Annotated in this window: 55 protein-coding genes and 1 tRNA gene (1 of these 56 cut by a window edge); 40 read left to right on the top strand and 16 right to left on the bottom strand. The window is 66.0% G+C overall.

Annotated elements, in window-relative coordinates:
- On the top strand, positions 1-274 hold the 3' portion of the coding sequence (locus DU478_RS07345; protein WP_114510307.1) for a DUF1476 domain-containing protein. 38 nt of this gene lie to the left of the window's left edge; 274 of the gene's 312 nt are visible here — the last part of the coding sequence; the start codon falls outside the window, past its left edge; its stop codon occupies positions 272-274.
- A gap of 172 nt (positions 275-446) precedes the next feature.
- Positions 447-1,460, top strand: a complete 1,014-nt coding sequence (bmt, locus tag DU478_RS07340) for a betaine--homocysteine S-methyltransferase (protein ID WP_114510306.1) — start codon at positions 447-449, stop codon at positions 1,458-1,460.
- A gap of 210 nt (positions 1,461-1,670) precedes the next feature.
- On the opposite strand, the gene DU478_RS07335 is transcribed toward bmt, so the two are convergent.
- Complete coding sequence (locus tag DU478_RS07335; RefSeq protein WP_114510305.1) at positions 1,671-2,756, bottom strand: PA0069 family radical SAM protein; 1,086 nt, start codon at positions 2,754-2,756, stop codon at positions 1,671-1,673.
- Positions 2,757-2,953: 197 nt separating this feature from the next.
- Between DU478_RS07335 and DU478_RS07330 the strand changes: the two genes are divergently transcribed.
- From DU478_RS07330 to DU478_RS07325, 3 genes are all read left to right on the top strand, one after another.
- Positions 2,954-3,658, top strand: a complete 705-nt coding sequence (locus DU478_RS07330) for a corrinoid protein (protein WP_114510304.1) — start codon at positions 2,954-2,956, stop codon at positions 3,656-3,658.
- A gap of 107 nt (positions 3,659-3,765) precedes the next feature.
- Positions 3,766-3,939, top strand: coding sequence for a hypothetical protein (locus DU478_RS23105; RefSeq protein WP_199488298.1), 174 nt, complete (start codon positions 3,766-3,768; stop codon positions 3,937-3,939).
- Positions 3,920-4,600, top strand: a complete 681-nt coding sequence (locus DU478_RS07325; RefSeq protein ID WP_114510303.1) for a DUF1638 domain-containing protein — start codon at positions 3,920-3,922, stop codon at positions 4,598-4,600. Before DU478_RS23105 ends, DU478_RS07325 begins: the two co-directional genes overlap by 20 nt.
- Positions 4,601-4,636: 36 nt before the next feature.
- Here DU478_RS07325 and DU478_RS07320 read toward each other — a convergent pair whose 3' ends face one another.
- Complete coding sequence (locus DU478_RS07320; protein ID WP_114510302.1) at positions 4,637-6,505, bottom strand: divergent polysaccharide deacteylase family protein; 1,869 nt, start codon at positions 6,503-6,505, stop codon at positions 4,637-4,639.
- Positions 6,506-6,651: 146 nt separating this feature from the next.
- Here DU478_RS07320 and DU478_RS07315 point away from each other — a divergent pair, with 146 nt between their 5' ends.
- The 7 genes from DU478_RS07315 to lexA all read left to right on the top strand — a co-directional run bounded on the left by DU478_RS07315 (position 6,652) and on the right by lexA (position 12,152).
- Complete coding sequence (locus DU478_RS07315; RefSeq protein WP_114510301.1) at positions 6,652-7,233, top strand: aminodeoxychorismate/anthranilate synthase component II; 582 nt, start codon at positions 6,652-6,654, stop codon at positions 7,231-7,233.
- Entirely contained in the window at positions 7,230-8,249 is a 1,020-nt protein-coding gene (trpD, locus tag DU478_RS07310) for an anthranilate phosphoribosyltransferase (protein ID WP_114510300.1), read from the top strand. The genes DU478_RS07315 and trpD overlap by 4 nt, the downstream gene beginning before the upstream one ends.
- Positions 8,246-8,902, top strand: a complete 657-nt coding sequence (locus DU478_RS07305; protein WP_114510299.1) for a uracil-DNA glycosylase — start codon at positions 8,246-8,248, stop codon at positions 8,900-8,902. The genes trpD and DU478_RS07305 overlap by 4 nt, the downstream gene beginning before the upstream one ends.
- Position 8,903: 1 nt before the next feature.
- Entirely contained in the window at positions 8,904-9,707 is an 804-nt protein-coding gene (gene trpC, locus DU478_RS07300; RefSeq protein ID WP_114510298.1) for an indole-3-glycerol phosphate synthase TrpC, read from the top strand.
- Positions 9,704-10,180 (top strand): cyclic pyranopterin monophosphate synthase MoaC, encoded by a 477-nt coding sequence (gene moaC / locus DU478_RS07295; RefSeq protein ID WP_114510297.1) that lies wholly within the window; start codon positions 9,704-9,706, stop codon positions 10,178-10,180. Before trpC ends, moaC begins: the two co-directional genes overlap by 4 nt.
- On the top strand, positions 10,177-11,349 hold the full coding sequence (locus DU478_RS07290) for a molybdopterin molybdotransferase MoeA (RefSeq protein WP_114510296.1): 1,173 nt from the start codon (positions 10,177-10,179) through the stop codon (positions 11,347-11,349). The genes moaC and DU478_RS07290 overlap by 4 nt, the downstream gene beginning before the upstream one ends.
- Positions 11,350-11,456: 107 nt before the next feature.
- Positions 11,457-12,152 (top strand): transcriptional repressor LexA, encoded by a 696-nt coding sequence (gene lexA, locus DU478_RS07285; protein ID WP_114510295.1) that lies wholly within the window; start codon positions 11,457-11,459, stop codon positions 12,150-12,152.
- A gap of 3 nt (positions 12,153-12,155) precedes the next feature.
- Here lexA and DU478_RS07280 read toward each other — a convergent pair whose 3' ends face one another.
- The gene (locus DU478_RS07280; RefSeq protein WP_114510294.1) at positions 12,156-14,225 is read right to left on the bottom strand and encodes a ComEC/Rec2 family competence protein; all 2,070 of its coding nucleotides are present in this window, start codon (positions 14,223-14,225) and stop codon (positions 12,156-12,158) included.
- A gap of 76 nt (positions 14,226-14,301) precedes the next feature.
- Here DU478_RS07280 and gltX point away from each other — a divergent pair, with 76 nt between their 5' ends.
- The 3 genes from gltX to DU478_RS07265 all read left to right on the top strand — a co-directional run bounded on the left by gltX (position 14,302) and on the right by DU478_RS07265 (position 18,966).
- On the top strand, positions 14,302-15,714 hold the full coding sequence (gene gltX, locus DU478_RS07275) for a glutamate--tRNA ligase (protein WP_114510293.1): 1,413 nt from the start codon (positions 14,302-14,304) through the stop codon (positions 15,712-15,714).
- 84 nt (positions 15,715-15,798) lie between these two features.
- Positions 15,799-17,094 (top strand): citrate synthase, encoded by a 1,296-nt coding sequence (gltA, locus tag DU478_RS07270; protein WP_114510292.1) that lies wholly within the window; start codon positions 15,799-15,801, stop codon positions 17,092-17,094.
- A gap of 300 nt (positions 17,095-17,394) precedes the next feature.
- Positions 17,395-18,966, top strand: a complete 1,572-nt coding sequence (locus DU478_RS07265) for a hypothetical protein (RefSeq protein WP_114510291.1) — start codon at positions 17,395-17,397, stop codon at positions 18,964-18,966.
- Between the two features lie 71 nt (positions 18,967-19,037).
- Here DU478_RS07265 and DU478_RS07260 read toward each other — a convergent pair whose 3' ends face one another.
- The 6 genes from DU478_RS07260 to DU478_RS07235 form a co-directional block, all read right to left on the bottom strand.
- The gene (locus tag DU478_RS07260; protein WP_114510501.1) at positions 19,038-19,814 is read right to left on the bottom strand and encodes an enoyl-CoA hydratase-related protein; all 777 of its coding nucleotides are present in this window, start codon (positions 19,812-19,814) and stop codon (positions 19,038-19,040) included.
- Between the two features lie 85 nt (positions 19,815-19,899).
- The gene (locus DU478_RS07255) at positions 19,900-20,385 is read right to left on the bottom strand and encodes a cytochrome c-type biogenesis protein (RefSeq protein ID WP_114510290.1); all 486 of its coding nucleotides are present in this window, start codon (positions 20,383-20,385) and stop codon (positions 19,900-19,902) included.
- A complete protein-coding gene (locus DU478_RS07250; protein ID WP_114510289.1) occupies positions 20,382-22,346 on the bottom strand; it encodes a heme lyase CcmF/NrfE family subunit in 1,965 nt (654 codons plus the stop codon). Before DU478_RS07250 ends, DU478_RS07255 begins: the two co-directional genes overlap by 4 nt.
- 84 nt (positions 22,347-22,430) lie before the next feature.
- Complete coding sequence (locus DU478_RS07245; RefSeq protein ID WP_114510288.1) at positions 22,431-22,949, bottom strand: gamma carbonic anhydrase family protein; 519 nt, start codon at positions 22,947-22,949, stop codon at positions 22,431-22,433.
- On the bottom strand, positions 22,936-23,589 hold the full coding sequence (gene gmk, locus DU478_RS07240) for a guanylate kinase (RefSeq protein WP_114510287.1): 654 nt from the start codon (positions 23,587-23,589) through the stop codon (positions 22,936-22,938). The genes DU478_RS07245 and gmk overlap by 14 nt, the downstream gene beginning before the upstream one ends.
- 3 nt (positions 23,590-23,592) lie before the next feature.
- The gene (locus DU478_RS07235) at positions 23,593-24,483 is read right to left on the bottom strand and encodes a YicC/YloC family endoribonuclease (protein ID WP_114510286.1); all 891 of its coding nucleotides are present in this window, start codon (positions 24,481-24,483) and stop codon (positions 23,593-23,595) included.
- 208 nt (positions 24,484-24,691) lie between these two features.
- Between DU478_RS07235 and DU478_RS07230 the strand changes: the two genes are divergently transcribed.
- Entirely contained in the window at positions 24,692-25,396 is a 705-nt protein-coding gene (locus DU478_RS07230; RefSeq protein WP_114510285.1) for a PAS domain-containing protein, read from the top strand.
- Positions 25,397-25,435: 39 nt separating this feature from the next.
- Here DU478_RS07230 and DU478_RS07225 read toward each other — a convergent pair whose 3' ends face one another.
- Positions 25,436-26,344: a UTP--glucose-1-phosphate uridylyltransferase gene (locus DU478_RS07225; protein ID WP_114510284.1), complete on the bottom strand. Its 909-nt coding sequence runs from the start codon at positions 26,342-26,344 to the stop codon at positions 25,436-25,438.
- Between the two features lie 571 nt (positions 26,345-26,915).
- Between DU478_RS07225 and DU478_RS07220 the strand changes: the two genes are divergently transcribed.
- The 3 genes from DU478_RS07220 to ggpS are packed head-to-tail and all read left to right on the top strand — an operon-like array spanning position 26,916 to position 30,233.
- Positions 26,916-27,962 (top strand): NAD(P)H-dependent glycerol-3-phosphate dehydrogenase, encoded by a 1,047-nt coding sequence (locus DU478_RS07220; RefSeq protein ID WP_233501163.1) that lies wholly within the window; start codon positions 26,916-26,918, stop codon positions 27,960-27,962.
- A complete protein-coding gene (locus DU478_RS07215) occupies positions 27,959-28,732 on the top strand; it encodes an HAD-IIB family hydrolase (RefSeq protein ID WP_114510282.1) in 774 nt (257 codons plus the stop codon). The genes DU478_RS07220 and DU478_RS07215 overlap by 4 nt, the downstream gene beginning before the upstream one ends.
- Position 28,733: 1 nt before the next feature.
- On the top strand, positions 28,734-30,233 hold the full coding sequence (gene ggpS, locus DU478_RS07210; RefSeq protein ID WP_114510281.1) for a glucosylglycerol-phosphate synthase: 1,500 nt from the start codon (positions 28,734-28,736) through the stop codon (positions 30,231-30,233).
- Positions 30,234-30,453: 220 nt separating this feature from the next.
- On the opposite strand, the gene DU478_RS07205 is transcribed toward ggpS, so the two are convergent.
- Positions 30,454-31,821, bottom strand: a complete 1,368-nt coding sequence (locus tag DU478_RS07205; RefSeq protein WP_114510280.1) for a class II 3-deoxy-7-phosphoheptulonate synthase — start codon at positions 31,819-31,821, stop codon at positions 30,454-30,456.
- Positions 31,822-31,994: 173 nt separating this feature from the next.
- Here DU478_RS07205 and DU478_RS07200 point away from each other — a divergent pair, with 173 nt between their 5' ends.
- The 12 genes from DU478_RS07200 to DU478_RS07145 all read left to right on the top strand — a co-directional run bounded on the left by DU478_RS07200 (position 31,995) and on the right by DU478_RS07145 (position 44,420).
- On the top strand, positions 31,995-32,996 hold the full coding sequence (locus tag DU478_RS07200) for a GlxA family transcriptional regulator (RefSeq protein ID WP_114510279.1): 1,002 nt from the start codon (positions 31,995-31,997) through the stop codon (positions 32,994-32,996).
- Positions 32,997-33,109: 113 nt separating this feature from the next.
- Positions 33,110-34,306, top strand: coding sequence for an ABC transporter substrate-binding protein (locus tag DU478_RS07195; protein ID WP_114510278.1), 1,197 nt, complete (start codon positions 33,110-33,112; stop codon positions 34,304-34,306).
- Between the two features lie 92 nt (positions 34,307-34,398).
- Positions 34,399-35,178, top strand: coding sequence for an ABC transporter ATP-binding protein (locus tag DU478_RS07190; RefSeq protein WP_114510277.1), 780 nt, complete (start codon positions 34,399-34,401; stop codon positions 35,176-35,178).
- Between the two features lie 132 nt (positions 35,179-35,310).
- Complete coding sequence (locus DU478_RS07185; RefSeq protein ID WP_114510276.1) at positions 35,311-36,024, top strand: ABC transporter ATP-binding protein; 714 nt, start codon at positions 35,311-35,313, stop codon at positions 36,022-36,024.
- Positions 36,021-36,404: a hypothetical protein gene (locus DU478_RS07180; protein ID WP_114510275.1), complete on the top strand. Its 384-nt coding sequence runs from the start codon at positions 36,021-36,023 to the stop codon at positions 36,402-36,404. Before DU478_RS07185 ends, DU478_RS07180 begins: the two co-directional genes overlap by 4 nt.
- Complete coding sequence (locus DU478_RS07175) at positions 36,401-36,874, top strand: hypothetical protein (protein WP_114510274.1); 474 nt, start codon at positions 36,401-36,403, stop codon at positions 36,872-36,874. The genes DU478_RS07180 and DU478_RS07175 overlap by 4 nt, the downstream gene beginning before the upstream one ends.
- Positions 36,871-37,242, top strand: coding sequence for a hypothetical protein (locus tag DU478_RS07170; protein ID WP_114510273.1), 372 nt, complete (start codon positions 36,871-36,873; stop codon positions 37,240-37,242). Before DU478_RS07175 ends, DU478_RS07170 begins: the two co-directional genes overlap by 4 nt.
- 1 nt (position 37,243) lies before the next feature.
- Positions 37,244-38,254 (top strand): branched-chain amino acid ABC transporter permease, encoded by a 1,011-nt coding sequence (locus DU478_RS07165; protein WP_114510272.1) that lies wholly within the window; start codon positions 37,244-37,246, stop codon positions 38,252-38,254.
- The gene (locus DU478_RS07160) at positions 38,251-39,552 is read left to right on the top strand and encodes a branched-chain amino acid ABC transporter permease (RefSeq protein ID WP_114510271.1); all 1,302 of its coding nucleotides are present in this window, start codon (positions 38,251-38,253) and stop codon (positions 39,550-39,552) included. The genes DU478_RS07165 and DU478_RS07160 overlap by 4 nt, the downstream gene beginning before the upstream one ends.
- Before the next feature lie 724 nt (positions 39,553-40,276).
- Positions 40,277-40,972, top strand: a complete 696-nt coding sequence (locus DU478_RS07155) for a response regulator (RefSeq protein ID WP_233501149.1) — start codon at positions 40,277-40,279, stop codon at positions 40,970-40,972.
- Between the two features lie 46 nt (positions 40,973-41,018).
- On the top strand, positions 41,019-42,197 hold the full coding sequence (locus DU478_RS07150) for an FIST N-terminal domain-containing protein (protein ID WP_114510270.1): 1,179 nt from the start codon (positions 41,019-41,021) through the stop codon (positions 42,195-42,197).
- Positions 42,198-42,200: 3 nt separating this feature from the next.
- On the top strand, positions 42,201-44,420 hold the full coding sequence (locus DU478_RS07145) for a hybrid sensor histidine kinase/response regulator (RefSeq protein ID WP_114510269.1): 2,220 nt from the start codon (positions 42,201-42,203) through the stop codon (positions 44,418-44,420).
- Here DU478_RS07145 and DU478_RS07140 read toward each other — a convergent pair.
- From DU478_RS07140 to DU478_RS07130, 3 genes are all read right to left on the bottom strand, one after another.
- Positions 44,409-44,852 (bottom strand): acyl-CoA thioesterase, encoded by a 444-nt coding sequence (locus DU478_RS07140; RefSeq protein WP_114510268.1) that lies wholly within the window; start codon positions 44,850-44,852, stop codon positions 44,409-44,411. The genes DU478_RS07145 and DU478_RS07140 overlap by 12 nt on opposite strands.
- Before the next feature lie 168 nt (positions 44,853-45,020).
- The gene (locus DU478_RS07135) at positions 45,021-45,311 is read right to left on the bottom strand and encodes a hypothetical protein (protein WP_114510267.1); all 291 of its coding nucleotides are present in this window, start codon (positions 45,309-45,311) and stop codon (positions 45,021-45,023) included.
- A 162-nt stretch (positions 45,312-45,473) separates the two neighbouring features.
- Positions 45,474-46,769 (bottom strand): ATP-binding protein, encoded by a 1,296-nt coding sequence (locus DU478_RS07130; protein WP_114510266.1) that lies wholly within the window; start codon positions 46,767-46,769, stop codon positions 45,474-45,476.
- 47 nt (positions 46,770-46,816) lie between these two features.
- Between DU478_RS07130 and DU478_RS07125 the strand changes: the two genes are divergently transcribed.
- The 5 genes from DU478_RS07125 (at position 46,817) to DU478_RS07100 (ending at position 51,063) form a co-directional block, all read left to right on the top strand.
- Positions 46,817-47,731, top strand: coding sequence for an MBL fold metallo-hydrolase (locus DU478_RS07125; protein WP_114510265.1), 915 nt, complete (start codon positions 46,817-46,819; stop codon positions 47,729-47,731).
- Positions 47,732-47,810: 79 nt separating this feature from the next.
- Positions 47,811-47,885, top strand: a tRNA-Asn gene (locus DU478_RS07120).
- Positions 47,886-48,097: 212 nt separating this feature from the next.
- Positions 48,098-49,270 (top strand): HNH endonuclease, encoded by a 1,173-nt coding sequence (locus DU478_RS07115; RefSeq protein ID WP_114510264.1) that lies wholly within the window; start codon positions 48,098-48,100, stop codon positions 49,268-49,270.
- Between the two features lie 2 nt (positions 49,271-49,272).
- Positions 49,273-50,478, top strand: a complete 1,206-nt coding sequence (locus DU478_RS07110) for a DNA cytosine methyltransferase (RefSeq protein ID WP_114510263.1) — start codon at positions 49,273-49,275, stop codon at positions 50,476-50,478.
- A gap of 312 nt (positions 50,479-50,790) precedes the next feature.
- Complete coding sequence (locus DU478_RS07100) at positions 50,791-51,063, top strand: helix-turn-helix transcriptional regulator (protein WP_325048091.1); 273 nt, start codon at positions 50,791-50,793, stop codon at positions 51,061-51,063.
- 253 nt (positions 51,064-51,316) lie between these two features.
- Here the strand turns inward: DU478_RS07100 and DU478_RS07095 are convergent, their stop codons facing one another.
- Positions 51,317-51,937 (bottom strand): TetR/AcrR family transcriptional regulator, encoded by a 621-nt coding sequence (locus DU478_RS07095; RefSeq protein ID WP_114510261.1) that lies wholly within the window; start codon positions 51,935-51,937, stop codon positions 51,317-51,319.
- A gap of 86 nt (positions 51,938-52,023) precedes the next feature.
- Here DU478_RS07095 and DU478_RS07090 point away from each other — a divergent pair, with 86 nt between their 5' ends.
- Positions 52,024-53,100, top strand: coding sequence for an aldo/keto reductase (locus tag DU478_RS07090; protein ID WP_114510499.1), 1,077 nt, complete (start codon positions 52,024-52,026; stop codon positions 53,098-53,100).
- A gap of 50 nt (positions 53,101-53,150) precedes the next feature.
- On the opposite strand, the gene DU478_RS07085 is transcribed toward DU478_RS07090, so the two are convergent.
- The gene (locus tag DU478_RS07085) at positions 53,151-53,558 is read right to left on the bottom strand and encodes a RidA family protein (RefSeq protein WP_114510260.1); all 408 of its coding nucleotides are present in this window, start codon (positions 53,556-53,558) and stop codon (positions 53,151-53,153) included.
- Positions 53,559-53,669: 111 nt separating this feature from the next.
- Here DU478_RS07085 and DU478_RS07080 point away from each other — a divergent pair, with 111 nt between their 5' ends.
- The 3 genes from DU478_RS07080 to DU478_RS07075 all read left to right on the top strand — a co-directional run.
- A complete protein-coding gene (locus tag DU478_RS07080) occupies positions 53,670-54,581 on the top strand; it encodes a LysR family transcriptional regulator (protein ID WP_114510259.1) in 912 nt (303 codons plus the stop codon).
- A gap of 301 nt (positions 54,582-54,882) precedes the next feature.
- On the top strand, positions 54,883-55,179 hold the full coding sequence (locus DU478_RS22660; RefSeq protein WP_147276326.1) for a vWA domain-containing protein: 297 nt from the start codon (positions 54,883-54,885) through the stop codon (positions 55,177-55,179).
- A gap of 72 nt (positions 55,180-55,251) precedes the next feature.
- A partial coding sequence (locus DU478_RS07075) for a transposase (protein ID WP_147276325.1) occupies positions 55,252-55,477 on the top strand: 226 nt, incomplete at its 3' end.

Below are 55,477 nucleotides of genomic sequence, written 5' to 3'. Positions count from 1 at the left end.
CAAGTACGCGCATGACGCGCAGATGCAGTTCCGCGCCGAGGCGCGGCGCAACAAGCTGCTGGGCCTTTGGGCCGCCGGCCTTCTGGGCAAGACCGGCAGCGAGGCCGAGGACTATGCCAAAGAGGTCGTGAAGGCCGATTTCGAAGAGGCCGGCTACGAGGACGTGATCCGCAAGGTCGCGGGCGATCTGGGCAGCAAGGCCACCGACGCCGAGATCCGCGCCAAGCTGATCGAATGCGAAGCCGAGGCCAAGGCGCAGCTGCTGGACGAATAACCCCGCGCGCCCTGACAGGGCGGAACGGAGGCGAGACCGCCCCGACATAACGCGCACCGCACCCGGTGCGCGTTTCGCATATCGGTTTCGCTCATCACGATGATGAATATTATGAATTTGCCTCAAGACACGGCCCGTGAAACAGAGGCGCAATGACAGACAGGATGTTTCGATGACCGACGCGCTTTCCAAGCTGCTGGCGACCCGCGACTGGCTGATGGCCGATGGCGCCACTGGCACTAACCTCTTCAACATGGGGCTGAGTTCCGGCGACGCGCCGGAGTTCTGGAACGAGACCGAGACCGACAAGATCCGCACGCTCTACCGCGGCGCCGTCGAGTCCGGCAGCGACATCTTCCTGACCAACTCCTTCGGCGCCAACGCCTCGCGGCTGAAACTGCACGACGCCCAGCACCGCGCGCACGAACTGTCGCGCCTTAGCGCCGAGATCGCCCGCGAGATCGCCGATGCCTCGGGCCGCGACATCGTCGTCGCCGGATCGGTCGGCCCCACCGGCGACATCATGGAACCGGTGGGCTCGCTCAGCCATGCCGAGGCGGTCGAGATGTTCCACGAGACCGCCGAGGGGCTCAAGGCAGGCGGCGCCGACGTGCTCTGGGTCGAGACGATTTCGGCCCCCGAGGAATTCCGCGCCGCCGCCGAGGCATTCAAGCTGGCGGGCATGCCGTGGTGCGGCACCATGAGCTTCGACACCGCCGGGCGCACGATGATGGGCGTCACCTCGGCTGACATGGTGGGCATCGTCGACGGGATCGAGAACGCGCCGCTGGCCTTCGGCGCCAACTGCGGCACCGGGGCGGCGGACATCCTGCGCACGGTGCTCGGTTTTTCGGCGCAAGGCACCGACATGCCGATCATCGCCAAGGGCAACGCCGGCATTCCGAAATACAAGGACGGCCACATCCACTACGACGGCACGCCCGAGCTGATGGCCGATTACGCGGTGATGGCCCGCAACTGCGGCGCGCGGATCATCGGCGGCTGCTGCGGCACCATGCCGGAACACCTGCGGGCCATGCGCGAGGCGCTCGAAACCCGCGACAAGGGTCCGGCGCCGACGCTCGACCAGATCGTCGCGGCGCTGGGGCCGTTTTCATCGGAAACCGATGGCACCGGTGACGATACCGCGCCGAAGCGCGAACGCCGCGGACGTCGGCGGGGGTGACGGCCCGCCGCGGCTTGCCGGCGGATGGCAGCCCGCGGCCTGCGACGATCCGGCGCGCCGCCCTTCCCTCTGCCGGCACAGCGGCATCACGGCGGTGCCGACCCGGGAGCGCCCCGCGCCTGTTCGTACGTTCAACGCCTGAGGCGCCCTGACGCCGCTTGTCCGAAACCGAGACCGAAACAGAAACCGAGAATGACCGCCATCGACCGCTCAGAACAACGACAGCTGATCCCCCGCCCTGGGCGGCGGGCGGAACAGGTCTGCGCGCAGCGGTGCGGTGGTCCGGTCGAGACCCAGCCGCCGCGCGGCCACGGCAAAGCGGTGCGCGATGACCTGTGCGTAAGGCCCCTCTCCGCGCATCCGGTGATGCCAGCGGCTGTCGTAATCCTTGCCCCCGTGCATGGCGCGCAGGTGGCCCATGATCCGCTCCGCCCTGTCGGGGTAATGCTCCGCCAGCCAGTCGCGCCACAGCGCCGACACCTCGTGCGGGAGCCGCAGCATGATCCAGCTCGCCGCATCCGCCCCCGCGTCGGCCCCGGCGGCCAGGATGGCCTCGAGCTCGGGATCGGTGAGCGCGGGCACCAGCGGCGAGGCCATGAGCCGCACCGGGATGCCCGCGCCGCTGAGCGCGCGGATGGTCTGCAACCGCCGCGCCGGGGACGGCGCGCGCGGCTCCATCCGGCGGCTGAGTTTCGGGTCGAGCGTGGTGACAGAGACCCCCACGCGCGCCAACCCCTGTGCCGCCATGTGAGCCAGGATGTCGATGTCCCGTTCGACCAACGTGCCCTTGGTCACGATCGCCACCGGGTGGTTAAAATCGCGCAGCACCTCGAGACAGGCGCGCATGATGCCGCGGTCGCGCTCGATCGGCTGGTATGGATCGGTGTTGGTGCCGATGGCCAACGTCCGCGGGGTGTAGCCGCGCGCCCGCAATTCCCGCGCCAGCACCTCGGGCATCTGCGGCCGGGCAATGAGCCGCGTTTCGAAATCCAGTCCCGGCGACAGGCCGAGCCAGGCATGGCTGGGCCGGGCGAAGCAGTAGACGCAGCCGTGTTCGCAGCCCCGGTAGGGATTCAGCGTGCGGTCGAAGGGCAGATCGGGCGAGGAGACATAGCTGATGGCCGAGCGCGGACGTTCGTCCGACACATGGGTGCGCAGCGGCGGCAGTTCGGGGTCGATCTCCCAGCCGTCGGTTTCCAGCACGCGGTTCAGACGTTCGAAGCGCCCGGCATCGCAGCTGGCCGTTCCGCGTCCACGGCGCCGATCCGGCGCGATCCTGTTCTCCGGAACTGTCATTCCGACAGGCTAGAACGAAATAAGAACATTTGCAATCCAGGCTGTCGCCGCCGGGGCACAGACGCGCCGGCGCCGTGCCGCGCGTCGTGTTACACGCGCGGCAAGTCGCAAACCAGCAACTCCGCGATGAAATTCGTGGAATATGTCACCGAACACCACCTGCGCGCGTCATCCGCGCCCGCCTGAAGGAACCCGCCATGTCCGACGAAGAAGACGACATCATCCTGTCCGAACTGGACGACGACGAACTGGTCCAGCAGATGTTCGACGACCTCTACGACGGTCTCAAGGAAGAGATCGAGGAAGGCGTGAACATCCTGCTTGAACGCGGCTGGCAACCCTACGACATCCTGACCAAGGCGCTCGTCGGCGGCATGACCATCGTCGGCAAGGACTTCCGCGACGGCATCCTCTTCGTGCCCGAGGTGCTGCTGGCCGCCAACGCGATGAAGGGCGGCATGGCCATCCTGAAACCGCTGCTGGCGGAAACCGGCGCACCGACCATCGGCAAGATGGTCATCGGCACGGTCAAGGGCGACATCCACGACATCGGCAAGAACCTCGTCGGCATGATGATGGAAGGCGCCGGGTTCGAGGTGGTCGACCTGGGGATCAACAACCCGGTGGAGAATTACCTCGAAACCGCCGCCGCCGAAAAGGCCGACATCGTCGGCATGTCGGCGCTGCTGACCACCACCATGCCCTACATGAAGGTCGTGATCGACACGATGGTCGAACAGGGCATTCGCGACGACTATATCGTTCTGGTGGGCGGCGCGCCGCTGAACGAGGAATTCGGCAAGGCCATCGGCGCCGACGCCTATTGCCGCGACGCCGCCGTGGCGGTCGAGACGGCCAAGGATTTCGTCCTGCGCAAGCACAATCGCCGCGCCGCCGGCTGATTTGCATCCGATCGCGCCCGCAACCGCCACCAGACCCCTTGCCGCAGGCCGGGGGTCTTTTTCTTTTGGCTCCATCGCCCCATATTGTGGGGTGAAGGGAGATTCGAATGCCAGTCACATCGTTCGCACTGATGATCTTTTCCGTCCTCGCAGCGGCAGGCCTGACGATCTGGGCCCTGAACGCCTGGGGCGCGCTGACGGTGTTGCCCGTGCTCATGGCCCTGGGCCTGCTGGCCCGCTGGGCGCTGGCGCATGTGCCCTATGACGACAGCCACCCCTGATCCGCAAGCTGTCACCGACGAGGATCTGACCCGCGACGGTCTGCCCGCCGCAGGCCGGGGCCGCATCCTCCTGATCGCCTGCGGGGCGCTGGCCCGCGAAATCCTCGACCTCAAGGCGGCGAACGGCTGGCACCACATCGACCTCGCCTGTCTGCCCGCGATCCTGCACAACCATCCCGACCGCATTACGGACGCGGTCCGCGCCGCCGTGGCAGAGCACCGCGCGGACTATTCGGAAATCTTCGTGGTCTACGCAGATTGCGGCACCGGCGGCGGGCTCGAGGCCGCCTGCCGCGAGATGGGAGTCGAGATGGTCGCGGGTCCGCATTGCTATGCCTTTTTCGAAGGCGTGCAGGACTTTGCCGCGCGTGACGAGATCACCGCCTTCTACCTCACGGATTTCCTGGTGCGGCAGTTCGATGCCTTCGTCTGGAAGCCGCTCGGGCTCGACCGGCATCCGCAGCTGCGCGACATGTATTTCGGCCATTACGAAAAGCTGGTCTACCAGGCCCAGACCGACGATCCGGCCCTGGTCGAAAAGGCCCGCGCCCATGCGGCGCGGCTGGGGCTGGCGTTCGAATGGCGGTTCACCGGCTACGGCGATCTGGCCACCACGCTTGCCGACTGGGCCGGTCGCGCAAACGCCCGTCAGGGCGGATAAGCGGCTCCTTGGCCCTCGCGGACCGCCTCGACCGCACTAAAGCCCCGCCGCCTCGCTCAGCACCACCGACACCGGCACCAGTGCCACCTGGCTGGCGCGGTCCTGCAAGCCCCAGAGCAGCAGCGCCGACAGCGTGTCCGCCGTCAGCCGCCCCATCATCACCACGGCCCCGTCCTGGCGGGCTCGGAACGCCGCGCCGTCGAGGAACCGCCGGATCGCGCGCGGGTCCTGCCCGTCGCCGTCGAAATCCTTGAAGACCGTCGCCGCAGGCACACCTTCGCGCGCCGCCAGCGCGGTCGCCGTGTTGAGCCCCTTGGCCTGGAGCACCAGCCCGTGGCCGCTGTCGCGCAGCACCTGCGCGGCCTGGTCCGACACATTGCGCGCGCCTTGCAGCCCCGCATCGGGCGTTTCCAGCACCGCCACCGCCTCGGGCACCGCGCGCAGCGCCGCGGCGAGCGTCACCTCCACGTCCGACGGCTGCGCCCCGTCCGGCACACCGGCCAGCGCCATGACCTCGAAGCCGCGCTCGCGGTAACCTTTCATGCGCTCTGCCGCTTCGGGCGCGCTGGGGTCGATCGCGAAGGTCACCGGAAACGGGAAGGCGTCCAGCGTGTCCGGCCCCAGCGGCCCGCTGCCGGGATCGATCAGCACGATGGCCATGCGCGGCAGATCCGCTTCGACATCGACCGAAGCCGCATGAGCGACCAGCGGTGCCGGGTCCGTGGCCTCTGCCGTGCCGCTGTCCTCGGGCGCGCCCACCACCGGCAGACGGCTGTCCGGCACGGCGGAGCCGCGGTCGATCAACGACACCGCCGGAGTGCCGATGGCCGGCCGGGGAATTGCCGCCGTCTCGGTGTCGGACGCGTCATCGCTTCCTGTCCCGGGCGTCGGGTCGGGCGTGATCCGTGCCAGCGGCGCGCGCCCGGGTTCGGCCTCTGCCTCAGCCGCATCCGGCGCAGCCGTCTCGGGCGCGGTCGCCATGACCTCGGGCGCCGGCTCCGCGCCGTCCGGAGCGGTCTCGGCCGGATCGGGCGCCGCCTCGGCCTCTGCGACATCCGGCACAGTGGTCCCGGCGTCGGGCGCGGTCGCCACATCCTCGGCGCGCTGCTCCGCATTTTCCGGAGCGGCCTCGTCTGCGTCCGGCGTGGGCATTGCGGTCTCGGGTGCTGCCGCCATCGACTGCGGCGCAGCGTCGGTGTCACCGGTCCCCGCATCCGCCTCTGCCGACACCGCGCCCGATCCCTCCTCTGCATCCGCAATCAGGCCGCTCTCCTCCGACGGCACCTGCGGCATCGGCGGCTGCGCCGGTTCAGTGGCGATGGAGGGTTCGGTTTCCGTACCGGGCGCCTCGGGAAGCGCGGCCTGAACGCTGGGCAGAACCGGCGAGTCTGTCGCCACGTCGACGCCGCCCGGCGGATCGGCAAGGTCCGGCGCCGGCGGCGCATCTCCGGCCAACGCCGTCTCCGGCACGGCTGCGGGTTCGGTTGTCTCGGCGGTCAGCGGGGCGTCCGCCGCATCCTCGGGAGCCGCGGGTGCGGTGCCCGCGTCCGAAGGAGCGGCCACATCGGCCTCGTCTCCGGGCCGACGGGCCGGTTCCGGCGGCGCGGCTGCCTCGGGCGGGGTTTCGGTGGTGTCCTCGAAGCGCAGAGGCGGCGTGTCGGGCAGCGCGGCCTCGGGTGTCCTCGCCTCGGCTTGCGGCGTCTCCTCGGGCGGGGTCGCCGCGTCGACCGGATCGGGCGCGACCTCCTCGCCAGGATCGGCGGGCAGCACCGCCACCTCGATGTCCTCGGGCGCGGGCGGCGCGTCCACGATCGGCGCCACCCCGACCGCCAGCGACACGGCCCCTGCCCCGGCCGCCGAGACCACCAGCCCCCAGACCGCTCCCGCCACAAACCCTTTCGCCATGGGTTCCGTCCTCTCGTTCACTTCGCCTGTTGCGTGCGCCTGCCGCGCCGGGTGTGTCCCGCACGCTCTTGACGCTGCTCCGCGCCCTGGTCCATCTATACGGCAACCGGGGCGTGCCCCACCAGCCCTGCCAACAAAGAAACACCATGCTGCTGCTGATAGATAACTACGACAGCTTCACCTACAATCTCGTGCATTACGTGGGCGAGCTTGGCACTGAGGTGAAGGTGGTCCGCAACGACGCCCTGAACGTGCAGGAGGCGATGGCGCTGCGTCCCGCGGGCATCCTGCTGTCGCCGGGGCCGTCGGACCCCGACCATGCCGGTATCTGCCTGGCGCTGACCCAGGCGGCCGCCGAGACCGGGATGCCGCTTTTGGGCGTCTGCCTCGGGCACCAGACGATCGGGCAGGCCTTCGGCGGACGGGTGGTGCAGCACCGCGACATCGTGCACGGCAAGATGGGCCAGATGATGCATACCGGCACCGGCGTCTTTGCCGGCCTGTCCTCGCCCTTTGCCGCGACCCGCTATCATTCGCTGGTGGTGGACCGCGCCACCCTGCCCGACTGCCTGACCGTCACGGCCGAACTTGAGGACGGCACGATCATGGGCCTGCAGCATCGCGACCTGCCGATCCATGGCGTGCAGTTCCACCCAGAATCCATCGCGTCGGAGCATGGCCACGCTCTTCTGCGCAACTTCCTCGACATCCTGCCGGTGCCCGCATGAGCGCCGCGCTGAAACCGCTGATCGGCGCCGCCGCCGACCGCGCCCTGACCCGCGCCGAGGCCGAAACCGCCTTCGGCATCCTCTTCGACGGCGAAGCGACGCCCGCACAGGTGGGCGGCCTGCTGATGGCGCTGCGCACCCGCGGCGAGACGGTGGACGAATATTCCGCCGCCGCCGCCGTCATGCGCGCCAAGTGCAACAAGGTCGCGGCCCCTCCGGGCGCCATGGACATCGTCGGCACCGGCGGCGACGGCAAGGGCACGCTCAACATCTCGACCGCCACGGCCTTCGTGGTCGCAGGCGCCGGCGTGCCCGTCGCCAAGCACGGCAACCGCAACCTGTCGTCGAAGTCCGGTGCGGCGGACGCCTTGGGCCAGCTTGGCATCAACGTGATGATCGACGCGCAACACGTTGAACGCGCTTTGAAAGAGGTTGGCATCTGCTTCATGATGGCGCCCATGCACCACCCCGCCATGGCCCATGTCGGGCCGGTGCGGATGGAGCTGGGCACGCGCACGATCTTCAACATCCTCGGCCCGCTCACCAACCCCGCGGGGGTCAAGCGCCAGCTCACCGGCGCGTTTTCGCGCGACCTGATCCGGCCGATGGCGGAAACGCTGGCACAGCTCGGCTCCGAACGGGCATGGCTGGTGCACGGATCGGATGGCACGGACGAGTTGACCATCACCGGCATCAGCTGGATCGCCGCGCTCGAGGCCGACGGCAGCATTTCCGAGACGGAACTGCACCCCGAGGATGCGGGCCTGCCGGTGCACCCCTTCGAGGCGATCCTCGGCGGCACGCCGGAACAGAATGGCGCCGCGTTCCGCGCGCTGCTGGACGGCGAAGCTTCGGCCTTCCGCGATGCGGTCCTGCTCAATTCCAGCGCCGCCATGGTGGTCGCGGATCACGCGAAAAATCTGCGTGAAGGCGTTGAAATGGCACGGGAAAGCATCGATTCGGGCGCAGCCCGCGCCAAGATCGAAGCACTCGCCCGGGCGACGCAGGCCGCGTGACAGCGCCGCCCGCCGCCTGGGCGCACCTGCCGTTTTTCGGTGCGCCATTCGCCGCGATCAAGACCGCATTGGCGCAGGAGACCGCCCCGGTCTTTCCACCCGCAGACGCGCGGTTCCGCGCGCTGGACCTGTGTGCGCCCGACCGGACCCGCGTCGTGATCCTGGGCCAGGACCCCTACCACACGCCCGGCAAGGCGGACGGTCTCGCCTTTTCCATCCCCCAGGGTTTCGGCGGGCGACTGGACAGTCTTGGCAATATTTTCAAAGAGGTGCAGGACGACCTTGGCACGCCGCGTCAGCGAACGGACCTCACCGACTGGGCCGAACAAGGCGTTCTGCTGCTCAACACCGCGCTGACCGTGCCGCAGGGCAAGCCCAAGGCCCACGCGCGGCTGGGTTGGGACCGGCTGGTGGCCGAGGTTCTGGAGCACCTCTCGGACCGGCCGCGCGCCTTTGTCCTCTGGGGCGGTCCGGCGCAGCGCTTTGCCCGGCATATCCACGGCCCCGGCCATCTGGTTTTGCAAGGCCCGCATCCCTCGCCGCTGTCGGCCTATCGCGGCTTTTTCGGATCACGGCCCTTTTCCCGGATCAACGCTTGGCTTAGGGAAAGAGGCGAGCCGCCCATCCGCTGGGCCGGAACGGAGGATGCCTGACATGACCGACACGATCCTGGACCGGATCAAGGCCTACAAGCTCGACGAGATCGCCGATGACAAGGCGTCGCTGCCGCTTGCAGATGTGGAAGCCGCCGCCCACAACGCTCCGCCCGTGCGCGGCTTTGCCGAAGCATTGGGACGCGCGCAGGCCAAGGGCTACGGGCTGATTGCCGAGGTCAAGAAAGCCTCGCCCTCCAAGGGATTGATCCGAAAAGATTTTCATCCTGCGTCGCTGGCAGAGGCCTACGAGGCTGGCGGCGCGACCTGCCTGTCGGTGCTGACGGACAGGCCCAGTTTCCAAGGCGCCAAACCCTTCCTGACCCAAGCGCGCAAGGCAACATCGCTGCCGGCGCTGCGCAAGGATTTCATGTACGACCCATACCAGGTCGTCGAGGCGCGGGCCCTGCATGCCGACTGCATCCTGATCATCATGGCCAGCGTGTCCGACGCACAGGCTGCCGAGCTCGAGGACACGGCGTTCGACTGGGGCATGGACGCGCTGATCGAGGTGCATGACCGCGCCGAACTGGACCGCGCGCTGGTTTTGAAGTCACCTCTGATCGGGATAAATAACCGCAATCTCAAGACGTTCGAGACCACACTTGAGACGACGCGTGAGCTTTCAAAGGCCGTGCCGCCGGGCAGGTTGATGATCTCGGAATCGGGTCTCAACACCCCGGAGGACCTCGCCGACATGGCCTCCTGTGGCGCGCGCAGCTTTCTCATCGGCGAAAGCCTGATGCGGCAGGAGAACGTGGCGGAGGCCACCCGCGCGCTGCTCAAGGATCCGGTGGCGGCATGAGCGGGCTCACGCATTTCGACGCCAAGGGCGACGCGCACATGGTCGACGTGTCGGACAAGGCCACGACCGCGCGTGTCGCCGTGGCCGAAGGCCACATCAGCATGGCGCGGGAAACTTATGATATCATTACAGAAGGTCGCGCCAAGAAAGGCGATGTGATCGGCATCGCCCGGATTGCCGGGATCATGGGCGCGAAGAAGACGCCGGACCTCATCCCGCTCTGCCATCCGCTGCCTGTGACCAAGGTCGCGGTGGAACTGACACCCGACCCGGACCTGCCCGGCCTGCGGATCGAAGCGACCGTCAAGACCACCGGCCAGACCGGCGTCGAGATGGAGGCGCTGACCGCCGTCAGCACGGCAGCGCTCACCGTCTACGACATGGCCAAGGCGGTGGACAAGGCGATGCAGATCGGCGGCATCCGGGTGATCCTGAAAGACGGCGGAAAATCGGGACGTTACGAGGCGTCATGATCACGGTTTCAGAGGCGCTGGACCAGCTTTTCGCGCTTGCGCCAGACATGCCCGTCGACCACGTGCCGCTGCTTCAGGCGGCGGGCTGCGTGCTGGGCGCCGATGTCACCGCGCGGCGCGACCAGCCGCCCTTTGCCGCCTCGGCCATGGATGGCTATGCCATTCCCGATGCCGATCCACAGCCCGGCGCCACGTTCCGCGTGATCGGCGAAGCGGCGGCGGGCCACGGTTTCGATCGCCCGATCGGCCCCGGCGAGGCGGTGCGCATCTTCACCGGTGCCCCGGTTCCTGACGGCGGCATGCGGGTCATCATCCAGGAGGATGTGACCCGCGACCGCGACCGCATAACGCTCAAGGCGGACCTCGACGAAAACCGCTATATCCGCCCCGCAGGCGGCGATTTCAAACGCGGCGACGTGGTCACAGCGGGCCGTGTGCTGGGCCCCAACGACATCGCCCTGCTGGCCGCGATGAACATCGCGATTGTGCCGGTGCGCCGCAAACCCGTGGTGGCGATCATCGCCACCGGCGACGAGTTGGTGATGCCCGGCGACGACCCCGGCCCCGACCAGATCATCGCGTCGAACAGCTTTGGCCTGCACGCGCTCTTGCGGGCTGCTGGCGCGGCGCCGCGCATGCTGCCCATCGCCCGCGACGACACCGACGCACTGCGCACGGTGCTGGATCTGGCAAAGGGTGCGGACCTCGTGCTGACCATCGGCGGCGCCTCGGTCGGCGATCACGATCTGGTCGCTCGGGTGGCCGGCGATCTTGGCATGGAGCGAGCGTTCTACAAGGTCGCGATGCGGCCCGGAAAACCGCTCATGGCCGGACGGCTGCACGGCTCCATGATGATCGGCCTTCCCGGAAATCCTGTGAGCGCAATGGTTTGCGGCCATGTCTTCGTGCTGCCCGTGATCCGCGCCATGCTGGGGCTCGGCCGCGCGCCGGTACCGTTGCACCGCGCCTCGCTGGCGGCACCTCTCCCCGCCAATGGCCCACGCGAGCATTACATGCGTGCGCATCTGGGTGCCGATGGCCTCACCGCATTCGACCGGCAGGACAGCGCCTTGCTGAGCGTGCTGGGCGCAGCGAATGCGCTTCTGGTGCGGCCGGTCGATGACCCCGCTCGGACGGCGGGCGAAACGGTGGCCTACCTCCCGCTCTGACGCGTTTTCTTGTGCGCATTTCACCGAATCTTAAGACTTATCCACAAAATGTTGACACAAATGGAGAACATGGGTAGAACAAAACGTGATAAGGCGTGGAGTGCATTATGCTAACCAAGAAACAACTCGACCTTCTGGACTTCATCAACCGGCGCGTGGCGCGGGACGGCGTACCGCCCAGCTTTGACGAGATGAAGGACGCGCTCGACCTGCGGTCGAAGTCCGGGATTCACCGGCTGATCACGGCGCTGGAGGAGCGCGGCTTCATCCGCCGTCTGGCGCACCGCGCGCGCGCCATCGAGATCGTGAAGCTGCCCGACAGCATCGGCGGAAAGCCCGCCGGTTTCAGCCCGCAGGTGATCGACGGCGACCGTCCCGACAGCCGCCCCGCCGGTGCGCAGCCGGTGGCCGATCTGCACGTCAGCAGCGTTCAACTTGTGGGCAGTATCGCTGCCGGTGAACCGATCCAGGCGCTGAACGACAACCCCGACGACATCGCGGTGCCGGGCCAGATGATCAGCGGCAAGGGCCGCCACTATGCGCTTGAAGTCAAAGGCGATTCGATGATCGACGCGGGCATCAACGACGGCGACGTCGTGGTGATCCGCGAAACGTCGAGCGCCGACAACGGCGATATCGTCGTGGCCCAGATCGAAGGGTACGAGGCGACTCTCAAGCGCTTCCAGCGCAAGGGCGACATGATCGTGCTCGAGGCGGCGAACCCGGCCTACGAGCCGCGCATCCTGCCGCTTGGCGCGGTATCCGTTCAGGGCCGGCTGGTCGGGCTGATCCGCACCTACTGATCGTTACCCGGGACCGCGGTGGGCAAGCCGGACGGTGGTGTCTGCCGCGGCGCCGTGCCAGATCCGTTGTCCCGACACCTGCCGCGCGGTGAGCATGTGCGGCAGGGTCGTGTCGGACGGCCAGAGCGCCACGGCGCCGCTTTTCTCCAGATCTTCCGGCCCGAAGGTCAGGCAATCGAGCCGCGGCAGCGGCACGGGACTCACCACCACGTCACCCTTGGCACAGCCCGAAAACTGCTCTGCGGCGCGTTTTCCGGGCACGTGCCAGAGCGCGCCGGTCCCCAGCGCATGCCCGACGACAGCCGCGTCCAGCCCGCCGGGCCAGCGCGCCGCGGCCCCCGGTTGATCGGCGCCGTCGCCGTCGTTTTCCAGCCAGACCTCCGCCGCGAAGCCGTTGCCGCGCACCCGTGACAGGGCGCGGCCCTCGACGCCCATGACGCCGACCAGACGCCCGTCCGAGGCGATCAGCACCGGCGGGCGGTCGGTCTGCACCCAGAGCAGCCCCGCAAGCGTCGCCGGCGCCACCCCGGCCCACCGCAGGCGGCCCTGCCAAAGCAGGACGAAGAGCATACCTAGGGCCAACAGCGGCAGCACCACAGGGTCCGGCGCCACCACGGTGCCCACCGCGCCGTCCCAGCCGCTGACGCGGTGCGCGACGCCCAGGATCCAGTCCAGCCCCGGCTTCATCAACGCCAGCCCGATCCAGTCGAGCCCGAGCGGCATGAGCAGCGCCGCCAGCACCGCGGCCGGCATCACCAGCACCCCCATCAGCGGCACCGAGACGAGGTTCGCGAGCAGCCCGTAATGCGAAACGATGTTGAAATGCGCCATGGCGACGGGCGCCGTGGCCAGCCCCGCGACCAGCGAGGACAACACCACCGCCCCGGCCGCCCGCAGCACCTTTGGCCCGCGGCGGTCCGGCGGGATGTGTCGCAAAGCCGCGAAGACGGCCACGAGCGCGGTGGTGGCGGCAAAGGACATCTGGAAGCCGGGGCCGAGCAAGGCTTCGGGCCGCAGCAGAAGCACGATCAGCGCCGCGATCGCCACCGCCCGCAGGCTGATCGCGCGGCGGTCGCAGAGTACCGCGAGCAGCGCCACGGCGACCATGACGAAGGCGCGCTCGGTGGCCACGTTGCCGCCCGAGAGCGCGAGGTAGCCCGCCGCCACCGCCAAGGCGCCCGTGGCGGCAAACTTCTTGACCGGATAGCGCAGGGCGAAACCGATGAGGCCAAGGCGCAAGACCCCGAAGACGAAGCCGGCCAGAAGCCCCATGTGCAGGCCGGAGATCGCCAGCAGATGCGCCAGGTTGCTGTGGCGCAGGGCGGTCAGCGTGCCCTGCCCCATGCCGCTGCGGTCTCCGGTCATGATCGCGGCGGCAAAGGCGCCGGTCTCTCCGGGCAGGCCGTTCTGCACCCTCTCCGACAACGCCATGCGCGCGGCAAAGATGCGCAGTCCCGGACCCGGTTCCTCAAGATTCAGCACCGGCGTGCGGGTGTAGCCGACGGCGCCGAGACGCTGGAACCAGGCGTGGCGGCGGAAGTCGAAGCCGCCCGGCTCCACCGGGCCGTTGGCCGCCGAGAGGTGCCCGGTCAGGATCACCCGCATCCCCGGTGCCGGATCGATGTAACCCTGTTGCCCATGCAGCGCCACGCGTACACGCTCCGGACGCCGGTCGGGCGCCATACGTTCCAGCACCACCTGGTCGAGCGTCAGCCGCACCGCGTCCGAGGCGGAGCGGTCGATATCCACGATGCGCCCCTCGATCGGGCCATAGTAGCGGTATTCGATCAGTGGCGCGGCCACCATCTGCGCGCGAGCGCCTGCGAGGGCGGCGCCGCAGGCGACAAGCCCGGCGGCCAGCAGCAGCGTTCCCGAAAGCGCGCCGCACCAGCGGTGCAGGCAGATCAGGACGAGTCCGCCAAGGCCGGACGAGATCAGCGCCCAGACCGGCGGTTCGAACCGCAGCGCGAAATAGCCGCCGATGCCGATCGCCAGGAACACCGGCACCCAGGGAAAGAGATGCCCGCGCTGCCCCAGGAGCCCCGCTTCGACCCGCGCCAGCACCCGCCGCATGCTTGTCCTCCCTGCGGCCAATGGTTAAGGAAGCCTCAACGCTATCTGCCTGCGGTTATCATAAGGTTAACGCCCCATGGCCTCCGAGATCGTCACCCGTTTCGCGCCCTCGCCGACCGGCTACCTGCACATCGGCGGGGCGCGGACGGCGCTGTTCAACTGGCTGTTCGCGCGGGGCCGTGGCGGCAAGTTCCTGCTGCGGATCGAGGATACCGACCGTGCCCGCTCGACCCCCGAGGCGACCGCCGCGATCCTCAAGGGGCTGGACTGGCTGGGTCTGGACCATGACGGCGAAGTGGTGAGCCAGGCCGCAGGTGCTGACCGTCACGCCGAGGTGGCGCATCAGCTGCTTGAGAAGGGGGCCGCCTACAAGTGCTTCTCCACCCAGGAGGAAATCGAGGCCTTCCGCGAGGCCGCCCGCTCCGAAGGCCGGTCGACCCTGTTCCAGAGCCCCTGGCGCGACGCCGATCCGGTGACCCACCCGGACGCGCCCTATGTCATCCGGCTCAAGACCCCGCTGGACGGGACGACGGTGATCCGGGATGCGGTGCAGGGCGACGTCAGCATCGGCAACGATCAGCTCGACGACATGGTGTTGCTACGCTCGGACGGCACGCCGGTCTACATGCTGGCGGTGGTGGTGGACGACCACGACATGGGCGTGACCCATGTGATCCGCGGCGACGATCACCTCAACAACGCCGCTCGGCAGATGGGCATCTACACGGCCATGGGCTGGGACGTGCCGGTCTGGGCGCATATCCCGCTGATCCACGGCCCCGACGGCAAGAAGCTGTCCAAGCGCCACGGCGCCGTGGGGCTCGAGGAATACCAGACCATGGGCTACCCGGCGGCGGGGATGCGCAACTATCTCGCGCGGCTGGGCTGGAGCCATGGCGACGACGAGGTCTTCACGGATGCACAGGCGCAGGAGTGGTTCGACCTGTCGGGAATCGGCAAGTCTCCGGCGCGGCTCGACTTCAAGAAACTGGAGAACATCTGCGGTCAGCAGATCGCCATGGCCGACGATGCTGCACTGCTGCATGAAATCGCCCAATTCCGCGCCGCCGTGGGCGATCCGCCCTTGACCGCGGGTCAGGCGGACGGGTTGGGACGGGCGATGTACTGCCTCAAGGACCGAGCCAAGACCATACCGGAACTGCTTGAAAAAGCGCACTTTATTCTGGCGGAAACGCCGATTTTTCCGGATGAGAAAGCCGCCAAGGCACTCGATCCGGTATCCCGCAGTATACTGGCCGCGTTGACGCCGCACCTGCAAAATGCTACGTGGTCCCGAGACGAATTGGAGCGTGTCACCACGCAGGTTGCCGAGGCGCACGAGACCAAATTCGGCAAGCTGGCGGGTCCGATGCGGGCCGCTCTTGCCGGGCGCGCGGTCACCCCGAGCGTGTTCGACATGATGTTGGTCCTGGGCCGCGACGAAACCCTGTCTCGTCTGGGCCGGGCCGCGGAATTTGAGAGCGGCTGATCCCTTCCGGGTCACACTTTCTCAAGACCGTTGACGGATAGAAGGCCGGCAGCGCCCGGCAGCTTGGAACAAAGGACACTATTCATGGCAGACTCCAAAAAATCCGCGACGCTGAACATTGACGGCACCGAATACGAACTGCCCATGTTCACGCCGACCGCGGGTCCCGATGTCATCGACATCCGCAAGCTCTATGCCCAGACTGGCGCCTTCACCTACGATCCGGGCTTCACCTCCACCGCATCCTGCGACAGCACCATCACCTTTATCGACGGCGACAAGGGCGAGTTGCTGCACCGCGGCTACCCGATCGACCAGTTGGCGTCGAAATCGCACTTCCTCGAAGTCTGCTACCTGCTGCTTTACGGCGAACTGCCCACCGGCGCGCAGCTCGAGGATTTCGAGAACCGTGTGACCAACCACACGATGCTGCACGAGCAGATGCAGAACTTCTTCCGCGGGTTCCGCCGCGACGCGCATCCGATGGCGGTCATGGTGGGCGTCGTCGGCGCGATGTCGGCCTTCTACCACGACAGTACCGACATCTCGGACCCCTGGCAGCGCGAGGTCGCGTCGATCCGCCTGATCGCCAAGATGCCGACCATCGCCGCCTGGGCCTACAAGTACCACGTCGGCCAGCCGTTCATCTATCCACGCAACGACCTCGACTATGCGTCGAACTTCCTGCGCATGTGCTTTGCCGTCCCGGCCGAGGAATACGTGGTCAACCCGATCCTGAGCCGCGCGATGGACCGGATCTTTACCCTGCACGCCGATCACGAGCAGAACGCCTCGACCTCGACCGTGCGTCTGGCCTCGTCCTCTGGCGCCAACCCCTTTGCCTGCATCGCCGCCGGCATCGCCTGCCTTTGGGGTCCGGCGCATGGCGGCGCCAACCAGGCCTGCCTCGAGATGCTAAAGGAAATCGGGACGCCCGACCGCATCCCGGAATTCATCGCCCGCGCCAAGGACAAGAACGATCCCTACCGGCTGATGGGCTTCGGCCACCGCGTCTACAAGAACTTCGACCCGCGCGCCAAGGTGATGAAGCAATCCGCCGACGAGGTGCTGGACCTTCTGGGCGTCGAGAACAACCCGGTCCTGCAGGTCGCGAAGGAGCTGGAGGCGGCGGCGCTGGCCGATCCCTATTTTTCGGACAAGAAGCTGTTCCCGAACGTCGATTTCTATTCCGGCATCATCCTCGAGGCGATGGGCTTTCCGACCTCGATGTTCACGCCGATCTTCGCCGTGGCCCGGACCGTCGGCTGGATTTCTCAGTGGAAGGAACAGATCAGCGACCCGCAGCTCAAGATCGGCCGCCCGCGGCAGCTCTATCTCGGCAACACGCTGCGCGACTACACGGATATCGAGAACCGCTGAGCGGACGGTGCAGCACATGACAAGGCCCCGATGGCAACATCGGGGCCGTTTTCGTTTCTGACCCGGGACATCCGACGCATGTGATGGGCGTCGGATCCCGCGACGACACCGCGTTTCCGGATCAGGGACAAAACCTGCCCAAGAACGCGATTGTGCGCATACCGACCCGGCGCGACTTTCAAACTCCGCCGAATCCCCGCGGAAACAGAGTGTTTCAAACAAATTGCATCCGCGGCGCAACGGATGCGCCTAAGAAATGCCTGTGAATGGTCACAATTTGTCTTGTAAGGGGGACAAGCCATGCCGACAGGCTATGCAAAGGAAGTGGTGCTGGGGACCGATCCTCAGGTGCGGGTCTACATCTTCGAGGATGAGGGCAACCTGTTTTTCCAGGTCGAACCGGACGATCCTGCAAACTTCGACCTCGACGGGGTCTTCTTCAACCTCACCAACGATGCCGTGGCGTCGGACCTGGTGATCTTCCCGCTGGTCAACCAAGAGGCCGTGACCGGCTTTTCGGCCAATGCCGATTCAGAGAACAGCCTGTCCAACGGTGCGACGACCCAGGACAATTACGACGTGAAGGTGCAGTTCGGCCAGACCGCGGATTCCACCAGCGGCACGGTGGGCACCGGGTTCTTCACCTTCTACCTCGACAGCCTGAACCCTCTCACCGCCGAAGACATCGACCTGAGCTCGCTCACGGCGGTGGTCAATTCCGACGACGGCGCGGGCCAGGTTCTGCTGGCCGGCGTGCCGGGCAGCGGACCGGTGCAGGAGATCGCCTTCGAATTCGATCCCTCGGGCGTCTACCATCCTGCCGACAGCTCCGGCATCGCCTCCGATGCGCGCTGGTACATGTCCAACGGAAAGCTGACCGCCAATGGCTGCTACGACGGTGCGCTGACCTTCGAAGAGGTCGACAGCGACGGTCCCGTGACCTTCGAGCTGACCGGCAAGATCAACAAGGCGTACAACTTCGAAAACTCGGGCTGGCTCGAAGATCAGCTGCACGTGCAGGTGCAGATCGACGGCGGCCACTGGGTGACGCTGGACACCTTCGAGGTTGATTATCACCAGAAGGCGCTGGTCGGAAACCAGACCGGCCAGAAGCTGGGCGAAAACCTCAGCGACCTGACCTATTCCGGCGGCATCCTCGACACGGTCGAAGACAATGCGCAGTTCCGCGTCGTGGCCGACTTCACCTCTTCGGACGAGGTCGTGCAGTTCAGCGACGTGACGATCACCACTACCGACGACCCGACCGAGGACGAGATCGCCTTTTCCGAGGATTTCAACCACGTCTGGCACCCGACCCACAGCGACGCGGTGGTCGGGCGGACCGACTGGGACGTCCAGTACAACGCGCTGGCGACCGACGGCTACGACGACGGAGAGCTTTACTTCAAGGAGGTCGAGACCGACGGCGACGTGGAGTTCAGCTTTGACGCCCGCACCGATTGCGCGCGCTATTTCGAAAACTCGGGCCGCGACGCGGACAGCTTCAAGGTCGAAGTGCAGATCGACGACGGCGACTGGGTGACGCTCGACAACTTCGTGGTCAACGACAAGGGCACGGCGCTGGTCGGGTCGGAGACCGGACAGGAGATCACCGACCACGGCAATGCAATCACCTATTCGGGCGGCATTCTCGACACTGCGAGCGAGAACGTGCAATTCCGCTTCGTCTCGGACATCTCCGCGGCGAACGAGGATATCCGGATCGACAATGTCGAGCTGAAGATCAAGGGCGAGCCGGCCCAGGAAGAGGTGCCGCCGTCGCAATACGACATCCTCTTCACGCCGCTCGAAGACACGCCCGAGGACGCCCCGGCCGAGGAAGAGGACCACGAGGAAGAGATGTACGCCTGATCCGCGGGCATCGTGAAAAGTAAAAGGCCCGGAGTGTCCGCTCCGGGCCTTTTCTCATGTCTGGCAGGCGTTCAGCGGCCTTCGTACTGCGCCGGGCGTTTTTGCAGGAAAGCCAGGACGCCTTCCTTGAAATCGCGGGTCTTGCCGCATTCGCCCTGCAGCTTGGCCTCGAGTGCCAGTTGCTCTTCGAGAGAATTGCCAAAGGAGGCGCGCATCGACTCCTTCACGCGGGCATAGGCGGCGGTCGGGCCCTTTGCCAGGTGCCCGGCCCGCGCCGCCCAATGCGCGGCGAATGCCTCGTCGGCCACCGCCTCGTAGATCATGCCCCACTGCTCGGCCTGCCGGGCGGTGATCTTGTCGGCAAAGAGCGCGGCCCCCATGGCCCGCGCGAGCCCCACCTGCCGCGGCAGGTACCAGGTGCCGCCCGCGTCGGGGATCAGGCCGATCCGGGTAAAGGCCTGCAGGAAGAAGGCGCTTTCCGTGGCGATCACCACGTCGGCGGCCAGTGCGAGGTTCGCCCCTGCCCCCGCCGCGGCGCCATTCACCGCGGAAATCGTCGGAACCGGGCAGTCGAAGATCGCGCGCAGCATCGGCACGTATTCGTCGCGCAAAGTCCGTTCCAGGTCGAGGTTCGCGGCATTGCCGCGGTCGCTCAGGTCCTGGCCGGAACAGAAGCTGCGGCCTTCGCCGGTCAGCACCACCACCCGCGCCTCGCGCCCGCCGCGCGTCACCGCATCGGTGATCTCGGCCCGCATCTGGGTGCTGAGCGCGTTCATCACGTCGGGCCGGTTCAGCGTGACCACGGCCACGTCGTCGGTGATGTCGAAAAGGATGGTGTCGTATTGCATCTGGTGCCCCCGGAACTGTTCGGGCGCATCAAACACGCGAGGCGGGCAAATGGCAAAGCCAAACGCGGCGTCACTTGGGTCGGGATCAGTCCTTCAGGATCTCGCGCAAACGGGCCTGTTCGGCATCACTCAGGCCGGTTTCGGTCTCTGCCGGGGCCTTGGCACGGGCGCGGACGTAGAAGACGCCGATGCCGAGCGCCAGCAGCAGCATCGCGGGACCCGCCGCCCAGAGCAGCCAGTTGGCGCCGCGGGTCGTGGGGTTCAGCAGCACGAACTCGCCGTAGCGCGCGACGATGAAGTCGATGACCTCCTCGTCGGTGTCCCCGGCCACCAGCCGCTCGCGCACCAGCAGCCGCAGGTCGCGGGCGAGCGAGGCGTTGCTCTCGTCGATGCTTTCGTTCTGGCAGACAAGGCAGCGCAGCCCCTTGGACAACTCCCGCGCGCGTGCCTCGAGCGCCGGGTCGTCCAGCACCTCGTCGGGCAGCACCGCCCAGGCCGGCGTCGCGAAGACTCCCGTCAGGGCGGAGGAGCTGCCGACCAGCAGCATCAATGCGACCAGCAGCGCCCTCATTCCGCCGGCACCGCCGCGGCCCGGGTCTTGCGCGCACCGGCGGCGACGCGGTAGCGCCGGTCCGTGAGGCTCACCAGTCCGCCCAGGGCCATGATCAGGCAGCCCGCCCAGATCCAGTTGGCCAGCGGCTTGATATAGGTCCGCAGCACCCAGCCGCCGTCGTCCTGCGCGTCGCCGATGACCACGTAGACGTCCCGCATGAAACGGTAGTCGATGGCCGCCTCGGTCGTCGGCATCTGCGCCACCGGGTAGTTGCGCTTTTCGGGATTCAGCTCGGCCACGGCTGCGCCGTCCTTGAACAGCGTCACCCAACCCATGGTCGAGACGTAGTTCGGCCCCTGCACCCGCTGCACGTCGTCGAGCTGCAGTTCGAAGCCGCCGACGGCAAACCGTTCGCCAACCTGTGCGACGCGGATGTCCTCCTGTTCCCAGGCCAGCAGACCGGCGATGCCGATCATGGTGATGCCAAGGCCCGAATGCGCGATGGTCTTGCCCCAGTCGGCCCGCGGCAGGCGCGCCAGTCGCGAGAAGTCGCGCGACTGGCCCAGCCGGCTCAGCAGGTCGGTGACCGCCCCGGCCACCAGCCAGACACCCAGGAACACGCCGATGGGTCCCATCAGGCTGCGTCCCGTCTGCATCGCCCAGACGAGACCCGCCAATGCCACCGCCAACACCAGCGCGGGGACGAGGCTCCGCAGGGTGCGCCCGACCTTGCCGCGCTTCCAGGCCATCATCGACCCCACGGGCAAAAGCAGACCCAGCAGGATCATGAACGGGGTGAAGGCCATGTCGAAGAACGGCGGCCCGACGCTCAGCTTGCGGTCGAAGGCCATCTCGGCCACCAGCGGCCACATGGTGCCGACGAAGACCACGAAACACGACACCGCCAGCAGGAGGTTGTTGGCCACCACTGCCGATTCCCGGCTCACCGTGCCGAAGACGCCCTTGGCTTGCATGACGCCCGCCCGCGCGGCGTAGAGCGTCAGCGCCCCGCCGGTGAAGAAGACCAGGATCATCAGGATGAACACCCCGCGCTCTGGGTCATTGGCGAAGGCATGGACAGAGGTCAGCACGCCCGACCGAACGATGAAGGTGCCGATCAGCGAAAAGCCGAAGGCCAGGATTGCGAGCAGGATGGTCCAGCTTTTCAGCGCCTCGCGCTTTTCCACGACGATGGCCGAATGCAGCAGTGCCGCGGCCAGAAGCCAGGGCATGAAGCTGGCATTCTCCACCGGGTCCCAGAACCAGAACCCGCCCCAGCCCAATTCGTAATAGGCCCACCAGGACCCAAGACCGATGCCGATGGTCAGGAACACCCAGGCCGCCAGCGTCCAGGGCCGCACCCAGCGGCCCCAGGCGGCGTCGACGCGGCCTTCGATCAGCGCCGCCACGGCGAAGCTGAAGCAGATGCTCAGGCCAACGTAGCCGAGGTAAAGGAACGGCGGATGGAAGGCGAGGCCCGGATCCTGCAGCAAAGGGTTCAGGTCCTGCCCGTCGAAGGGCGGGACGGCGAGCCGCAGGAACGGGTTCGAGGTGAAAAGGATGAAGGCGAAGAAGGCCACGGCGACGGCGGATTGCACCGCCAGCACGCGGGCCTTGAGGGTTGGCGGCAGGTTGCCGCCGAACCAGGCCGCCATGGCGCCGAAGAGCGCCAGGATCAGCACCCAGAGCAGCATCGACCCCTCGTGGTTCCCCCAGGTGCCCGAAATCTTGTAGAGCATCGGCTTGGCGGAATGCGAATTCTCGACCACCAGTTTGAGGCTGAAATCCGAGACGATGAAGGCGTGCATCAGCGCCGCGAAGGAAAACGCCGTGAGCAGGAACTGCGCGGTTGCGGCGGGCTCGGCCACGGCCATCCAGCCGTGCCAGCGTTTGTGCGCGCCGATCATGGGCACGACCATCTGCACGATGGCGACCGCGAAGGCGAGGATGAGGGCGAAGTGTCCGAGCTCTGTAATCATGCCCGGACTATAGGCGCCGCGGCGCGCCGCGCCAATGGGATTCGCCGCGGCAGCCGGTTCACGTTGTCGCGGGGGGCCGCCGGGTCAGAGCGGCGTCAGCCCGTCCCGGAACCGCCGCATGTTGGCCTGGTAGCCGCGCGCCGACTTGCGCAGCCCCTCGATCGCCGCCTCGTCCAGTTCGCGCACGATCTTGCCGATGCCCATGACAAGGCTGCCGTCCGGGATCTCCTTGCCTTCGGTGATGAGCGCGCCCGCACCGATCAGGCAGTTGCGACCGATCTTCGCACCGTTCAGAACCGTGGCCCCCATGCCGATCAGCGTGTTCTCGCCCAGGGTACAGCCGTGCAGCATCGCCTTGTGCCCCACGGTGCAGCCCGGCCCGATGGTCAGCGGATAGCCCATGTCGGTGTGGCAGACGACGTTTTCCTGCAGGTTGCTGCCCGCGCCGACGCGGATTTCCTCGTTGTCGCCGCGCAGGGTGCAGCCGAACCAGACCGACGATCCGGGCTCCATCACCACCCGCCCGATCACATGCGCGCCGGGCGCGATCCAGGTGTCTTCGTCGATCTGCGGCGCGTGGCCGTCCAGGCTATACAGGGTCATAGTCCCCCTCCTCGAATTCGCTTTGAAGGTTGCGCACATGCGCGGTCAGGCCGGGCTGTTGAGACCGCCGCAGCCGGGCGGCGGCAACGATGGATTTCAAACGCGCCTCGGTGTCGTCCAGATCCCCGTTGACAAGCACGAAATCGTAGGAGCCCCAGTGGCTGATCTCGTCCCAGCTTTTCTGCATCCGCTTGGCGATGGTGTCGGCGGTGTCCTGGCCGCGCGCCTCGAGCCGGCGGCGCAATTCGGTGATCGACGGCGGCAGCAGGAAGATCGACAGGGTATGCGGCCCCAAGGCCGAATTCTGGATCTGCTGCGCCCCCTGCCAGTCGATGTCGAAGAGAACGTCGCGGCCCTGGTCGATGGCACCCTGCACCGGGCCGCGCGGCGAGCCGTAGAAATTGCCGAAGACATGGGCATGTTCCAGCATCTGCTCTTCGTTCACCTGCTTCTTGAATGCCGCATCGCTGAGGAAATGATAATGCTCGCCGTCGATCTCGCCCTTGCGTGGCGGCCGGGTCGTGGCCGAGACCGAGAAGACGATCGACGGGTCCCAGTCGCGCAGCCGTCGCGCAAGCGTCGATTTGCCCGCGCCCGAGGGCGAGGACAGGATAATCAGCAGACCGCGGCGCTGGCTCATGGGTTACTCCAGGTTCTGCACCTGCTCGCGCATCCGGTCGATGACCGTCTTGAGCGCGAGACCGGTGGTCGTGAGCGGCGGATAGCCCGCCTTGGAACACAAGGTATTGGCCTCGCGGTTGAATTCCTGCATCAGGAAATCGAGCTTGCGGCCAACCGCGCCCTCGGCGGACAGCAGGCCGCGCGCGGCGGCCATATGGGCGCGCAGGCGGTCGATCTCTTCGGTCACGTCGGATTTCACCGCGATCAGCGCCAGTTCCTGTGCCACGCGCTGCGGATCGGCACCGGCAGCGTTGTCCATCACCGCGGCCAGCTGCCCGCGCAGCCGTTTCGCCTGTTCTGCTTCGCGCTCCTGCGCCTGGGCGGCGGCGTTTTCGGTGAGGATCGCGATCTCGTCCAGCTGGTCGTTCAGCACGGTTTCCAGCGCCGCGCCCTCGGTGCCGCGCATCTTGAGGAAACTCGCCAGCACCGGTTCGAAATCCGCCAGCAGCACCGGGCAGAGCTCCGACAGGTCGGCCTCGGCCCCGCCGCTATCCAGCACGCCGCGCAAGCCCGCGATCTGCGCCGCGGTGGCCGGGGCCAGCGACAGGCCGATCTCCATCGCCTCCGCCTCGATCCGTGTCAGCGCGTCAAGCACGCGCGCCAGCTGCGGTTCCGACAGGCGCAGCGCGCCGTCCTCCGCGCCGCCCTGCAGACGCAGCGCGACGGTGACGTTGCCCCGCGCGACCGCCGCCGTCAGGGCGGCGCGCAGCCCGGCTTCGAGCCCCGGGATGCCCTCGGGCAGCCGCAGACGCAGGTCCAGGCCCTTGCCGTTGACGCTGCGCAGATCCCAGACCCAGCTCAGGCCGTCGTGGCTGCCCTGCCCGGCCGCATATCCGGTCATCGACTGACGCATGGTGTTCCGTCCTCCTGACCGCAGTGCCTAAGCAATGCCGCGCAGCGGTGCAAGCGCCCTGCGCCGGGGCACGCCGTTAACCCTTTGGACCGAATTGAGGCGAAATCTGGCCCCGATCCGGGCTATTAAGAGTTTGGCAAGGATTGTTAAGGCACAGTGAACCGGAGGTCCTTCGGTTCCCTGCCAATCGACAGCAAGGAGAGTCGCGATGGACCTGTTGAACGGGATCGAAAGGAAGACTGTGGTGTCATTGATGGGGCGGGAAAACGATCGGTACCTGGCACCGCTGCGTGAGGTCGAAAGCTACTGGATGGCTCTTTGCGGCGCCGAGGATGTGCCGCTGCGAAGCGAAATCGACCCGCGCGGTATCGAAGGCGCGCTGGAATTCGCCTTTCTCATCGAACGCATCTCGCCGCGCCTCGCCAAGTTGCGGGTGGCCGGGTCGCATCTGACCGACCTGATGGGGATGGAGGTGGCGGGCATGCCGCTCAGCGCGCTTTTCGCCCCCGAAGATCGCGAACGATTGGCCGAGGCTCTGGAATCCTTGTTCTCGGATCCCGCCGTGCTGAGGATCGCGCTGCGCGGCGAGTCGGGCTACGGCAAGCATCCGCTCGACGCAGAGCTGGCGCTTTTTCCCTTGCGGTCGGACATGGGCGAGGTCAGCCGCGCCTTGGGCTGTCTCGTGACCAAGGGCCGGATCGGGCGAACGCCGCGACGGTTCGAGATTTCCACGGTCCGGGTGTCGCCGACACCGAGCGGCAAGTTGTTTCCGCGCCAAGACCAACCCACGCCGCCCGTCGCGCCCGCGCCTCGCGCGATGGCGGAGGATGCGGCGCCTTTTACAAGGCCCTCGCCGGAGCGACCCATAAGCGGAACGCCCTATCTGCGGGTCGTGGTGTCGAACGACGACTGACACGCCGCACCTTGGCAGCGGCCTGTGCCGTTCGCGTCGTCACTCGGCGGCCAACAAGGTGTCAGCGGAATTGCCCAGCACCTGTTGATATTCGGGCTTCTCGCCCGCATAGGCGAGGATCGCCGCCAGCATGCCGTCCTTCGATCCGCAGTCGAACCGGGTGCCGCTGAACCGGAAGCCGCACAGCCCGACACGTTCGGCGCCGCGCGCAATGGCATCGGTCAACTGGATTTCGCCGCCCGCGCCGGGTTCCTGGGTCTTGAGCTCTTCGAAGATCGAACCGTCCAGCACATAACGCCCGACCACGGCCTGGCGCGAGGGCGCATCCGCCGGATCGGGCTTTTCGACCATGCCGTCGGCCATCAGAACCTGACCGTCGCGCCCGGTGACCGACAGGATCCCGTAGCTTTTGACCGCGTCGTCAGCGACTTGCATCGTCGCAACCATGTGACCGTTGGCACCGCTTTCATAAGCCGCGATCATTTCCGAAAGACAGCCCGGTTCGCCGAGGATCAGGTCGTCGGGCAGGATCACCGCAACAGGACCGTCGAGCACATCTTCGGCCGCACAGAGCACCGCATGGCCCAGACCCAGCGGTTCGTGCTGCATGACAAAGCGCACGTCTGCCTCGCCGTCGCTCAGCGCGTTGTCCGACAGATTATCGGCAAGAGCGTCCTTGCCCTTCGCGCGGAGCGCTTCGTCGAGTTCCTCGTCCTCGCGCACATAGCGTTCGATGGCCGACTTGCTGGGATGACTGACGAAGATCATCCGTTCGATCCCCGCAGCGCGCGCCTCGTCGATGGCGAACTGGATCAGCGGACGGTCGAGGACCGGCAGCAGCTCTTTCGGTGTGGCCTTCGTGGCGGGCAGGAAACGGGTCCCGAGGCCGGCGACGGGAAAGATCGCAGTACGAACGGGCTTGCGGGGACTGGAACTCTTCGGATCCATCTTGTGGCACTCCTTGGCGTCATTACGATTGCTGTCGCCGCATCGCGGCATCTGACAAAAAGGTATGAGTTGGCGACCTTTTGTCAAAATATGGTGGTCGGAGGAGAAAGGCCCTCGGGACGCGCATTGTTCCATTTTTATTTTCTTCTATAAAACCCAATGACTTGCCGGAAGCGCCAAAAATCGCTTCGAAAAGCGTCTATGGGGCACGGCGACACGGAAAAAGCCGTTTTACCCCCGTTTTTGCTATGCTGCCGCTGCGAAATCGTGCTTTTGACTGGTAATTCAGCCCATTTTTTGTGCATATCGTGGCTGGGGTGGCCCGGACGCCCCAACGGACGCGGTGATGACTGGACTTGGTGTCCGCGGGGCCTAGCCTCCAGTGAGAGCGTTAACAGCGAAACAGCCGTGGACTCGCCTTCCTCTAAGAAGGCGCGCCGGTCGGCACGGGCCACGCGAATTGGACAAAAAGAGAATGGACGGACAAGGATTGAACGATCCCCTGCCCTCGCAAAATTATCAATCCGGCGTGGTCGATGCCGCGCCCTACGACAGGATCACCGTGCTCGGCATGGGAAGCTGGGGCACCGCCCTTGCCATGGTCGCCGCGAGCGCCGGGCGCGACGTGCGGCTTTGGGGCCGCCGCCCCGACCTGACGGCCAAGATCGCGGACAGCCGCACCAACCCTGATTACCTGCCGGACGTCAGCCTGCACGACAACATCACCCCCTATTGCGACCTCCAGGCCGCGCTCGACGGCACCGACGCGGTGCTGATCGTCACGCCGTCGCGCACCCTGCGCGAGGTCTGCGCGTCGATCCGGCCGCACCTGCCCGAAAGCGTGCCGCTGGCGCTCTGCTGCAAGGGGATCGAGCGGGGCACCGGCTACCTGCTGTCCTATCTCGTGGAGGAAGAGCTGCCCGGCCACCCGGTCGGCGCGCTCTCCGGGCCGACCTTTGCCAAGGAAACCGCGCTGGGACATCCCACCGCCGCCACCGTCGCCTTTAACTTCAGCTACCGCGACCGCATCAGCCCCGCCGAAAGCCCCGCCGCCCGGCTGGCGGTGTCGATGTCGTCGCCGGTGTTCCGGCCCTACGTGTCGGACGACCTCATCGGGGTCGAGATCGGCGGTGCCGTGAAGAACGTGATCGCCATCGCCTGCGGGATGATGACCGGCGCGGGCTTTGCCGAGAACACCCGTGCGGCCCTGATCACCCGCGGCATCGACGAGATGAAATTCCTGGCCGAGGCCCTGGGCGGACGGCGCGAGACGGTGACGGGCCTCTCGGGCGCTGGCGACCTGACGCTGACCTGTTCCTCGACCACCTCGCGCAACATGTCGCTGGGCGTGCAATTGGGCCGGGGCATCCCGCGGCAGGACTGCTTCGACGGCAAACCGGTGGTGGTCGAAGGCGAGGTGAACGCCGTGTCCGTCGTCGACCTTGCCCGCCGGATCAACGTGCGCATGCCGATCTGCGAAGCCGTACACGCTATCCTTTACGAAGGCGCGGACCTGAACCAGGCGTTTTCGGACCTTTGGGCACGGCCCATCGAATCCGAGCCGCGGGCGCTCGACATCGCGCTGACCCATCCTTCGACACAACAAGGCACCACATGAGCAATGGCACTTCCCGGCCGCCGATGCACGCGCGACGCTTCGTGCTGGCGACCGATCTCGACGGCACGTTTCTGGGCGGTTCGGACGCGGACCGCCGGCGGCTTTACGACTGGATCGAAGACAACCGGCAGACCGTCGGGCTGATCTTCGTCACCGGGCGCGATCCGAAATTCATCGCCGAACTGTGCGACGGAGGAGTGCCCTGGCCGGAATACGTGATCGGCGACGTGGGAACGACCATCGCAAAGGTCGACGACCGGCAAATCACACCGATCGCGGCGCTGGAGCGCGATATCTCTGACACCTGGAACGACGCGGGCGACAGGGTGCGCGCCGCCCTCGACGGCCATCCGGGCCTCGCGCTGCAACCCACGGAGTTCCGCTTCCGTGTCAGTTACGACCTCGACCCCGAGGCGTTCCGGCCCGACGCCCATGACATCGTCGCCGAATTGGGCCACGACAGCCTGGTGTCGGACAACAAGTATTTCGACGTTCTGCCCCGCGGCATCAGCAAGGGCCCGAGCCTGCGCAAGCTGGTGGCGCATCTGGAGATCGAAGAGGACCGGGTGCTGGCGGCGGGTGACACGCTAAACGATCTGTCTATGTTGGTCAGCGGCCTTCCGGCCGTGGCGGTCGGCGGGTCGGAACCCGAACTTCTGTCATACGTTGAAACTGTGCCGACAGTCTACGCGGCGGAAGCGGTCGGGGCCGCCGGTATTCTCGAGGCCATCGCGTACAGACATCAACATCCCGTGCCGAAAGGAGACTGACATGCCCAGCGATCTGGTGATCGTCTACCACCGTCAACCCTATGAAGAGGTGGAGGAAAACGGCAAAACGGTCTTCAAGGAAAACAAGAGCCCCAACGGGATCGTGCCGACCCTCAAGAGCTTTTTCGGCCGTGTCGAGAACGCTGCCTGGGTCGCTTGGAAACAGGCCGAGGATCCCGCCAACCCGCAGTTCGAACGGGTGGTGCAGATCGAGGACAGTTTCGGCAAGTACACGGTTTCACGCCTGCCGCTGACCGCGGAGCAGGTCAGCAGCTTCTACCACGTCACCTCGAAAGAAGCGTTCTGGCCGATCCTGCACGGCTTCAAGGAAAAGTACAATTACGACCCGGTCGACTGGGACACCTTCCGCCATGTGAACCAGGAATTCGCGCAGGCTGCCGCCGCCGAAGCCGACCACGGCGCCGCCGTCTGGGTGCACGACTACAACCTCTGGCTGGTGCCCGGGATCCTGCGCCAGCTGCGCCCCGACCTGCGGATTTCCTTCTTCCATCACACCCCCTTCCCTGCCGCCGACATGTTCAATGTCCTGCCCTGGCGCGGCGAGATCATCGACAGCCTGCTGGCCTGTGACGTCGTGGGATTTCACATTCCGCGTTATGCCTCGAACTTCGTCTCGGTCGTGCGGTCGCTTCGCGACGTGGGCCAGGTGCCGCGGATCGCGGTCGATCCGGATTTCATCTCCGAAGGCTCGGCCCTGTCGGACCGCACGGTGCCGAAACAGATCGAAACCGAAGAGCGGACCGTCCGGCTGGGCGTGTCTCCGGTGGGCGTCGACACCGGCTACATCCGAAGCGTGGCAGAGCGGCCCGAGACCAGCGAACGCACCGAAAGCTTCCTCAAGGCCATGGGCGGGCGACGGCTGATCCTGTCGGTGGGGCGCACGGACTACACCAAGGGCGGGGCCGAACAGCTTCTGACCTTCGAGCGGCTCTTGGAAAAGCACCCCGAATACCGCGAGACGGTGAAATTGCTGCATGTCTCCGTCTCGGCCAACCGCAACATGACCGCCTACGAGGAAATCCAGCGCGAGATCGAGGAAATCGCCGGGCGTATCAACGGTCGCTTCGCCACCTTCGAGCGGACGCCGGTGTCGCTGATTTCCAACGCCATCCCCTTCACCGACCTGGTGAGCTACTACCGCGCCGCAGATGTGGTCTGGATCACGCCGCTGGCGGACGGCATGAACCTTGTCTGCAAGGAATTCATCGCCGCCCGCAGCGACGAGGACGGCGTGGTGGTGCTGTCGGAATTCGCCGGTGCGGCGATCGAGCTGAGCTCTGCGATCCTGACCAACCCCTATTCGCACAAGAACATGGATCACGCCATCGAAGCCGCACTGACCATGTCCGAGGAAAATCGTCGGATGCGCATGAAGGACCTGCGGCGCGTGGTCGAGAAGTACAACACCCAAGCCTGGGCGCAGGATCAGCTGGCGCTTCTGTCGCCGGAGGATTTCGGCGGCGATACCGAGGCCGCTTGACCGTCGCGCATCGGGACGCGCGTGCCGCGCGTGCTGGGGCGCTGCCCCATCGGCGGCAGGGCCGCCTCCCCCGAGGTTTTTGAAACCGGAGAATGAGGGGCGCGGCGCGCGGTTCCCGAAGTCTGAGTCGGGATGTAGGGCGGAATTGTAACCCACCATGCCGAAAGAAAAGCGCCCCGGTTCGACGACCGGGGCGCTTTCGCGTTTTGCGGACCGTGGCTCAGCCGTTGGCGACGGCCTGATCGCTGCGCAGGCTGGTCAGTTCCTCGGCCACCAGGAACGCCAGTTCCAGCGATTGCGACGCGTTGAGGCGCGGGTCGCAGGCGGTGTGGTAGCGGTCGCTCAGGTCCTCGTCGGTGACCGCGCGGACGCCGCCGGTGCATTCGGTCACGTCGTCGCCGGTCATCTCGAAATGCACGCCGCCGGGGATCGTGCCCTCGGCCTTGTGCACGGCGAAGAAGTCGCGCACCTCGCGCAGCACCGCATCGAAGGGCCGGGTCTTGTAGCCCGAGCTGCTCTTGATCGTGTTGCCGTGCATCGGGTCGCAGACCCAGGTGACCTTCGCCCCCTCTTCGTGCACCGCCTTGATCAGCCGCGGCAGGTGTTCGCCGACCTTGCCGGCGCCGAAGCGCGCGATCAGCGTCAGCTTGCCCGCCTCGTTCTCGGGGTTGAGCTTCTTCATCAGGACCTTGAGATCCTCGGCGGTGGTGGTCGGGCCGCATTTGAGCCCCACCGGGTTCAGCACGCCGCGGGCGAATTCCACATGGGCGCCGTCCGGCTGCCGCGTGCGGTCGCCGATCCAGATCATGTGGCCGGACCCCGCCAGCCACTTGCCGGAGGTGGAATCGAGCCGGCACAGTGCCTCTTCGTATTCCAGCAGCAGCGATTCGTGGCTGGTGTAGAAATCCACCGTCTGCAGATTGTGGTTCGAGCTGCTTTCGAGCCCCGCCGCCTTCATGAAGTCGAGCGTGTCCGAAATGCGGCTGGCCATCTCGCGATATTTCTCTGCCTCTTCGCGGTCGGTGAAGCCCAGCGTCCAGGCATGCACCTGGTGCACGTCGGCATAGCCGCCGGTCGAGAAGGCGCGCAGCAGGTTCAGCGTCGCCGCCGCCTGGGTGTAGGCCTGCAGCATCTTCTGTGGATCGGGGATGCGCGCCTCGGGGGTGAAGGCCAGTTCGTTGATGATGTCGCCGCGGTAGCTCGGCAGTTCCTGGCCGTTCACGACCTCGGTCGGCGCCGAGCGCGGCTTGGCGAACTGGCCCGCCATGCGGCCCACCTTGACCACGGGCACCTTCGCGCCAAAGGTCAGGACCATGGCCATCTGCAACATCACCTTGAAGGTGTCGCGGATGCCGTTGGCGCTGAACTGCTGGAAGGATTCGGCGCAGTCGCCGCCTTGCAGCAGGAACGCCTCGCCGCGCGACGCGGCGCCGAGCGCGGTCTTGAGCTTGCGTGCCTCGCCGGCAAAGACCAGCGGCGGATATTTCGCAAGCTGCGCCTCGACGGCGTTCAGGGCTGCGGTATCCGTATAGTCGGGCATCTGCACCCGAGGCTTGGTGCGCCAGGTCGTCTTTTGCCACTCGGTCATCTGCTGTCTCCGGTCGGTTTGGTCACGTCGTTAGCGTTAGCGAGGGCAAGCTATACAAAACCATCGACCCGGTGGCCATATATGAATTAAACGTCGTCCCTTGACGCAAATCGCCATGTCTGGGCAAGTGTCGCCACCGTTGCCGCAGGGCATGTCCACAAAGGAACACCGCCATGGACGCACAGCGCCAGATCATCGAGGTCGAGGCCACCGGCAAGCCGCGCCGCTTTGTCTTTGTTCTGTTGCCCAATTTCACCCTGCTGTGCTTTGCCGCCGCGATGGATGCGCTGCGCATCGCCAACCGCATGGCGAACAAGCCACTCTATTCCTGGGTGGTGACCGGCGAAGGCGGCGACACGGTGGCCTGTTCGGCCGGCACCGAATTCAAGCTGCAGGAGGATCTGCCCGAGCTCATGCGCGACGACACGGTGATGGTCTGCGGCGGGCTCGACGTGCAGAAGGGCACCACCAAGAAGCTGCTGAACTGGCTGCGGCGCGAGGCCCGGCGCGGGCTGCGCATGGGCGGGCTTTGCACCGCCAGCTACACCATGGCCCGGGCCGGGCTGCTGGACGGCAAGAAGGCGACCATTCACTGGGAAAACCAGGACAGCTTTGCCGAGGAATTCGAGGAGGTGAGGCTTACCAAGTCGGTCTTTGTCGTCGACGGCAACCGGATGAGCACCGCGGGCGGCACCTCGTCCATCGACCTGATGCTGACGATCATCGCCGACGATCACGGCGAGGAGCTGGCCAATGCGGTGGCCGATCAGCTGATCTATTCCACCATCCGCACCGATCAGGATACCCAGCGTCTGAGCGTGCCCACCCGGATCGGCGTCCGCCACCCGAAGCTGAGCCAGGTCATCCAGATGATGGAGGCCCATATCGAGGAACCCATCAGCCCCGCCGTGCTGGCCTCGGACGTGGGCATGTCGACCCGGCAGTTGGAACGGCTGTTCCGCCGCTACCTCAACCGCAGCCCCAAGCGCTATTACATGGAGCTGCGCCTGCAGAAGGCGCGGAACCTGCTCATGCAGACCGACATGAGCGTGATCAACGTGGCGCTCGCCTGCGGGTTCGCCAGCCCCTCGCATTTCTCGAAATGCTACCGCGCGCATTACGACACAACGCCCTATCGCGAGCGCGGCAGCCACACCACGCGGCTGTCGATCTGAGCGTTTGGCCCCCCGCGGTTGCCGTGGCATCCCCCCGTTTCAAACCACTTTTCTTTTCCCGGAACCGGGTCTAGGCTTCGCGCCGAACGCATGTTCCAACCAGGGAGACAACCATGAAAAAGATGCTGATGGCCACCGCCGCCACTGCACTGACGGCGACCGCGGCCTTTGCCGCGAGCCATGCCCAGGAAGCCAAGATCGGGGTGATCCTCGGCTTCACCGGCCCGATTGAATCGCTGACGCCGATGATGGCCGCCAGCGCCGAGCTGGCGATGACCGAAGTCAACGACAGCGGTGCCTTTCTCGACGGCGTGACGCTCGCCCCGGTGCGCGCCGACAGCACCTGTGTCGATGCCGCCGCGGCCACCGCCGCCGCCGAACGCCTGGTCACCACCGATGGCGTCGTGGCGATCATGGGCGCCGACTGTTCCGGTGTCACGGGCGCGATCCTGTCCAACGTGGCGCTGGCCAACGGCATCCCGATGGTGTCGCCCTCGGCCACTTCGCCGGCGCTGTCGACCGCCGAGGACAACGGCCTCTTCTTCCGCACCGCGCCGTCCGATGCGCGCCAGGGCGTCGTTCTGGCCAGCCTGCTGGCCGACAAGAGCATCGAGAACGTGGCCGTGACCTACACCAACAACGACTACGGCAAGGGCCTGTCTGACAGCTTCATCGAGGCTTTCGAGGCCAACGGCGGCACCGTCACGCTGAACGCGCCGCACGAGGACAACAAGGCCGACTACTCCGCCGAGATCGGCGCCCTGGCCTCGGCCGGCGGCGACCTGCTGGTGGTGCTGGGCTACTCGGATTCCGGCGGCAAGGGCATGATCCAGGCGGCGCTCGATACCGGCGCCTTCGACACCTTCATGATGGGTGACGGCATGTACGGCGACGCGCTGCTGGCCGATCTGGGCGACGGCATGGAAGGCTCCTTCGGCGCCGTGCCGTGGAGCCAGGGCGAAGGTGCCGAAGCCTTCGCGACGATCACCGATGCCGCCGGCATCAACGGCGAGTCGTCCTTTACACGCGAAAGCTATGACGCGGCCGCGCTCATCGCGCTGGCGATGATGAAGGGCGGCGAGGCGACGTCCCAAGCGGTTGCGGCCAACTTGCTGGACGTGGCCAACGCGCCGGGCGAGCCGATCCTGCCGGGCGAGCTGGCGAAGGGCCTGCAGATCCTCGCCGACGGCGGCGAGATCGACTATGTCGGCGCCACCAACGTGGAACTGATCGGACCGGGCGAAGCGGCGGGCACCTACCGCCACTACACCATCACCGATTCCAGCTTCGAGACGGTGGACTTCCGCTGAAGACCTGACACTGGCGGCGGCCCGGGAGTTTCCGGGCCGCCGCCCACCAGAAGGGCGCACCCGGCAAAGGGTGCCGCGAAGGGGATGTTCATGTGATCCGGGTCGAGAACCTGCACCGCCATTTCGGCGGCTTTCGCGCTGTCGACGGCGCCAGCCTCGAGATCGCCACCGGGTCGATCACCGGGCTGGTCGGGCCGAACGGCGCGGGAAAAACCACGCTTTTCAACGTCATCGCGGGCGTTCTCGAACCGACCTCGGGGCGCGTGACCATGGACGGCGAGGACATCACGGGCCTGCCGCCGCATGTGCTGTTCGGAAAGGGCCTGCTGCGCACCTTCCAGATCGCGCACGAATTCTCCTCGATGACCTGCCGCGAGAACCTCATGATGGTGCCGGGCGGACAATCCGGAGAAACGTTGTGGAACGCCTGGTTCCATCGCGGCCGGATCGCGCAAGAGGAAGCGGCCTTGCTCAAGAAGGCCGATGAAGTGCTTGATTTCCTGACCATTTCGCACCTCAAGGACGAGAAGGCCGGAAACCTCTCGGGCGGCCAGAAAAAGCTGCTGGAACTGGGGCGCACGATGATGGTCGATGCGAAAATCGTGTTCCTGGACGAAGTCGGTGCGGGCGTGAACCGCACGCTTCTGAACACCATCGGCGACGCCATCCTGCGACTCAACCGCGAGCGCGGCTACACCTTCTGCATGATCGAGCACGACATGGCCTTCATCGGCCGGCTCTGCGATCCGGTCATCGTCATGGCCGAGGGCAAGGTGCTGGCGGAAGGCACGATTCAAGAGATCAAGAGCAACGAGGCGGTGATCGAGGCGTACCTGGGCACGGGGCTCAAGAACAAGGAGGCCGCGTCTTGACCGGTATCGGGATCGGCCTGCGGCTGATACGAGAGACGTCGTCCATTGGGCTTGAACCAATGGCGCCTTCAATGAACGACTCTCTCGTGCTCTCTGAGGTTATTTTGAACAAGAGAAGCAGGGGGACGGTGCGTGAGTGAGCCGTTTCTCATCGGGGAGGCCATGACCGGCGGCTACGGGCGCGGCGCGGATATCCTGCATGGCTGCACGCTGTCGGTGGACCGCGGCGAGATCGCGGTGATCGTCGGGCCCAACGGTGCGGGCAAGTCGACGGCGATGAAGGCGGTCTTCGGCATGCTCGACCTGCGCGAGGGGGCGGTGCGGCTCGGCGGCGAGGACATCACCGCGCTCAGCCCGCAGGCTCGGGTCGCCAAGGGCATGGGCTTCGTGCCGCAGACCAGCAATGTCTTCACCTCGATGAGCGTGGAAGAGAACCTGGAGATGGGCGCCTTCCTGCGGCGGGACGATTTCCGGGGCACCATGGCACAGGTCTACGACCTGTTCCCGGTGCTCAAGGACAAGCGCCGCCAGCCGGCGGGGGAATTGTCGGGCGGACAGCGCCAGCAGGTGGCCGTGGGCCGCGCGCTGATGACGCAGCCGAAGCTTCTGATGCTGGACGAGCCCACCGCCGGCGTCAGCCCCATCGTCATGGACGAACTTTTCGACCGGATCATCGAAGTGGCGCGCACCGGGATCTCGATCCTGATGGTCGAGCAGAACGCGCGGCAGGCGCTGGAGATCGCCGACAAGGGATATGTGCTGGTCCAGGGCCGCAATGCCTTTACCGACACCGGCAAGGCCCTGCTGGCCGATCCCGAGGTGCGGCGGAGTTTTCTCGGCGGATGAGGGTTCGGGCGCACACCCTGGCCGCCGCGGCGGCGCTGTCGGCCCTGGGCGCCCTGCCCGCGTCTGCCGACCGGATCGCCTGTGCGCTTCACAGCGCCGACGGCACCCCAGTCGATCTGCGCTTCGACATCGACCGGCGGCAGTTCGCGCCCCCCACCAGCCCCGACGAGCCGCCCAAGAAATTGCGCAGCTATGTCATTCAGAACGGCACCCAATACGTGGCCGAGCCCTTCCTGATGGAGGGCGGCGTGCGCGGCTTCTGGGCGGAGGACCGGCGGCAGGGCCAGGCGCTTCTGGTGATCGGCCCCGACGGGCGTGCCGAGATGACCGACGCAGCCTTTGCCGCGCCGCTTCAGGGCCGGTGCGAGGACGTGGAATGAGGGGGGCCGTCGCCGTGATCGCAGCCGTCATGGCGGCCTGCCCGCCTGCGGGATTCGCACAGGGCAATGCCGGCGACTTCTCCGGGCGATTGTCCGGGAACGGGGGCAATGCGCAGCTTGGCATCCGGCAGGCGCCGGTGCAGGACGAGATCGCGCTCTCCTGCCGCTTCGGCATCGAATGCCTCGAAGCCGAAGGCTGTGTCGCCGGCGGCTTTTCCGCGACACTTGACGGACGCGCCGGGGGTATGGATGCGCAGAGCATGACCGTGCAGGCCGAACTGGCCTTCGAGGCCGGCACGGTCGAGATGCTGGGCGTGATGGACAGCGGCGCGATGTCCCTGTCCGGCGGGCCGTTTGAGGCCCGCCACCTGCTGACGCGCGCGCCGGACGGGGCCACGCGCTATACCGTGCATTACACCGACGGGCCGATGGTGGTCAGTTACCTGGGCCAGTGCGAGGCACGCCAATGATCCGGGCGCTGACGCTTGCGAGTCTGGCCGCGGCCCCCGCGGCGGCAAAGGTAGACTGCCGGATGACGGCGTTCTGCCAGGCGCCAAGCGGCGCCTGCATTCCGAGCGACCTGGGATTTTCCGTGCGCGCACCGAAGGACGACATCCCCGGCACGCTGGTCTGGGACGGCGAGGCTCTGGCGCTGGCGCATTACGAAAGTTCGGACCAGGGCACGGTGCTGGCCGCGCCGGCACCGGAGCGGGGGGCGCATCTGACCGTCACTTACCAGGCCGGCGGGCGGGCCCTGGCCTACCTGGCCGAGGACCTGCGCGGCACCGGCACCTTTGAGGCCAGCGGGCAATACCTCGGCACATGCGAAGGAGACTGAGATGGACCTGCTGAACGCCTTCGTGGCGCTGGCGAATTTCGTGCTGGTTCCGGCCATCGCCTATGGCAGCCAGCTGGCGCTGGGGGCGCTGGGGGTGACGCTGATCTACGGCATCCTGCGGTTCTCCAACTTCGCCCATGGCGACACCATGGCCTTCGGCACCATGGTGGCGATCCTCGTCACCTGGGGCTTCCAGGGCGCGGGCATCGGCCTCGGTCCGCTGCCCACGGCGCTGCTGGCGATCCCTTTCGGCATCGCCGGGGCGGCGGCGCTGGTGCTGGCGACGGACCGGGTGGTCTACCGCTTCTACCGTGCGCAGAAGGCCAAACCGGTGATCCTGGTGATCGTGTCGATGGGCGTGATGTTCGTCTACAACGGCCTCACACGGTTTGTCATCGGGCCGGACGATCAGCGCTTCGACGACGGCGCGCGGTTCCTGATCAACGCGCGGCAATTCAGGGAGCTGACCGGCCTCGAAGAGGGCCTTGCGATCCGCAGCACCCAGGCGCTCACCGTGGTGACGGCGGTGATCGTGGTGGCCGCACTCTTCTGGTTCCTGAACCGCACCCGCACCGGCAAGTCGATGCGCGCCTATTCCGACAACGAGGACCTGGCGCTTCTGTCCGGCATCAACCCGGACCGCGTCGTGCGGGTGACCTGGCTGATCGTCGCCGCTCTCGCGACCATCGCGGGCGTGCTCTACGGGCTCGACAAGACTTTCAAGCCCTTCACCTATTTCCAGCTGCTGCTGCCGATCTTCGCCGCCGCCATCGTCGGCGGCCTTGGCAGCCCGCTGGGGGCCATCGCGGGCGGTTTCGTCATCGCGTTCAGCGAAGTAGGGATCACCTATGCCTGGAAGAAGGTGCTGGGCCATGCCCTGCCACAGGGCCTCGAGCCCGACGGGTTGGTGCAGCTTCTGTCCACAGACTACAAGTTCGCCGTGAGCTTCGTGATCCTGCTGATCGTGCTGCTGTTCCGGCCGACGGGATTGTTTCAGGGGAAATCGGTATGACCGGATCGCTCAGAGGTTTCTTTCTGGCCGCGCTCGTCTTGGTGCTGATCGTCGGCACCGGCGTGCTGCAAAGCTGGAACTCGGCGCTGCTCATCCTCAACATGGGGCTGGTGAGCGCGATCATGGCGCTTGGTGTGAACCTGCAATGGGGATTTGCGGGCCTGTTCAACGTGGGCGTCATGGGGTTCGTCGCGCTTGGCGGGCTGGCGGTGGTGCTGGTGTCGATGCCGCCGGTGCCCGAGGCCTGGCGTGCCGGTGGCTTCGGGGTTCTGGCGGGGCTGGCGCTTGGGGCGCTGACCATCGCGGCGGCGGCCCTTGCCTACACGCGTTTCGCGCGGCGCTGGCGCGGCTGGGCGGTGGCGGCGATCCTGCTGGCCGGGTTTTTCCTGTATCGCGCGGTCTTTGATCCGGGCGTCGCTGCGGTCGAGTCGGTCGACGCCGCGGCCACCGGATACCTCGGAGGCCTCGGCCTCCCGGTGCTGCTGGCCTGGCCGGTGGGCGGGCTGCTGGCGGCGGGCGCGGCCTGGCTCATCGGCAAAACGGCGCTGGGGTTGCGGTCGGATTACCTTGCCATCGCGACGCTGGGCATCGCCGAGATCATCATTGCCGTGCTGAAGAACGAGGACTGGCTGGCGCGCGGCGTGAAGAACGTGATCGGCCTGCCCCGGCCCGTGCCCTACGAGATCGACCTGCAGAACGATCCCGGCTTCGTCGAACGCGCCGCCGGCTTCGGCGTCGATCCGACGACCGCTTCGACGCTCACCGTGAAATTCGGCTATGGACTGCTGTTCGCCGCGGTGCTGATCGCGCTGCTGGCGCTGGCGCAACTGGCGCTGAAATCGCCCTGGGGCCGGATGATGCGGGCCATTCGCGACAACGAGACCGCGGCGCGGGCCATGGGCAAGGACGTGACACGCAGGCACTTGCAGGTCTTCGTGCTGGGTTCGGCGATCTGCGGCATCGCGGGCGCCATGATGACGACCCTCGACGGGCAGTTGACGCCCGGCACCTACCAGCCGCTGCGCTATACCTTCCTGATCTGGGTGATGGTGATCGTCGGCGGGTCCGGCAACAACTTCGGCGCGGTGCTGGGCGGCTTCCTGATCTGGTTCCTCTGGGTGCAGGTCGAACCCATTGGACAGGCGGTGATGGGCGCGGTGACGGCTGGCATGGCGGACGGCACCTGGCTCAAGACGCATCTTCAGGAGTCGGTCCAGCACATGCGGCTCCTGACCATGGGGGTGATCCTGCTCGCGGTGCTGCGGTTCAGCCCGCGCGGGCTGTTGCCCGAACGGTAAGGCCGCCGACCTGCGGCACCGCATGGCCATGTAGGACGCCGGAACGCCGGACGGGCCGGAGCCAAGTCCGCATAGCGCCGCGGCGTTGCATCGGCCGTTCCGTTGCCCCGGGGACGCATCCGAAGGCCGTGTCAAAGCGCCTCACCCCCTCGGGTCTTCCGAATGTCTTCAATCGACCCAGCCTGGCAATACTGCGCCGATTGCCAAACAGGCCCGCCCGGCATCGGACCTTCGACGCGAGACAGGCAAGGATTTGCAGTGCAGACGAGGCGGACATCGCCCAGTCGTGCCAGCGCCGGACCGGGGGACGGCGCATCTGGCGGCTGAGCTGATGCGCTTTATGGTCGCCAGGTCCGTCGTTGCGGAGAGCTGAGTGCCCAAGACGGACAAAGCGCTGGCCAATGGGGCCGGTCCGGCGCTGACACGGCGGCCGCCAGTGGCGGCCTCGATTCCGTGCCTGGAGGAAAGGGGGGGCCGTCTGTAAAGGGCGCATTCCGGACAGTCGCAGGAAGACGCCCGAGCATCCGCATTCGTGTCCAGTTCGCGATCTGGGTCACCAATGGGCCACAAACTCCGGTTATGCCTGACACCTGACAGGCATTGTCTTCAAAGGCCGCGACAGGCTTCCGACCAAGATGCGGGCATTGGTCCAAATAAGACCTTTCGACAAGTGACCCGTGGCCCGCGCCGCAGTAGGCTGACGGCAAAGGCCAAGGACCCGCAGATGACCGACGCAGCGATGCACCCCCGCGCCCAAACCCCGACCTCTGCCCTGGTGGTCGACGACCATCCGCTCTTTTGCGACGCGCTGACGCTGACGTTGCAATCCATCGCGGATTTCGACACCGTCCGCACCGCCGGCACGCTCGAGGCGGCGATGTCGGCGCTGGAGGAACAGCCGAGCGACCTCATCATCCTCGACCTGAACCTGCCCGACGTGAACGGACTCGACGGGCTGGTGCGCCTGCGCCATTCCGCGCCGCGCGCGGCGATCCTCATCGCCAGCTCCATGGCGGACAACCGGATGATCTGCCACGCGCTCAAGGCCGGGGCGGATGGATTCGTGCCGAAACATTCGCAGCGCGCCGTGTTCCGCCGCGCCATCGAGGCGCTGGAGACGGGCCGCACCTTCGTCCCCGACGGCTATATCGACCCGGAGGGCGGCAACGACGGCGACGGAACGCCGGGCGATGCCATCGGGCGGTTGGCGAGTCTCACCAATCAGCAATCGCGCATCCTGTCGCTGATCTGCGAGGGCAAGCTCAACAAGCAGATCGCCTTCGACCTGTCGATTGCCGAAACCACGGTAAAGGCGCATGTCACCGCGATCATGCGCAAGCTCGGGGTGCACAGCCGCACCCAGGCGGTGCTGATCGCGCAGGAGGCCCGGTTTTCCAAGGTCTTGCCAGGCGACGAATGACGCGCCTATCGTGGCAAGGGAGATCACGGGGGAGGACAGGTGACCAGTGGATGGAGCACAGCGCGACGCGACCGCTGACGGCGCCCGGCAGGATGCGGCGCTTTGCGTCGCGCAGGTGGCCTGCGACCACCCTGCCCCGATCGACGCCATCTGCGCCGATCTCGGCGACCGGGCGCTCGACCTGGTCTGCCTCTTCATCTCTCCGCAGGCGGATTTCCACGCTCTGACCAACGCCGCCATCGGCCGCTTCGGAGAGGCCGACGTGCTGGCCTGCACCACCGCCGGCGAGCTGGGTCGCGACGGCTATGAGGACGGCCAGATCATCGCCGTAGGATATCCGTCCGACCTCTTCTCAGTGGTGAGCTACGTGATCGACGGGCTCGACACGCTGGACGAGCAGACAGTGATCGACGAACTGATCCAACGCCGCCTGGCGCTGACCCGTCAGGCGCCCGAGATGACCTCGGAATTCGTGTTCCTCATGGTCGATGGCCTGTCGATGCGCGAAGAGAACCTGACCGCGATGCTGGCCGCGGGGCTGGGTCCGATGCCGCTCTTCGGCGGGTCCTCGGGCGACGGGACAAGCTTCAGGCAGACCTACCTGTCGCGCAACGGCGCGGTGGTGCAGAACGCGGCCCTTGTCGCGCTGGTGCGCAGCCGCTGCCGGGCGAAGGTCTTCAGCCTCGATCACCTCGTGCCGACCGAGACCCGCATGGTGGTGACCCGGGCAAAGCTCGACCAGCGGCTGGTGAGCCAGATCAACGGTGCCCCCGCAGCGGCGGAATACGCGCGGCTGCTGGGCAAGGACCCGACGCAGCTCGATCCCTTCATCTTTGCCGCCCATCCGGTGGTGGTCAGGCTGGGCGACAGCCACCACGTCCGCGCCATCCGGCAGGTGACCGAGGACGGCGAGCTGATTTTCTTTTCCGCCATCGACGAGGGCATGGTGCTCACGCTGGCCGATCACACCGACATCGCCGGCCACCTGCGCCGCGAACTGGATGCGCTGGAACGCGAGGGCGCGCCGCAGCATATCCTCGGCTGCGACTGCATCCTGCGCAAGATCGAGGCGGGCCAGACCCAGAAGACCCGCGAACTGTCGCAGATCCTGCGCGACAAGCGGGTGATCGGTTTCAACACCTACGGCGAACAGATCGGCGCGCTGCACGTCAACCAGACCTTCACCGGCGTCGCCATCTACCCGCCCGAGGACGAAGACCGCTAGCCCATGTCGCTGATCAACCCCGCCGACAGCATCGAGGAACAGAACGCCAAGCTGCAGACCATCGCCGCGGCGCTGATGAAGCGCGTGGAATACGACACCGCGCAGTCGGGCGCCGCCTATGCCCAGTTCGAACGCGCGGCGCTGCTGGAAAAACGCGTGCGCGAACGCACGCTGGAGCTGGAGCGGACGCTGGACCTGCTGCACGACAGCAACGCGCAGCTGGCCCGCGCCAACCAGGAAACCGAGGCGGCCCGCCGCAACCTGGCCGATGCCATCGAAACCGTGTCCGAGGGCTTCGCCCTCTTCGACGGGGCGGATGTGCTGGTGATGTGCAATTCGCGTTTCTGCAGGTATTTCCGCGACACGGTACCGCAGCTCGACCCGGGGCTGAGCTTTGCCGAATACGTCGCACAGGTCAGCCGCTCGGCGCATCTGGCCCTGCCCAAGGGCGAAACCGCCGAAAGCTGGACCGCCAAGCGCATTCAGAGGCACAAGGACCGGCACGTGATGTTCAACGTGCAGCTGAGCCAGGACCGCTGGGTCCAGGTCAGCGAACACCGCACCGCCACGGGCGGCACCGTGGTGCTGCAGACCGACGTGACCGACCTCATCCGGCTCGAACGGCAGGAGCGCACGCGGCTCAAGGACAAACAGGCGCGGATGATCCGTGCCACGCTCGACCACCTGAATCAGGGCGTCTGCATCTTCGATGAGGATGCGCGGCTGGTAGGCTGGAACCAGAAGCTGGGGGCGCTGCTGTCCCTGCCCGCCCGGCGCCTGCAGCTGGGCGTGACCTTCATCGGGCTGCTGGACCAGCTCGACGACGAATTCCGCTTTGTCCGCGGCCTCGACCGCGATGGCTTCCGCCTCTGGGCGCTGGCCGCCGGACCGCGCCCGCCGGTGTCCTTCGAGGTCCGCGACGGCGCCCAGTCCAGCCTGCAGATCTTTGGCCGCGGCATGCCCGACGGCGGGTTCGTGATCTCGGTCACCGATGTCACCGCCGAACGCGAGGCCGCACAGAAGCTGTCGGATCTGAACGAGATCCTCGAACAGCGTGTGATGGAGCGCACCTTGGAACTCGAGGACGCGCTGAGCGCCGCGGAGCGCGCCAATGCGTCGAAGTCGCGCTTTGTCGCGGCGGCAAGCCACGACCTCTTGCAGCCGCTGTCGGCGGCAAAGCTGTTCCTGTCTTCGCTTGCCGACCGCCTGCCCGATGACCGCGACCGGCAGGTGCTGGGCAAGGCCGAATCCGCCCTGTCGAGCGCCGAGCAGCTGATCGACGCGCTGCTGGACATCTCCAAGCTGGAATCCGACGGGCTGAGCTTCGACATCCGGCCCGTGGCGCTGCGCGAAATCTTCGCCCCGCTGCGCGACGAGATGGAGGTCATGGCCGACCGCAAGGGTCTGACGCTGCGGGTGCTAGACAGTTCACTCACCGTTGAAACCGATCCGGCATACCTGCGCCGGGTGGTGCAGAACCTCATGGCCAACGCCATCCGCTACACCGACACCGGCCGCGTCGTGGTCGGTGCCCGGCGCAGCGCGGGATCGGCCCGGATCGAGGTCTGGGACACCGGGCCCGGCATCGCCGAAGCCGACCAGGGCACCATCTTCGAAGAGTTCAAGCGGCTCGACACCACCGCCAGCAGCAACGACGGTCTGGGCCTGGGCCTTGCCATCGTGGAACGCGCCTGTGCGCGGCTGGGCCATCCTTTGGGGCTTTGGTCCGAACCGGGACGCGGAGCGTGTTTCATGGTCAACGTCCCAATCGTCGATCGCGCCGCCCCGCGCCGCACGCAAAGCGCCCGGCGGGTCTATGCCACCGGGCTGGCCCATGCCGGGCTGATCGTGCTGCTGGTCGAGAACGACCCGCAACTGCGCCGCGCAATCACCATCCTTGTGGAAAGTTGGGGGGTGAACGTGCTTGAGGCCGAAGACGCCGTCACTGCGCGAGAGCTCTTGCGCGACCTGGACCTGGCGCCGGATGCGCTGCTGCTGGATTACCGGCTGGGGTCCGGGCTGACCGGGCTCGAGCTTTACGACGAGATCGCCCGCGACCTGGGCACCCTCCCCTGTGCCCTCGTCACCGCCGACCGTGCCCCGGAACTGCGCCAGGCCTGCGCCGACCGCGGGCTCGAACTGCTGCCCAAACCGCTGGACCGGCACAAGCTGGCACGATTCCTGGAAACCTCGGCGCGGGCCGCTGTCGAGTCAGTCCGCTGAGCCCGCGGCGTCCGGCGGCGGCGCGAGCATGAAATCCTCGGCCCGGGCGCGGATCGCATCGGGCCAGCGCCGGCTGCGGACCGCACGGGTTTCGACCAGCACCAACGTCAGGGTTGCGCGCACCCGCGCATCGCCGCCCGTATCCGCGGAGATCCGCAACCGCATCGACGACCGCCCGATGTCCCTCACCGATAGTTTCCAGGCCAGCCGATCGCCCAGCCGGCTGGGCGCGGGAAATTCCGTGGTCAGATCGACGGTGACCAGCCCCAGATGGTCGCTGCCCTGCATCTGCCCCATCGGCCAGTCCAGCGCCTCTTCGAACCAGTTTTCGATGACGCCGTGAATCATCTCGTAATAGCGCGGCAGATGCATCAGCCCGCCCGTGCCGCAATCGCCAAGCCGCGCGTCGGTGAAAAAGGTATACGCTGGCATGCGCCGTCCGGTCCCCCTCGTTCCTGCGCTGCTTTTCCCTGCGGCCCGGCGGTCAAGCTACCCAAGACGCAAAGCAAAAAAAAGCCCCCGGCTGCAGGGAAATTCCGGCAACCGGGAGATTTTCCAGACCGGTAAACGCCATGTCTCAAGACATACCGAAATGGGTTGTCAAAGCATTCCCGGGCAGCCGCGGTGGGCACTGGGGCGGCCTATATGATGTGGATTGAGCACCAGGATCCAGTTGGGCGCATAGCCCGGCGCCTGCGCCCGACGATAGGTGCAATTGTTCGACGTCGTGTAATAGTCGCCCTGAAAATTCCGCGGCGGGCCGCCCGCAACTGTCCAGACGCTGGCGTCGTCGATGTCGCGGGACAGGCCGGTGGCAAAGCCCTGGATATCGGCGGTGGCACCGGTGGCGGTGACGGCCACGAGGGCACAGGCGAGCAAAGCGGTATTCATCGGGGTCTCCTTCGGGGTTCGGTGACGCGGGGCGGACCCCGCTGCATGAGCCCTGTCAGATACCTTCCCGGCAAAGACCAAAGCGTGAAACGCCAATGGCGGATTCAAGGCAAAATCATTTGATTTTATTGTATTTTTATAGAATTTTGAGCAAATCCGCCGTCACCGCGCGATGACGATGTCGGCGCAAAGACCGCCCAGCCGGTCGCTCTGGCCCAAGCGCAGGACGCCGCCGTGCCCGCGCGCGATATCCGCCGCGATGGCCAGTCCCAGCCCGACCCCCGACCCCCGGTCCTGGTTGCGCGCGGGATCGAGCCGCACAAAGGGCCGTAGCGCCTCTTCGCGCTGCGCGAGCGGGATGCCCGGCCCGTCGTCCTCCACGCGGATGCGCAGCGACTTTTCGGTCATCTGCACGGATACTTCAGCCCGCGTGCCATATCGCACCGCATTGCCGATCAGGTTGTCCACCGCGCGGCGCATCGCGGCGGGCCGCAACTGCGCCGTGCCAGTGCCTTGGGCTTCATTCAGGCGGACGTCGCGCCCGCCCCGAACGGCTGTCGCGACGATGTCCTGCACCATGGCGATCGGATCGGTTTCTTCGGGGTCGCCCCCTGCGGCATTACCGCGCGCGAAATCCAGGAAAGCGTCCAGCAAGGTCTGCAAATCGTCGACGTCGCGCTCGAGCGCCACCCGGTCGTCATCGTCGAGCATCGACAGACCCAGCCGCAGCCGCGTGAGCGGCGTCCGCATGTCGTGGCTGACCCCCGAGAGCATCATCGTGCGCTGTTCGATCTGCCGCTCGATCCGGGCGCGCATGTCGAGAAACGCCGCCCCGGCGGCCCGCACCTCGATGGCGCCCGACGGCGTGTAGGGTTCGTGCCGCCCGCGTCCGAAGGCCTCGGCCGCCGCCGCCAGCCGGGTGATCGGGCGTAGCTGGTTGCGCAGGTAGATATAGGCGATCACCGTCATCAGCCCGCCGAAGAACACCATGTTCACCAAAAGCTGATGCGGGTTCGAGGCCGATGCGCGACGGCGCAGGAACGTCACCTCCCAGAGCCCGTCCCGCGCCACGAAAAGCCGCACGTCGGTGTCGTCCGGCAGCAGAACCCGCTGCACTCCCGGCACCGCGCCCTGCAGCGTCCGGGTGACCACGATGCCAGAAAAATCGTACCAGCGCCGAAGATCCTCTGCCGGCACCGCCTCCGGGCCGACCGCCCGCAGGTCGATCCCCAGTCCGCGGGCGATCTCGCCGGTGCCGTCTCGGGCCGCCTCGTCCAGCGCGAGGTTCACCGCCCGCGCGACCTCGCGGCTCATCTGCGCGCTCACCCCTTCGAAATGGCGCTGGATGAAGACGACCGAGACCACAAGCTGCAGCGTCACCACCGGCAGCACCAGGATCAGCAAGGCGCGGCCGTAGAGACCGCGGGGCATATAGCGTTTGAGCCATTGGAAGAACATGCGCTAAGGCTAGCCAAAGACCCGCGCCGCCACCATGGAGAAAACGCGTGACCGATCCCGATCCCGGCTTCGACCCTGTGCCCGGCACAGCCGAGACGCTGGCCCCCGGTCTGCGCCGCGTGCTGGCCCCGAATCCGTCGCCGATGACCTTCCGCGGCACCAACAGCTACCTGCTGGGCACCCGCGGGCTCGCGGTGATCGACCCCGGCCCGGACAGCGCGGCGCATCTGCAGGCCCTGCTGGAGGCCGTCGGACCGGACCAGCATGTGAGCCACATTCTCGTGACCCATGCGCATCTGGACCATGCGCCCCTGGCCCGCCCGCTTGCGAAGGCCACCGGCGCGCCGGTTCTGGCGTTCGGCGCAGCACGTGCGGGGCGCAGCGCGGTCATGCAGCGTCTTGCCGCAAGCGGGATGGCCGGCGGCGGCGAAGGCATCGACGCGGGCTTTGCACCCGACCGGGCTGTGCGCGACGGCGACCGGATCACCGGCGACGGCTGGACGCTGGAGGTGCTGCACACGCCGGGCCACATCGGCAACCACATCTCGCTGGCCTGGGGCGACGCGCTGTTCTGCGGCGATCACGTCATGGGCTGGGCGAGCTCGCTGGTCTCGCCCCCGGACGGCGACCTCACGGATTTCATGTCCTCCTGCGCCCGGCTGCGCGCCCGCGACTGGCGCGTATTCCACCCCGGCCACGGCGCCCCGATTGCCGATCCCGCCGCCCGGCTCGACTGGCTGGTGGCCCACCGCCGCGGCCGCGAAGCCGCGATCCTCGACGCGCTGGCCACCGGCCCCACCGATGCCGCGAGCCTCGCCGCCCGCATCTACACCGACACACCGGCCGCGCTGCTGCCCGCCGCAATCCGTAACGTGCTGGCGCATCTGATTGATCTCTCGGGCAAAAACCGCGTGACTTGCCACGGCTCCATTGCGCAGGACGCCATTTTCGAACGCGCCTGAGCCTCGCCGGGCCGATCCGAGATTTTCTGCCAAAACCCTCTGGACGCTCCGGAAACCTGTTGCTATATCGCCCGCATGGTCCGGCGTAGCTCAGCGGTAGAGCAGTTGACTGTTAATCAATTGGTCGTAGGTTCGATCCCTACCGCCGGAGCCAAAATAAGCCCTTTAAGGTCAACGCCTTAGAGGGCTTTTTTATTCCCGAAAATTCTCGCGTAAGGCGAAAAAGTAAGGCGGGCGTAAGGCTCGACCCACCGATGCGGCTGTGAATGCGTCAAGCTCCTGGGCACATTAAAGGTTGAGGAATCAAGCCCACTTGTTGCACACTGCACCACAAAATAATGTGGTTTAGGCAGGAGCAGAGACAGGATGTGGAGTTGGGATCAAGGCAGGCTGGATTACTTCCAGTTTGACAATCTCAAGAAGATCGCGCGCTTCGCCCTGGGTCATGACATCCGGGCTGAGGACCATGACGCCTTGGTGGCCGCTGTGGGCCTGCCCTTCTCGCCCAAACAGGCAGACTACAAGCCTTGGCGCAACTACGCGCGCACCTTCAAAAGCATGGGACTGGTGTATCAAAGAGGGTCGGTTGCGGAGCCGACAGAGATTGCGAAGCTGCTGGCCGACGATGGAAGCATCACCACGGACGAATATTTCCATTTCCTCGCGGAATACACCTCATCACCTTCCCCAGCACTCCAAGGCTGGGACAGCTCTGCAGACCTCAGATACCCGCTCCTCTTTTCCCTCAAGTATCTCTTGGCAAAGGCTGCGAAGGGACTGGACCAGACAACCCTCTCTGAAATCGGTTCCGCCTACGATGCCAGCAGCTTTACGGGCGAGGAGGACGCAGCCAATTTTGAGGCCCTTGTCGTGTCAACGACTGACTCTGGCAAGATCAGCCGCCAGCCCGCCGAGAGCCTGCGGGTTCTAGCCCAAATCTCATACCTGAGCCTCTCGGGGAACGTCATATCCGTTTCCCTGTCCCGCGATGATGCCCGCGACGTGTTCGACCAGTTGTCCGCCCTCCCGGGTGCGCCGCTCGGTGACGGCAATGAGGAGATCAAGCGGCGGACTGATCAATTTGTTGCCGCAACCGCCGAGTTTGAACTGGACTACTTGTCTTCAGCGATCAGCGACGTTGAGGATGCGGGCTTTGCATCGGGCACGTCCTTTGCCGAGGGCGCGAAGTCTCGCAAAACCCACCTTGTGATCGAACGGAACGGCAAGATCAGGGAAGCATACTTCAAGGCGAATTCCTCTGCGGCCTGCGATTTCTGTGGGATGGACACGGGGGCTTCCTACCCGTGGACAAATCGTATACTAGACGTTCATCATTTGTTGCCATTGTGTTCTGGCGCGCGAACCTCAAAGCAGGGGACGCTTCTGGACGATTTGGTGGCTGTCTGCCCCACCTGCCACCGTGGCGTCCACAGGTATTACGACAAGTGGCTAAAGGACCGGGGGCAGAAGGATTTTATAGACGCCAGCGAAGCGAAGGCAGTCTATGACAAAGCAAAACAAGAATACGGGGCAGCCTGACCATGTTGATGAAGAACACAAATCCCGACGCACCAGAGGCCCGATTTGAGAGCCAGCAGACCCTAATGGAACAGGCTGACGCCACCACCGACATCTGTGACGTGATGGAGGCTGTCGGTCAGTCAATTGATGATCTGGTCTACTCAAAAAGCCGGGCAATCACTTGGAATGGTGCCAAACCCCCGAAACTCGCTTCATTCAAGAAGCTCGGAAAGGGAGTGCCGCTGGTATCATTCTTCACCGGCTGTGGTGGGATGGATTTGGGCTTTGAGGCCGTGGGCTTTGAGCACAAGGCTGCGTTTGAATTCAACGAGATATTCTGCAAAACGCTCCGCGTTAACCGACCTAAGTGGAAGGTTTTTGGCCCGCCATTTCACAACGGTGACGTCTCCAAGACAGATGAGATAATCGCCCAGCTGAGCCCGATGACCGGCGCGCCATTTGAAGGCGTGTTCGTCGGCGGGCCACCCTGCCAGCCGTTTTCTATTGCGGCCAACCAGCGCTTCTCGAAAACCGGGGAGAACTTCAAAAGGGTCGGTTTCGCGCACGAGAAGAACGGCAACCTGCTGTTCGACTTCGTGAAGTTGGTGGTGCACTTCCAGCCTGCGGCGTTCGTGATTGAGAACGTCCCCGGACTGCGCGACCTTGACGGGGGCGAACAGCTCAGTGAAGCCATCACGATACTGACGGCGGCTGGATACAACGTGGAGGAGCCCGAGGTCTGGAACGCGGCTGACTATGGGGTCCCGCAATACCGCCAGCGGATGTTTGTAGTGGGCTCGCGGACGCAGGGCTGCTTCGAGATGCCCAAGAAGCGCGACCACATTGGCGCGGGCAGCGTCCTAGCCGACCTCCCCGGCTCTGATGCTCTTAACCACGAGACGCGGCGGCACAAGGTGGCGTCCGTTGCCCGCTACATGGTTCTCGACTACGGAAAGCGCGACCAGTTGGGCCGTGTTGACCGCCTGACACCCTCGCGCCCTTCAAAGACAGTGATTGCAGGCGGGACCAATGGCGGGGGACGCTCCCACCTGCACCCCGAGATACCGCGCACCCTTAGTGTCCGGGAATGCGCCCGCTTGCAGACCTTTCCCGACGACTACAAATTCATTGGCCCGACCGCACGTCAATTCACTCAAGTTGGAAATGCAGTGCCGCCGCTGCTTGCCGCCACACTGGCAACGCAGATCGCAAAGGCGTTCTTCTAAGGCTCAGTCGCCTGGTTCAATGACCAACAATGAGATCAACCCAGCATCCACGCTTCAAGCAAGATGCCTCGGGGCATTTGACGAACTGCGAAGCGAGGCGCGCGCCCATGCGGAGCTGCGCCTAGAGGTGGCGGCGCGTGAGGGCGTCGAAAGGGATGCCTACGCCCGGCAGAAGCGAATTGAAGTGGCCCGGGCGGCGCTCGCTGCGGTGCCCGAAGAGAGGTGGCAAGACCTGTCTGACTGGCTGTTTCGCTTCGCGGGCAGCTTCGATGCAGAGCCCTTCCGGGACCGGCCCAGAGACAGGCGGGATAGCTGGTCACCGATCCCACGATCGCCCATGTCTGCGGGCGTCTGAGACTGAGCCGGAGCACCCTTATTCGGCGTCTCGCAAACGAGGGGGTGACGTTTCAGTCTCTGCTGGACGAAACAAGGAAAGAGCTGGCAATTCGCTATCTGAACAAGAGCGACCTAAACAACCAACAGATCGCGCACCTCGTCGGTTATCGCGATCCGAACGCCTTTCAGCGCGCCTTCCGGAAGTGGACAGGAACGAGTCCCCAGGCCTTGAGGGCGAAACGCCCTTAGATACGGGTGGCGCGCCAGCGACCTGCGCTCTGCACGTCCGCAGACATACTGGCGCCGCGACGACGGTGAACGTCGGCATAGCAGTCTGCAGCTCCAGTATTCAGTAGCCGCGCTCAAGGGCCGATGCGGGCCGTGAGCAACGCGTGGCATGGCCGGTCACGCCCACTCCCTCTGCACCGCCGCATATCCGCTTCGAACCCTCAATGCTTGATGCTGCGATGAGGACTTCGTCCGCTTTGCGCTGCGATGGTCATCACGCCCCCTGACTTTGCCAGCCCGCCATCGACGCATTGGCAACCGCCAGCAGGGTTTCCCGATCGGCCCCGTCCCGCGCAAGCACGGACATACCCTGCGTCACTGCGAGAGCGAGATCGGCGAGCACCTTCGACCGTGTGGATGGCGGCAGAAGTCCCTGTTCGATGTCGACCTCGATCCGTTTGACGATGACCGCCCGAATGACGCGCCGTTCCTGCGCCACAGCTTCTCGAACATCCGATGCATCCTTCGAGCCGGTGGCCACGGCGCAGGCCAGCAGGCATCCCTTCGGGGTCGCTTCGCCTGTAAAGAGACGCGCCGCATTCTCGATCATGTCCGCCACGGCATGCCGCGCGGTCGGCGCGATGGCGAATGCTTTCTCGAGGTCGTCGGGTTCGCCCGCGTAGCGCCTCATGGCTTCAAGGAACAATCGCTTCTTGTCGCCGAAGGCCGCGTAGATACTGGGCGCCGTCACCCCCATCGCGGCTGTCAGGTCGCTGATCGAGGTGGTCTCGTAGCCGCTTTCCCAGAAGGTTAGCATCGCCTTTTCGAGCGCGGCGTCGCGATCGAAGGAGAGCGGCCGGCCGGTCTTGCGGCGGGGGGCTTTGGAGTTTTCCATAATGATCGTTAATAAATTCGTCGATCTCGGGGAGCAAGGCCTACATAGTGTTCTATAACGATCAATATGAAAATCAGGAGCCTTTCATGTCCCTTACGAATTTCCGCGCCCTCGGCCGGTCCGGCCTCGTCGTCAGCCCGCTCGCGCTCGGCACGATGACGTTCGGCCCCGGCGGCTGGAATGCCGACGAGGCGGCCTCGCGCGAGATCTTTGATGCCTACCGCGACGCGGGCGGCAATTTCGTCGACACCGCCGACATATATTCGGGCGGCGCCAGCGAGGAACTCGTCGGCAGGTTCATCCGCGAGACCGGGTCGCGCGACGACATCGTCTTGGCGACCAAGTTCGGCTTCAACGCGTCGAGCAGCCCCCTGACCGGAGTCGCGTGCGGCGGGGGCAACCCCCATGCGGGCGGTGCCGGTTCCAAGAACATCCACCGCGCGCTGGACGCGTCGCTGACGCGGCTCGGCACCGACCATGTCGACATCTACTGGATGCACATCTGGGATGGCGTCACCCCGGTCGAAGAGATCGTGCAGACGCTGGGTGACCTGGTGCGTGCCGGCAAGATCCGCCACTACGCGTTTTCCGACATGCCGGCGTGGGTCGCGATGAAGGCCTCGACCATCGCGTCCGAGCGACGTGTGCCTGGGCCGATCGCCATGCAGGTGGAATACTCGCTGGTCGCACGCGAGGTCGAGGCCGAGCACTTCCCCGCCGCGCGCGACGGCGGCATGGGCGTCATGCCCTGGAGCCCGCTGGCCGGCGGCTTCCTGACGGGGAAATACGACCGCGAGAACACCGCCGATACCGGCCGGCTCAGCGGCGCCAATCCATTCGGCGACAGCAAGTTCACGGACCGCAACTGGGCGATCCTCGACACGCTCCGGGAGGTCGCGGCTGAGTGTGACTGCGAGCCGGCACAGGCGGCGCTCGCCTGGGCCATGGCGCGGCCGGGGGTCGCCTCGACCCTCGTCGGCGCGCGGACGGTGGACCAGTTGAAAGGCAACATCGCGGCGGCCAGCATCAGCCTGAGCGACGACCAGATGAGCCGGTTGAACAACGTCAGCGCGTCGACCCCCGGCTTCACCTCGTCGCTCGCGTCTCCCATGATCCGGAGGATGCTTTACGGCGGCCATGAGATCACCGCCTGGGGTGAATAAGGAACTTCTCGGGCGTAACTGTCCCCGTCATCAGGAAGGGGCAGCACCGATCACGCTGGAAGGCTCACGACCATTTCGATTTCGAGCTGAAGATCCGGCGCGGCCAGCGCGGACACGCCGATGCCGGTCAGGCTCGGTTGCGCTCCGCCCAGAAACGCGGCGAGCCGGGTCATGACAACCTCCTGCGTTTCCGGGCGCAGTTCGGTCATGTAGATCCGCACCTGTGCGATCTGCTCTGGTCGCGCGTCCAGCGCCGACAGGGCGTGAGAGAGGTTTTCGACCACGACGCCGGTCTGCTCTTCGAGGTCGGCTGGCACCGCACCACCGTCGCGTCGCCACGGGACCTGACCCGAGACGAAGGCGAGCGGACCCGGCGGGATCACCGAGATCTGGGAGTAGCCGACGCGTCCCGCGTCGGGCAGCGTCGGAGGGTTCATTCGGGTTGGGGACGTGGCCATGGTGGTGCCTTTCCTGGGGTTGGCTGTCTGGATGACAAGCGTCGTGCCAGCCGTTACCTATGCGCATGATCCGCGAATGGAGTTCGCCGCTGTGACGAAGACGATACCCCGATGACCCGTGCCGCGTTGAACGGGACGCGCGTCGACGAGATCCTGATCTTTCTCGCGATCGTCGAGACAGGGAGTTTCGTGTCTGGCAGCCGGAGCATGGGCCTGTCGCGATCCGCCGCCGGCAAGGCCCTGACGCGGCTCGAGGCGCATTGCGGGGCAAGGCTGCTGAACCGGACCTCGCGCGCCTTGAGCCTGACCGAAGAGGGCCGGCGGCTTTATTCTCAGGGGGTCGAGCTTCGCAGCACGCTCGATGCCGTCGGTGCGCGGTTCGCGGGCGACGGCGGCGACCCGCGCGGAGAGCTCCGCATGAGCGCGCCGGACGCCCTTGGGCGCCGACTCGTGCTACCGGTGGTCAAACGGTTTCTCGAGAGATGGCCGGAGGTGCAGGTCGAGATGAGCCTGTCGGATACGGTGAGTGACCTTGTCTCGGACGGGGTGGACCTCGCCGTGCGGATCGGCGTGCGCATGCCGAACCCGGGGTTGATCTGCCGGACCCTGAGGCAGGAACCCCTGGTGCTCTGTGCCAGCCCTGCCTACCTCTCCCGCACTGACGCCCCAACGCGGGTAGAACATCTGAGCCGACATGATCTGCTGATCCACGCCAGCCAGAACATGCGGCAGACCTGGCAGCTGAAAGAAGCCGACGGCACATGGGTGCGGGCCAGCGGACGCTCCCGCCTGCGACTTGATTCCGGCGAGGCTCTCAGGGAGGCGGCATTGGCGGATCTGGGCGTCGCATTGCTGCCGGAGAGCGTCGTTCGGAGCGAACTGGCGGATGGGCGGCTTCAAAGGGTTTTGCCGGAGCGCAACACGGGATCAGTCGAGATCATGGCACTCTATCCCCACAAGCGCATGCTCGAGGCGAAGGTACGTCACTTCGTGGACATGCTCGCCGCGGATCTCGCACTCTGAGCCATGCTTCGATCGGAACGGAAGCGGCGCGAGACGGACGATCCTGCGGTATGGCAAGCGAGGATTGGCACCTCCCAGTCTACCGATGGCGCGAATTGCGAATGTCAGAAATCTCCTGCTTAGCTAATTTGCGTAATTTTTTGCGCGAATGGTTGACGGCATAAAAATACGTACAATAGGGTAATCTAATTAAGAAACTTGCACGGAGACTTTTATGCGGAAGTTTATTCTATTCGCCCTTGTGCTGACCTCTTGCGAAGCAACCGAAATGACCTCGCCTGAGTGAGTAGAGGAAAACTCGATGAGAGACGGAAGCGTCGAGCGGGTCGTCGAAAGAGCTCGTGCAGCGGGTTACAACCCGACAAGAGACGAGCGCGTCGTGGTTCGTGTGTCTCCTGATGATCCTGAAACACTTTACAGTATTTGGTCTTGCGCGACCGAAGGGTTTTCGGCTTCGCCGGAATCTCGCGCCCGTGAGGCTGCACCTTATTACGATCGTTTGATCCGGCAATCCATTCAGACCGAAGGCGAACTCGACGTGGTTTCACTCGTCGAGGAACGGTACGGCTGTGAAACTTTCTATAGCGAGAGAGCTTAGACTGAGCTAGGCTCAGGACCTATTGATTTGAGCCGAAGGGCATGATTCACCGCACGAAAACAGAGCGGTGATATGTCTGATCTCTTCTGGATGAGCGATGCGCAGATGGCGCGTCTGGAGCCCTACTTCCCGAAGTCCCATGGCAAGCCGCGCGTTGATGATCGGCGCGTGTTGAGTGGGATTATCTTCATAAATCGTAACGGCTTGCGGTGGCGCGATGCTCCAGCCGCATACGGCCCCCACAAGACATGGTGTGATTGCGGCGGTCGCTCTCCGGGGGCGAACGAGGTCCGGTATA

The organism is Thalassococcus profundi (assembly GCF_003344785.1).
GTDB lineage: Bacteria > Pseudomonadota > Alphaproteobacteria > Rhodobacterales > Rhodobacteraceae > Puniceibacterium > Puniceibacterium profundi.
The sequence above is the reverse complement of the archived record's forward strand: the minus strand, read 5'-3'. Positions and strand labels throughout refer to the sequence as shown.

What these genes read in the sequence shown, in the direction of transcription:
- bmt (WP_114510306.1), top strand. Translation starts at nt 447, where the DNA reads ATGACCGACGCGCTTTCCAAGCTGCTGGCGACCCGCGACTGGCTGATG.
- DU478_RS07335 (WP_114510305.1), bottom strand. Translation starts at nt 2,756, where the DNA reads ATGACAGTTCCGGAGAACAGGATCGCGCCGGATCGGCGCCGTGGACGC.
- DU478_RS07330 (WP_114510304.1), top strand. Translation starts at nt 2,954, where the DNA reads ATGTCCGACGAAGAAGACGACATCATCCTGTCCGAACTGGACGACGAC.
- DU478_RS23105 (WP_199488298.1), top strand. Translation starts at nt 3,766, where the DNA reads ATGCCAGTCACATCGTTCGCACTGATGATCTTTTCCGTCCTCGCAGCG.
- DU478_RS07325 (WP_114510303.1), top strand. Translation starts at nt 3,920, where the DNA reads ATGACGACAGCCACCCCTGATCCGCAAGCTGTCACCGACGAGGATCTG.
- DU478_RS07320 (WP_114510302.1), bottom strand. Translation starts at nt 6,505, where the DNA reads ATGGCGAAAGGGTTTGTGGCGGGAGCGGTCTGGGGGCTGGTGGTCTCG.
- DU478_RS07315 (WP_114510301.1), top strand. Translation starts at nt 6,652, where the DNA reads ATGCTGCTGCTGATAGATAACTACGACAGCTTCACCTACAATCTCGTG.
- trpD (WP_114510300.1), top strand. Translation starts at nt 7,230, where the DNA reads ATGAGCGCCGCGCTGAAACCGCTGATCGGCGCCGCCGCCGACCGCGCC.
- trpC (WP_114510298.1), top strand. Translation starts at nt 8,904, where the DNA reads ATGACCGACACGATCCTGGACCGGATCAAGGCCTACAAGCTCGACGAG.
- moaC (WP_114510297.1), top strand. Translation starts at nt 9,704, where the DNA reads ATGAGCGGGCTCACGCATTTCGACGCCAAGGGCGACGCGCACATGGTC.
- DU478_RS07290 (WP_114510296.1), top strand. Translation starts at nt 10,177, where the DNA reads ATGATCACGGTTTCAGAGGCGCTGGACCAGCTTTTCGCGCTTGCGCCA.
- lexA (WP_114510295.1), top strand. Translation starts at nt 11,457, where the DNA reads ATGCTAACCAAGAAACAACTCGACCTTCTGGACTTCATCAACCGGCGC.
- DU478_RS07280 (WP_114510294.1), bottom strand. Translation starts at nt 14,225, where the DNA reads ATGCGGCGGGTGCTGGCGCGGGTCGAAGCGGGGCTCCTGGGGCAGCGC.
- gltX (WP_114510293.1), top strand. Translation starts at nt 14,302, where the DNA reads ATGGCCTCCGAGATCGTCACCCGTTTCGCGCCCTCGCCGACCGGCTAC.
- gltA (WP_114510292.1), top strand. Translation starts at nt 15,799, where the DNA reads ATGGCAGACTCCAAAAAATCCGCGACGCTGAACATTGACGGCACCGAA.
- DU478_RS07265 (WP_114510291.1), top strand. Translation starts at nt 17,395, where the DNA reads ATGCCGACAGGCTATGCAAAGGAAGTGGTGCTGGGGACCGATCCTCAG.
- DU478_RS07260 (WP_114510501.1), bottom strand. Translation starts at nt 19,814, where the DNA reads ATGCAATACGACACCATCCTTTTCGACATCACCGACGACGTGGCCGTG.
- DU478_RS07255 (WP_114510290.1), bottom strand. Translation starts at nt 20,385, where the DNA reads ATGAGGGCGCTGCTGGTCGCATTGATGCTGCTGGTCGGCAGCTCCTCC.
- DU478_RS07250 (WP_114510289.1), bottom strand. Translation starts at nt 22,346, where the DNA reads ATGATTACAGAGCTCGGACACTTCGCCCTCATCCTCGCCTTCGCGGTC.
- DU478_RS07245 (WP_114510288.1), bottom strand. Translation starts at nt 22,949, where the DNA reads ATGACCCTGTATAGCCTGGACGGCCACGCGCCGCAGATCGACGAAGAC.
- gmk (WP_114510287.1), bottom strand. Translation starts at nt 23,589, where the DNA reads ATGAGCCAGCGCCGCGGTCTGCTGATTATCCTGTCCTCGCCCTCGGGC.
- DU478_RS07235 (WP_114510286.1), bottom strand. Translation starts at nt 24,483, where the DNA reads ATGCGTCAGTCGATGACCGGATATGCGGCCGGGCAGGGCAGCCACGAC.
- DU478_RS07230 (WP_114510285.1), top strand. Translation starts at nt 24,692, where the DNA reads ATGGACCTGTTGAACGGGATCGAAAGGAAGACTGTGGTGTCATTGATG.
- DU478_RS07225 (WP_114510284.1), bottom strand. Translation starts at nt 26,344, where the DNA reads ATGGATCCGAAGAGTTCCAGTCCCCGCAAGCCCGTTCGTACTGCGATC.
- DU478_RS07220 (WP_233501163.1), top strand. Translation starts at nt 26,916, where the DNA reads ATGGGAAGCTGGGGCACCGCCCTTGCCATGGTCGCCGCGAGCGCCGGG.
- DU478_RS07215 (WP_114510282.1), top strand. Translation starts at nt 27,959, where the DNA reads ATGAGCAATGGCACTTCCCGGCCGCCGATGCACGCGCGACGCTTCGTG.
- ggpS (WP_114510281.1), top strand. Translation starts at nt 28,734, where the DNA reads ATGCCCAGCGATCTGGTGATCGTCTACCACCGTCAACCCTATGAAGAG.
- DU478_RS07205 (WP_114510280.1), bottom strand. Translation starts at nt 31,821, where the DNA reads ATGACCGAGTGGCAAAAGACGACCTGGCGCACCAAGCCTCGGGTGCAG.
- DU478_RS07200 (WP_114510279.1), top strand. Translation starts at nt 31,995, where the DNA reads ATGGACGCACAGCGCCAGATCATCGAGGTCGAGGCCACCGGCAAGCCG.
- DU478_RS07195 (WP_114510278.1), top strand. Translation starts at nt 33,110, where the DNA reads ATGAAAAAGATGCTGATGGCCACCGCCGCCACTGCACTGACGGCGACC.
- DU478_RS07180 (WP_114510275.1), top strand. Translation starts at nt 36,021, where the DNA reads ATGAGGGTTCGGGCGCACACCCTGGCCGCCGCGGCGGCGCTGTCGGCC.
- DU478_RS07175 (WP_114510274.1), top strand. Translation starts at nt 36,401, where the DNA reads ATGAGGGGGGCCGTCGCCGTGATCGCAGCCGTCATGGCGGCCTGCCCG.
- DU478_RS07170 (WP_114510273.1), top strand. Translation starts at nt 36,871, where the DNA reads ATGATCCGGGCGCTGACGCTTGCGAGTCTGGCCGCGGCCCCCGCGGCG.
- DU478_RS07165 (WP_114510272.1), top strand. Translation starts at nt 37,244, where the DNA reads ATGGACCTGCTGAACGCCTTCGTGGCGCTGGCGAATTTCGTGCTGGTT.
- DU478_RS07160 (WP_114510271.1), top strand. Translation starts at nt 38,251, where the DNA reads ATGACCGGATCGCTCAGAGGTTTCTTTCTGGCCGCGCTCGTCTTGGTG.
- DU478_RS07155 (WP_233501149.1), top strand. Translation starts at nt 40,277, where the DNA reads ATGACCGACGCAGCGATGCACCCCCGCGCCCAAACCCCGACCTCTGCC.
- DU478_RS07145 (WP_114510269.1), top strand. Translation starts at nt 42,201, where the DNA reads ATGTCGCTGATCAACCCCGCCGACAGCATCGAGGAACAGAACGCCAAG.
- DU478_RS07140 (WP_114510268.1), bottom strand. Translation starts at nt 44,852, where the DNA reads ATGCCAGCGTATACCTTTTTCACCGACGCGCGGCTTGGCGATTGCGGC.
- DU478_RS07135 (WP_114510267.1), bottom strand. Translation starts at nt 45,311, where the DNA reads ATGAATACCGCTTTGCTCGCCTGTGCCCTCGTGGCCGTCACCGCCACC.
- DU478_RS07130 (WP_114510266.1), bottom strand. Translation starts at nt 46,769, where the DNA reads ATGTTCTTCCAATGGCTCAAACGCTATATGCCCCGCGGTCTCTACGGC.
- DU478_RS07115 (WP_114510264.1), top strand. Translation starts at nt 48,098, where the DNA reads ATGTGGAGTTGGGATCAAGGCAGGCTGGATTACTTCCAGTTTGACAAT.
- DU478_RS07110 (WP_114510263.1), top strand. Translation starts at nt 49,273, where the DNA reads ATGTTGATGAAGAACACAAATCCCGACGCACCAGAGGCCCGATTTGAG.
- DU478_RS07095 (WP_114510261.1), bottom strand. Translation starts at nt 51,937, where the DNA reads ATGGAAAACTCCAAAGCCCCCCGCCGCAAGACCGGCCGGCCGCTCTCC.
- DU478_RS07090 (WP_114510499.1), top strand. Translation starts at nt 52,024, where the DNA reads ATGTCCCTTACGAATTTCCGCGCCCTCGGCCGGTCCGGCCTCGTCGTC.
- DU478_RS07085 (WP_114510260.1), bottom strand. Translation starts at nt 53,558, where the DNA reads ATGGCCACGTCCCCAACCCGAATGAACCCTCCGACGCTGCCCGACGCG.
- DU478_RS07080 (WP_114510259.1), top strand. Translation starts at nt 53,670, where the DNA reads ATGACCCGTGCCGCGTTGAACGGGACGCGCGTCGACGAGATCCTGATC.
- DU478_RS22660 (WP_147276326.1), top strand. Translation starts at nt 54,883, where the DNA reads ATGAGAGACGGAAGCGTCGAGCGGGTCGTCGAAAGAGCTCGTGCAGCG.